A 53,496-nucleotide genomic window follows, 5' to 3' on the forward strand; every position below is an offset into this window, starting at 1 on the left:
GGCGTAAATACAAACGAGCGATAGCTCCCGCTGCAACTCTGGCTGCGGTTTCTCGAGCCGAAGCTCTTCCTCCGCCACGATAATCTCTGTGACCGTATTTGTAAAGATAGGTATAATCAGCATGACCGGGGCGAAATAAATCCTTAATCTCATCATAATCACTGGAGCGTTGATCGGAATTTTCAATCAAAAGTGCAATAGGAACACCGGTAGTTATTCCCTCAAAAACTCCAGAGAGAATCTGTACTTTATCATCCTCCCGGCGTTGGGTTGTGTATTTGGACTGACCGGGTTTGCGTTTATCCAAAAAAGGCTGAATATCTTCTTCCTTAAGCGGCATACCGGGTGGACACCCATCGACAATACATCCTATAGCAGGACCATGGCTCTCGCCAAAAGTAGTCACTTTGAATAAAGTGCCAAAAGTATTACCCGACATAAAGTACTCGCTTAGTTAAAAAATTCATCCAACTGTTTTTTGGTTAATAAAAATATCCCCTGACCGCCGGTGCTCATTTCAAGCCACATGAACGGAACATCAGGATATGTTTCACTTAACAACTCCTCACTGTTTCCTACTTCTACAATCAGTATCCCATGATCACTTAGATAAGCATGGGCATTTTTGAGAATTTTTTCAACAATAGCCAAACCATTATTACCCGTTTCCAGAGCCAGCACGGGTTCATGGCGGTATTCATCAGGCAAGGTTTGCATCTCTTCTTTACCCACATAAGGGGGATTACTCACAATGACATCATATTTTTTCGCAGGAACTTTAGAAAAACAATCAGACTCAATCAAAGTCAATTGATCGTCTACACCCAAACGCTCACTGTTGATAGCAGCCACTGCAAGCGCTTCAGAAGAAATATCTACAGCATCAACCAGCGCATCAGGAAAAGCATAGCAGCAAGCAATAGCAATACACCCACTGCCAGTGCATAAATCCAGAACGTGATGAACCTCATCGGCCTCTATCCATGGTGAAAATTGATTATGAATCAACTCGGCAATGGGTGAACGTGGAATCAGAACACGTTCATCAACATAAAAGGGCATATCACAAAAACGGGCTTCTTTTATGAGATAAGGCACTGGTACTCGTTGATTAATGCGCTTGTCCAGCTGTTGACAAAGGTGTTTTTTTTCAGCAGTCGTTAATCGTGCATTGAGTAAAGCAGGATCGATGTCGTAGGGCAAATACAAGCTCCTTAAAATCAAAGAACGCATGTCATCCCAAGCATTATCAGTACCGTGCCCATAATACAGGTTCGCCTCAATCGCACAAGACAAACTAAAACGTAAAAAATCCAGGATACTGACCAGCTCTTGTGTTTCTTTAATGATGTAACTGCTCATAAATATTTAAGTCCTTAATGTATATCCATCAGAGAATAAAAACAAATTGTACTCTATGTTAGAATATATGTCATAACCTAAGTTATACTTTGAGTCTATTTAACAATGCCCCACAATCGATATGGCAGATGATTTCATGTCCGATGAGGACAAAGCGCTTTTTCGTGAGCACATGCGAGCCGTGAAACCATTGGCGGAAAAAACCAAAAAGGTAAAAATTACCTCAACGCCACCCCCAATTCGGCGAATGAACAAGCAAACCAGAACACCTCAGCCAACGGCTTCTTATCATTTATCCGACTTCATCAGTGAAACGGTTCATTCCCATTCGGTATTATCCTATGCCCACCCCAGCATTACCCAGTCTCGTTTGCGCCACTTGAAAAATGGCGCCATTGCCTGGGAAGCTCGCTTGGATCTGCATGGCTTACAGACTGAAGAGGCAAGAAAAGCACTCTGTCAATTCATTCATAACCAAAAAGAACAAAACAAACGCTGTCTTTTGATTATCCACGGTAAAGGCGGGCATCTCGGAGCGCCGCCAGTCATTAAAAATTTAATCAACAGGTGGTTGCCACAATTTGACGAAGTGCTGGCTTTTCATAGCGCATTAGCCAAAGATGGGGGCAATGGAGCCGTTTACGTGTTGCTAAAAAAAAATAAACTGGAAGATTAGACCCCAAAAAGGCTTGATGACTTGCGTTAAGCAACTAATCTGAGGATAATTCGCCAATTAAAACAAATATCTTGGGTACTCTATGGAACATTTAGGACAATTTATTGCAAATCACTGGCAACTTTGGCTGGCGTTTATCACGGTACTGCTGTTAATTCTGATCAACGAATGGATCTCCCAAAAAAAGAAAGCAAAAGAACTGACACCCCAATCGGCTGTTGATGTCATTAATAATGACGATGCGATAGTATTGGATTTGCGTGATAAAGAATCATTTAAAAACGGCCATATCATCGATTCCATCAACTGTACTGCCGAAGATTTTGAACAGCCAAAGATGAATAAATACAAAAGCAAAAAAATAATTCTGGTTTGCGCTCGTGGCTTGCAATCCCCTTCTGTGGCCACAAAAATCAGCGCCCTGGGATACCAACCCATGGTATTAGGTGGCGGGATTGCTGCGTGGCAAAACGCTGCTCTGCCATTAGTTAAAGGCAAAGGGTAACTTTATGGCAGAAGTAATAGTCTACAGTACGGAGTTTTGTCCCTACTGCATCAAAGCCAAGGCCTTACTGAACCAGAAAAAAATCAGTTTCACCGAAATTCGTGTCGATATCCATCCCGAATTGCGTGACGAAATGGTAATTAAAAGCGGCCGGCGCACTGTGCCGCAAATTTTCATTAATGGCCAAGCAATTGGTGGCTGCGATGATTTGTATGCCCTGGAAGCCCAGGGAACCTTGAATCAACTTTTAAAAGGATAGAAATCTTATGACTGAACAACTCAATAATGCCCAACAAAACGAAGAAGCCCAATTCATGATTCAACGAATCTATGTTAAAGATTTATCCTACGAAACTCCCAATACCCCAGCCGTATTTCAACAACAATGGGAACCCGAACTGAATCTTGATATCAACACATCCAATACCAAACTGGAAGAAGGCGTTTATGAAGTGGTGTTAACAGTTACCGCTACTGTTGCCAATCAGAAAACAACTGCATTTCTTGTGGAAGTGAAACAAGCCGGTATTTTCACAATTCAAGGCGCACCAGAAAACCAGCTGGATCACCTGTTAAACAGCTTCTGTCCCAATATTTTGTATCCTTATGCACGCGAAGCCATCACCTCGCAAGTGATTCGTGGCAGCTTCCCTCAACTGGTTCTGGCACCCATTAATTTTGATGCGCTGTACATGCAACAACTTGCCGAGAAACAAAAAGAAGGCAGCGCTCAAGAAGCAATGTCGCACTAAACGATGAAAAAAAAGACCATTGCCATGCTGGGTGCCGGTTCCTGGGGTACTGCGGTTGCAATTCATTTAGCCAAATCAGGACATTCTGTAGTGCTGTGGGGGCATAACCCACAGCATGTTGCGCTGATGAAATCGCAACGCAGTAATGCCCATTATTTACCAGGCATAACATTTCCTGATTTGCTTGAGCCTGAGGCTGATTTACACCAATGCCTCAAGAAAGCTGATGATGTGATTATTGCAGTCCCGTCACATGCTTTCGCAGAGCTGCTCAAGCAGATTGATCCGGCTCCTAAAGGCTTGGCTTGGCTGACTAAAGGAGTTGATCCGTTAAGTCACCAGTTATTGAGTGAACTGGTTGCCAGCCGCTTTGGTTCTGATTATCCTGTTGCCGTGATTGCGGGCCCTTCTTTTGCCAAAGAAGTAGCTAATTTTTTACCCACAGTACTTACTGTAGCGTGTAACAATACGCCCTATCAGAAGCACATTCATGAACTGTTGCATCATGACAACATTCGCGTCTATCTCAGCGATGATCTCATTGGCGTGCAATTGTGTGGCGCAGTTAAAAATATTCTGGCTATTGCCTGTGGAATAAGTGACGGCCTGGGTTATGGCTCCAATGCTAAAGCGGCACTAATCACCCGGGGCTTGGCAGAAATGAGCCGTTTAGGACTTAGTTTGGGAGCAAAACAGGAAACCTTTATCGGTCTGGCCGGTGTGGGCGATTTGGTGTTAACCTGCACGGACGATCAATCCAGGAACAGACGTTTTGGTCTCTTATTGGGTAATCATGTCGCTATAGATAAAGCAGAACAGCAAATAGGACAGGTAGTTGAAGGCAAATATAATGCGGCTCAGATTTGCACCATAGCAAAAAATCATCATATAGAAATGCCTATTTGCGAACAAATAAACGCTCTGCTGCACAATAAAATAAACGCTCAACAAGCCGTTATAAACTTAATGAGCCGACCGCCAAAAGAGGAATAAACAAGCTCCTGTATCTCGTGATGGATTCGGCTTCCAGGTGTGGTGTAAATTCACTAAAATGCCTGTGTGCAAAAGAGAAGAACCAGTGGTCAACCCTCTTTTCTTCCCAGCAATTTCAGCGATACAAAGTTTATCTGGCATCAACCAGCTCTATATCTTCCGACTTTAACTGTTCACCTAAAAATATCTCACCAACTTTTTGAAATCGGTTGACCGAATCAGTTACCAGATAATGCACATGAGATGCCTTGGCAGGATGGTCATTCAGTAAATTTTGCTTGCTTAGTTCATAGTGCAAGGACTGTGCAGTCGCCTGCGCTGAATCAACTATAGAAACTTTTTTAGGTAATAAGCTGGAAAGAAGTGGTTTAAAAACAGGAAAATGAGTACATCCTAATAGTACCGTATCTTCATCCTTGGCTTGGTCCAGATAATGTTTTAGAGCCTCTTTCGCTACCGCATTATCCACCATCCCCTCCTCTGCCAAAGCAACCAGCACGCTGCATGCACGAGTATTGATAACGGCTTGCGGTAATTTTTTTATAATAAGCTGCTGGTATGCTTGTGATGCGATGGTCGTTTCCGTTGCCAACACAATAATACGTTGATTTCGAGTAGCCGCAACTGCTGCTGCGGCACCTGGGGCTACCACACCAATAACCGGGATGTCCGTAAGCATGGTTTGCAAATGCGGCAAGGCTGCTGTGGTTGCTGTATTGCAAGCAATCACCAAAGCCTTTATTTGCCGCTCTACCAATAATTTGGCCATCTGCATGGCGTATTGTTTTACCGTATCTGGGCTCTTGGTACCGTATGGTAAACGCGCTGTATCCCCCAAATAGATGAAGGTCTCTTGCGGTAGACTGGCTCGTAACGCTTTCAATACCGTCAACCCGCCCATTCCCGAATCAAATACTCCAATAGCCAATTGTCTCGAGTTCAATTTTATGCCCCTTTTTTATTCTGTACCGCAAATTATGATTTTTTTAGCCCCGATTCAGGATGTTCATCCTTACCTTCCATTGTTCTGTTAATTGCTGCTGTTTTTCTAAAAACAGCAAGTTCGTCTTTAAGTGATTTAGCGGCAGCAACTGCCTTTGTATCCACTTTGGAGATGCGTTTTTTATCAGCCTTCATCTCTTCTTTAAACTGGTGATACAAGGAATTTTTACTAAAACCGGTACTAAAGCCCAGAAATGAACTCTTTTCTTTAGCCGGATCAAATGAATTGTTACCAAAACGATCAAGCGATATTGTTTCAGGAGTAATATTCATTTGCGGATTTTTTTCACCAAGTATGATTAAAGCAGTCCATAAATAACGCATTTGCTCTTGGTCAGCACCGTAAAGTCTCAAGGGTTTTTCTTTGGTTGGTGGTGTACCAAAACTTGCCAAAGCTTCAGCAGCAAGAGCCAATGAAAAATCCATTTTGGCTTTTTGTAACTTTGCACCTTCTAGTGAATTTTCGCCAGAATTCGGGAACGTTTGTTTTGGAAATTCGATGATCTCAAACTTCACACCAGGAGTTTTAGTCAGTTTATCTTCTTTCAAGGTCATTCTACTGGATATGGATCTGTCTACAGTATACCGACCAACTGCCTCGAATTTTTTAGTCTGCATATCCGTATCGTAATCGGTTTTTACATAATCAACGGCAGCAATCTTTCCTTGGGGGATAAAATCGGTCAGTTCGTTTTTTTCTTGTTCTTCACTACTGGATTCGGAGTTTATCCCAGTTGGTGGTTGTGATGTATAAGGTAACTTAGCCAGTTCATCAGGCGACACTATTCTGCGCATGATTCCATGAGCATAAAATTTATAGCTTTTTTTGCTGTCCTGAGCGTCATTAATAGCCTGCACAATACCGTCTGTTCCAGACAGTTTTTGTTGCATTTTTTCATAAAATTGCAGATTAGAGTTGAGCGTTTCCAGTTCATCGGTTAATTGTTGATTCAGCTCTTGTGCTTTGGTTGTGATTTCATTTGATAAACCTGGGTCTTGAACTAAATTGGGGCGAGGTAAGCTCTTCAGTCTGTTTAAATCCCGTCTTAATTGCTCCACCATCAAATTACAATCTGTGGCAAGCAGCTGATACTGTGTTTTCATTTCTTGAGCATTAAAAGCCTTATCTTTAAAGGCAGGATTGTATAAATGATAAGGCTCTATAGATTCCATAAATTGATAACGATTTTGTGTTTGTGTTGCCAGATCGTTATTTTGGTGCACAAAATGAATAACGCCTTCCAAATCGACGAGTGCTTTGGAAACTGTCGTTGAATCGGTACTTCGCAAATTACGTTCCAGTGCCTCATTCTTCATCTGATAAAAAACGCTGGCTGGCAATAGCGTTTTTAACTGAGTAGGCAGATTTGACGTTTTATTAGGCTTAATCCGTTCAACAAACGCAGCGTACGTTTGGGCTTTTTTAAACTCAGAAAAGACCTTTACTGGATCCAAACGAGTCTCTTTCTCAAGAGTTAAAAAAATCTCTAAAAGGCGCTTTTCCTGTTCGCTCTGCGCATCTTGAGGCTTAATAAGAAAATACCTGCTGAGCAAATATTGGTTGAAATCATTCTGCGCAACTATGGCGTCCTTAATCAGAGAGGGTTGTTTAAATGCTGTTCCATCTTGCTCTAAACCAAAAGCTTCATAAAATTGCCCCTCATGAACAGATCCGCATTGCTCCTTAATTTTATCAACAATCCCTTTATACAGTGAGCAACTGTGAAAATCACTACCGTAATTCTTTAGTGCATTTTGATCCAGTTCCTGGTTAATTAAATCAACCTGCTCCAAGGTCAATACAATTTCAGGTGTAAAACCAACCAAAATACGAGCTACCGCTGCATTATGAATGTGCTGCTTGGCATGATTAGAGGCGGCTCTGAGTGAGATTAGAGCTAAATCCTGTAAACGGACATTTATAGCCTGATTCACAGAGTCACTTAACGGATAAGTTAAAAAAGGACAAGCTGACTCTGGATAATTGATGGCCTGAGCAGCGCGCTGCAAACCTTCCTCATCCTTTGCGTTTAATATATTGAGGAGATTATCCTTGTTTTGCACCTTGGCAATAAGACTGAGAAGCAAACTATCTCGTGCTTGATGACGTATTTCTTCTATGGCCTTACCGGGCAAAATATCAACAGATTTATTACGTGCTAATGCTTCATCGTTTAACCACCCATGAGACTGGTTTAAGCGCCCCAACTCAGGTTTTGCGGCAAGGTAAGCCCGACATTCATCTTCATTGTGAGTAAGAATGGCAATCAAAACATCATCAGCGGCCTCTTTTAATCCCATCAGTACTCGCTGCTGAGCAGCGCTTTGCCGAATGGATTTAACGTCTGGAGGGCCTTCAAGGGTCAATAATTCATCATTATTTTCGTAAATCGATTCACCGCCTTCATCGTGCAGATCAGAAAAGCGTTGCCAATAATCTTTGGATTCAATAATGACTTGTCTGAATGCGTTTAAATCATCAGGATTGGCTTTTAATAAAGCCTCTAATACTTGCTTACCTTTTGCACGATTGTCGTCATCTTGTGTCTGAGTATTTTTAATTGCCTGACTGATTGCCTGATTCTTTGCCATTCATCTGCCCCATAAACACTTATGTTTATATTTTAAGCCTATTTTGTTAATTTAACCTTAAATTTTTGATCATTTATGCCAACAGGCTTGAATCATCAGAAAGTTGCGCTAACTTTATAGATAGAAGTATAGCAAGTTTAAGGGCGCTTAAATGAGAATAATAATAATGCTAACGGGGTTAATTCTGGCTAACCTCACTCATGCTCAAGGATGCATTCAAGGGGGAAAGCCGTCTCAACCCCGATATGTTTGCTTTGATGGCAGAACCCTTGAAGCCAGTGACACGGGGTTGGTGTGGAATGTTAAAAGAGGGTGCTTCATCAGTTCTGTACCGTGTTGTTCCTATAATGCTACCCACTATGCATTTTACCCGAATCCAGCAAAAATTGGGGCAGCATACGCTCGATGCCGTCATGATTACCCCTTCCAGCTTGGGCAAATGCAAACCCATTAGACCAGTAAAAAGCGGAAATTTTTCTGGATTTCGTTTAAATCGAACTGGTTCAAGTAAAGCGAGAAACTCATCCAGGCACTTAGTGCGGCCAAATCCTGAAAAGGAGGCGGCAGATAGACTGGATTGGTGAGTATACCTCGTTCTTTTAATTCACCCAGTAAGGGCAAATCATCGAGAATCAATTTACCAGTAAACAACAAAGGAATAGAATCGATTCGCTTTTGACTGATAGCAAAACGGATGTAATTATAAATCAGGACAAAACCCTTGGCATAGGATAAATCTTTGGTAAATGGCCCACCGGTAGGCGTACTGCCTCTGAAAATTCGTACCGTCTGGTTATAACTGTCTTCTTCAGTCAATCCACATTCGATAAAATAGCGGTAAATATCGAGAAAATCAGCTCCTTTGGTCACCTTGTCTAACGCAATTACCCTATTGGTAATCTTTAACATGCGTCCCGGATAGGAAGAAAAGGTTACAATTTCAGTAATCACCGCCAATCCTTCCTGAATCACGCTGCTGGAAGGTGAACCCTTGGACAGAAAAAAACAATTAGGCTGCATGGCACCATTAAGCGTTGTTCCAACATGAACCCAACCCTCGTGCACTTCCAGATAGCGCAAATCACGATCACTAAACATGGCTTGCTGACTGAGTTTAATGCTGTCAGCACCAGCTGACGCATCCGCAACCATATCATCACTTACCATAACGGTGACTTTACTCGGATGTTTGGAGAAGAAATGCCCCAGGCGCGACTGTAATATCTCCTGAGCCTGCAGGGGTGTATGACGCTTCAAATCAGCCTCAGATTGCAATTGCACATTAAGATTGGTCAATACATCAAACAGTAATGTTCCCATTTGAGACATTCGTGGTCCGCCAGCATAAAAAACATCATCTGGACTCCCATACAGCTCCATAGCCAGCTCACTGAACGATGGGGTTCCCCGAGCCGCCAACATTTGAGTGGCTCGGCTGTACTCTTCACACTGACGTCTGATTAATCGGGTTATAGTCGAGTACTGACCCAATTGATTCTGTGCATCACGCAGAATCAAGCGAAATTCTTCCTGTTTCTCTCGAACATCAAAAGGTAAGGGCTTGTTGTCATAGTAGGCTTTATCGACTACGGGTAATTTTGCTCCCTTTGCTTTAAAAAACTCTTTTCTAACCGAATCATCCCATTTAATACTATCAAGAATCCTGATTTTGCGTTGCGCTTCCACGATGCGCCTGGACAACTCCTGTACAATCTGCAACTCGCCTGATTCTGATGGTGTCATAACTAACCCTTATGAATTGGTGATATCTTCCCCGGGCGGCACAATACTGACTCGTGCATCCTGGTTTTGTGGCGGTAAATTATAAAAATTACTGATGTTCGCTTGAGTCAATGGAGGGGGTACAACCACTTTTACTCCATTATGACTTTGTAAATACACCGTCTCACCATTACTGGCATAACGAGAGTTACACGCAGAAAGCACCAGAGTAGCAAGAACAATAAAACTCAATTTTTTCACAACATTCCCCAATTAAATCAACTCAAGATTTTTCAATGTTTGTTCCAATGCCTGATGATGTGTTTCGGATAATTCCGTAAGCGGCAATCGGATCTGTCCACTCATCAAGCCCATTTTACTCAAAGCCCATTTAACAGGAATTGGATTTGCTTCAACAAACAATAATTCATGTAAAGGCATTAACTGTTCGTGCAAACGCAAACATGCTGCCGAATCGCCATCCATTGCCAAATCACACAATTTCGCCATTAATTTGGCCGCCACATTTGCAGTTACTGATATGACACCTTTGGCTCCAGCCAGCATCCATTGTGCCGCAGTTAAATCATCCCCGCTGTATACGTCTATTCGACCTTCAGACAAACGAAGAGTCTGTTGTAAACGAGTCATTTGACCTGTTGCTTCTTTAATTCCAACGATGTTGGATATTTTAGAAAGCCTGGCAACTGTTTCTGGTAAGAGATCACACGCAGTTCGACTTGGTACATTATATAAAATGATGGGGATAGCCACCGCCTCGGCAATAGTTTTGTAGTGCAGATACAAGCCTTCCTGAGTAGGTTTAATATAGGCAGGCGTCATAATTAACGCTGCATGAGCGCCATATTCCATAGCCTGTTGCGTTAAAGCGACACACTCTTTAGTGGCATTCATCGCCGTTCCGGCAATTACGGGAACTCGCTCTTTAGCCTGTTCTATTACTGTTTTAATGACCAAAAGTTTTTCTTCATGAGACAAAGTACCCGCCTCACCAGTTGTACCAGCAGCCACAAGGCCATGTGTTCCCATTTCAATGTGAAACTCCACCAGATCACGCAATTGTCTGACATCTACTTCGTCATTCTGCATGGGAGTCACCAAGGCGACTATACTTCCTCTAAACATGCTGCCCTCTGTTTTTATTATAAGTTTCTCTTTATATTACTGGAAAACAAGGGGCAGAGTAAATTTATATTAACTGGATAAACTCCGTACCACCCAAAAAAGCACTGAACGAATGCCACCCCTTACCTTTGCCCGTTTTTTTGTCCAAAACAGAACTGGATAAATCAAGACTCTGAGTCTTTGCATCAACCCTAATACATTGAACAGCCAATCCTTAGGCATCGATATTTATGTTTTTTTCTGACTTAACTGATCATGCATTTTACATATTTTATTATTTATGTACTAATATTGCATATGAGGGACAATTAAACGAGGAAGTCAACTATGAAAAAAATTATTGCACCATTAATTCTTTTAGGCGCATCCAGTTTTATGCTCGTCAGTTGCACCAATGAACAGGTTGGTACAGCAGGCGGTGCAGCTTTGGGAGCAGGATTAGGATATGCAGTATCTGGTGGTACAGGCTTAGGAACAGCCATTGGCGCCGGTGCTGGCGCATTGGTCGGTAATGCTGTTGGCAGAGAACAGGACAGACGGCAATACTACTATTACGGCCGCCCCTATTATTACTAATTGGCGTTCGTCATTACACAAATGCTCATTTAGATTAAATTTTTGCCTAATTACCCTGATTTATTCATTATCAGATAAATCAGGGTTAAGTATTTCTGAAAAAATCGTATCAAATCATGCAGCAAGGTAAAAATCATTGCTATACTTTTGGAATAAAAATAATAAATATCAAGGATTTCAGGCATGAGACTGATGAAAAAGGTCGCTGTAGTTACTGGTTCCGCCAGCGGAATAGGCAAAGAAATTGCCATGCTTTACGCCAGAGAAGGCGCAAAAGTCGCAATTGCCGATCTCAATATTGAAGGGGCAATGCGCACCGCAGATGAAATTAACTCTCTTGGTGGTCAGGCCATGGCACTAGCCATGAATGTGATCGATGAAGATCAGGTCAATAATGGAATAGATGCTGTAGCTGAGCGTTTCGGAAGCATAGATATTCTGGTAAGCAACGCCGGGATTCAACACATAGAATCTGTAGATAACCTTGCCTTTGCAGAGTGGAAAAAACTGCTCGCCATTCATCTTGATGGGGCATTTTTAACAACTCGTGCTGCCTTAAAGCATATGTACGCTGCTAATCAGGGAGGGAGCATTATCTATATTGGGTCAGTTCATTCCAAAGAGGCCTCCGTACTCAAAGCGCCCTACGTCACAGCAAAACATGGTTTACTTGGCTTGTGCCGAGTTGTCGCTAAAGAAGGGGCAGCTCATAAGGTCAGGGCAAACGTCATTTGTCCTGGTTTTGTACGCACCCCGCTCGTAGAAAAACAAATTCCTGAACAAGCCAAAGAATTAGGAATCAGTGAACACGATGTCATAACAAAAATAATGCTAAAAAATACAGTCGATGGGGAATTTACTACCTCTGACGATGTTGCACAAACCGCATTATTTTTTGCCGCCTTTGAGTCAAATGCACTAACCGGCCAATCCTTGATCGTCAGTCATGGATGGTTCATGGAGTAAACGAGAAATAAATTATAGGCACCAGAAAAGAGCCTGTTGTTCTTGCCTGGTCGCAGCACTACAGCGTGAAGGGTTAAACTGATGTTCCTGACTGAGATTAAGTCCGTTTCCGGGCAAGAGATTATAAAAACAAGATGATGTTAGGTGTTCGAAAAAACGCAAATAACGAAACGTTTCAGGATGATAAAAGATGCTAATTATTGTAGGTTACATTGTTATATTGCTTTGTGTATTTGGCGGATTCGCCCTCTCCGGTGGTCATCTTGCCGCAATATTTCAACCACTTGAACTGTTGATCATTGGCGGTGCAGCAATTGGATCATTCATAGTTGGTAATAATACTACAGTAATTAAAGCTGTTCTTAAGGCGCTTCCTGCCGTATTTCGCGGCCAAAAATCTGCAAAAACCATGTCTGTAGACTTGCTTGGCCTGCTCTATAATCTGTTAAACAAGGCCAGACAACAGGGTTTGATGTCGCTTGAGAACGATATTGACGATCCCCATCAAAGTCCGATTTTTAGCAACTATCCCACAATACTCGCCAAACACCACATCATCGAATTTATTTGCGATTATCTCAGATTAATCATCACCTCCAATATGCAACCCTTTCAACTGGAGGCATTAATGGATATGGAAATTGATTCTCATCATGAAGAAGAAATGATCCCTGCCAATTCCATTACTAAGCTTGCCGACGGAATGCCCGCTTTTGGTATCGTAGCCGCAGTTTTGGGCGTGGTGCATACCATGGAATCCATTAGTTTACCTCCTTCAGAATTAGGGGTTTTAATTGCCCATGCCCTGGTAGGAACATTTTTGGGTATTTTATTAGGTTATGGATTTGTAGGCCCCATAGCCACTGCAATGGAACAACGTGCAAATCAGACGCAACTCATGCTCCAATGCATCAAAGTAACTATTCTGGCAAGCTTGCATAATAACCCACCAATCATATCCGTAGAATTTGGTCGAAAAGTGCTGTTTTCATCGCAAAGACCTTCGTTTAGTCAGTTAAACGATGAAATCAAAAATGCAAAACCGGGTGCAGCGGGTGCTGATTCAAAACAAACAACAGAAACTCCTTCTAGTTAGAGCCTGAACATGAGTGAAATAAACGATATTAGCGATTCAACTGACGATAGCGGTGATAAGAAAGATAAAAAGGATAAAAAATCCGCAAGCCAACCTATCATCAGAAAAATCAAAAAGCACAAACATCAACATCATGGAGGATCATGGAAAATTGCCTATGCAGACTTCGTAACAGCGATGATGGCTTTTTTCTTACTCATGTGGCTGGTTTCCTCTTTAAACAAAGCACAAAAAGCAGGCATATCAGAATACTTCAAACAACCAATGAAGGTAGCCCTGTTTGGAGGTGAAAGCTTAGGCAATAGAAAAATTAATGTTAAAGGTGGCGGCCCAAATATTGAGAGCGAACAGGGGCAAGTTTCTGCCAATGACAAACCATTAAACAAACAAAAAATTGCCCAAAACACCGAATTGATTGGAACAAAACAAGTAGAGCTGAAAAAACTTGAAGAACTCAAAACACAAATTACTCTGAGCATGGAGCAAGATCCCGCACTTGCCGGCTTAAAAAAACAACTGTTAATGGATGTAGTATCCGATGGTCTTAGGATTCAGCTTATAGACAATCAGAAAAAACCGATGTTTGATGTAGGTTCTGATAAAATTAACCCCGATATTCAACCCATACTGACTAAAATTGTAAAAGTACTCAATGCAGTGCCCAATAAAATAACCATTCAAGGCCACACCGATGCCAATCCCTACCATAATCCTGAAGAATTGGAATACACCAACTGGGAATTATCCGCTCAAAGAGCAAACGCAGCACGTAGAGCCCTGGTAAAAGCGGGTATGAGTGAAGATAAAGTCATGACTGTTTCAGGATTTTCCTCTACCATTCTCTTGAATAAAGCCAATCCCTTAAGCCCTGAAAACAGGCGTATTAGTATTATCGTCATGAAAAAAGGAGCTGAAGAGAAAATCAAAACAAATAAATAGCCCTTAGTTTCCAGTCAAACGCAGTTCAAACAACTCATTTATCCAGTGCATAGCAGACTGCATATCACTAAAACATTGCTTGCTTTGTTTTAAGGACTTGGATATGATTTAGGATAAATTGTTAAAATATTAAATCTATAGTGCTAATATTAAACAAAATTAAAGGACGGCTTTTAAAAAATTTGTGCAATGAAATGAGGATCTTTTCATGTCTTTAAATGAATCTGCAACGGTTGTTTCACCTCTGGCCACACACCAATCATCAGATTGGCGCAAGCAAGATACGGTTTGGATGTTAAGCCTTTATGGCACGGCAATTGGAGCCGGCACTCTTTTTCTTCCCATAGACGCAGGATTAAACGGAATAGTACCTCTGATTATCATGGCATTATTGGCTTTTCTCATGACCTACTATTCTCACCGGGCATTATGCCGATTTGTGTTATCCGGTTCGACCCCACACAATGACATTACTGAAGTTGTTGAAGAGCATTTTGGTCCCTTTGCCGGAAGGATGCTAACTGCCTTATATTTCTTTGCTATTTATCCCATTTTATTGATGTACAGTGTAGCAATTACCAATACAACAGAAAGCTTTATTGTGAATCAACTGGGGCTTAATGCACCGCCACGAGCCCTGCTTGCAATTATTCTGATTTTGGCATTGATGGGTATAGTGCGTTTGGGTCAGGAAATTATTGTTAAATCAATGTCTTTTATGGTCTATCCTTTTGCGACTGTTTTATTTCTTCTGTCACTGTACTTAATTCCTCAATGGAATAATGCCATATTACAGCAAAGTAACTCCCTGCAGGCCAATGGCGGTCATGGATTGTTGATGACGCTGTGGCTCATTATTCCGGTTATGGTTTTTTCTTTTAATCATTCCCCGATAATCTCGTCATTTGCAGTAAGCCAAAAACAACAATACGGCAAGCATGCAGATAAACGCAGTTCATTAATTATGAAATACAGCCACGTGATGATGGTATGTTCAGTGATGTTCTTCGTATTCAGCTGTGTCTTTAGCTTGTCACCCCAGGACTTAATGCAGGCCAAGCAACAGAATATTTCCATATTGTCTTACCTCGCAAATCACTTTAATACGCCCATTATTGCCTATATAGCTCCCCTGATTGCGTTTATTGCCATTTCAAAATCTTTTCTTGGCCACTATCTTGGCGCTAAAGAGGGAATGAGCGGTATTATCGTCAAATCGCTAAAATATTCTGGCAAAACCATCAGTAAAAACGCATTACAGAGAATTATTGAACTGTTTATGATTCTCACCTGTTGGCTTGTTGCAACGATCAATCCCAATATTTTAAAAATGATAGAAACATTAGGCGGACCAGTGATCGCTTTGCTGTTGTTTATCATGCCCATGTATGCAATCTCCCGAATTCCTGCAATGAAACAATACGGCAATCAAATGAGTAATGTCTTCATTACCGTTATGGGAATCATTTCCATATCAGCAATTATTTACGGGTTAATTTAAATCAGATTTAATTTCTAAGCGCAAGAATTAGCCAGCGCAATACATGATTAGACCCCAGGGTTAATCATGTATTGCGCTGGTTGATTCAAAAAAATTGCCTCCAAGCGGGTTGCAGCTTCCCATTTACGTCACCCTGAGTACCCTTGATGAGTAAGGGTCTTCTCAATCTAAGATGATTTAAATAAACCGGAACGTTAGAAAAAATAATGATTAAACACTGATTCGAAAGCTCTGAGGTATATGCAAAATTGAATGAGTAAATTCGCCTTGCAGTAAAGGCAGTTGTGTTTGCGTAAAAAACGAAAAATACTCCCTAATTTCAGGTTTCAATCGCTCATGTTCACGATCAATCAGGGCATTTATTTCCCCTTGGGTAGTAGTCCATCCCATCAATCCCCTAATTTTTCGGACTATCCACAATCTACTTCTTAACTGTCTAATATAGAACAAACCTGCGCATTCTAAAGGAGTTGAGTGTCCATTAATGTCGTGTTTTAGCTGCACCAGAATTTTTTTTAATTCAGGATTATCCCTATTAGATTTTAGATATCTGGAAACACAGGCAATAGCCAGATTTTTTTGACTTTTTAAACAGAAACGATGATCTTCACCAATATCGCAAAGGATGTCTTTAAACTGTTGGTATGAAGCGGCCTGAATCACTCTATCCAGATAAGAGGTGAGGTATTTATAATCTTCTACCTTTTCGCAACGATTAAAATGTTGAAATGCTTTTGATTTAATAGCGCCATGCTCCAACAAATGCCGCATGGTAAAACGAATATCCTGGCGAACGTCATCAGAGTCTGCTGCCACTTGCTGTACTTTGTCGAGAGCACAATCCAAAGGCGTTTTACCTTGATTATTTTTTTCGTTAATCAAATGCCCGAATTTTTGTAATGTTTCTTCATAACGATAATCACCAAGCTTAATTGCTATATGAAGCGGCGTGTCACCATCATCTATTCCATCAACGGAATGACACAAATCCTGGTGGGTTTTAAGGGTATTTTCGATATTTTCAATAAATCGGGGCGCTATTTTTTCATCTTTTGGGATGATGTCATCCAGTAATCGCTTCTTTTCATCAGCAGTTACGTTGAGGAGAAAGAGACGAAATTCCTTGATGGAAAAAAGTACCGCTCTTAATTGTGCTTGTCTGGCAACCGCTGCCTGAGTTATTTGGGCAATTTGCGCTTTATCTATTGCTTTATGTTCATCCAAACATTGGGTTAGAGACGTCTTGATTAATTCATCCGTCAGTAAAATATGTTTGTAAAAAGACAGCCACTTGGCTTTTTTAAATTCCGGCAGATGTCTTAATTGCGCAAACGATGCCACTTCCGGTTCATAACGATATTCTTTACTATTCCATGGATTTGGAAACAAACTGGGCTTTGTCGGCCAATAAGAATTAGCAGAATCTCTGATGTAAGGAAAATTCAGCAAATCTCTGGCAGTTATATTAAACGCATTATCGCTATTGCAGTAATGGGACAGTCTTGTTTCATAAAACGACATAATACTGTCAGCAAACATTAAATCGTGATCTATTTTAAAAAAAACCACCCGAGGCTTACCGCCATCTTCAACCAGATAAAAGCCAAAATTTCCTTTATGCAAATCATCTTCTTCGAGAGTAAATGAACTGGCAAATATGCTGGCCAATGATGCAAAATCAATGCTGAGCGTGCCTGATTGATGAGCGGTCACTAATGATTGAAAAAAAGTCGATGGTAATTTATCGAGAAAATAAAGGGGTATCTGAACTGCGGATTGTACTGATGTTTTTCTTAATTGGCTTAATGAACCTGATGGATCCAAAAAATAAAAGCGACGACCAAGTCCTGCATTGTTTTCTACAACATAACATAAATGCTCAATTCCCAAACCGACAATTCGTTCCGAATCATCCAATACCAATTTGGCTCGCGGAGTTGAATTCTTCAACATGAAGAGACTGGCTAATGCGCTAAAGGCAATTTCCAGTCTTGAAAATTGAGGATTGCCATGTTTATTTTTTTTGAAAATAAGCTTAAACGGTTTTTGTGCACCGTCAGGAGGTGTGTAGAGTGCGTCAGGATAGACTTCATGCCCGGTGAGCAAAGGCTTTGCAAGAGTAATGGCATTGATGTTGTATGATGAAACCATCAGGAGAGAGCTCAAATAAAAAGTTCATTATTTTAACATGCTGACTAAAAAAATCAAAATCCTGGCGGGACTTTAACCTGTCACTAAAATTTATCCGAATCATCAGGCTGAATGCTCAGTTTATCGTTTTTAGAATCAAAATGCTGTTCCTCATTAAGTCTGATTTCTAATCCTACATTATTTTTTGAGTCTGCATATTTAATGGCATTTTCTTTAGTAATTTTTCTTTCCTTATATAAACGAAGTAATGCCTGATCAAAAGTCTGCATTCCTTGTTCGGTACTTCGCGCCATAGCTTCTTTGATCTCCTCGACCTTACCTTTCTCAATCAGATCGGAAATGTAAGGCGTATTAACTAATATTTCAACAGCTGCTACACGATGATTATCGATACCCGGAACGAGCCTTAAAGAAATAACAGCACGTAAATTCAACGATAAATCAGTGAGAATTTGCTGTTTTGCATCTTCAGGGAAAAAATTAATAATTCTATCAAGCGTTTGATTGGCGTTATTTGCGTGCAAGGTCGAAATACACAAATGCCCTGTTTCGGCATAAGCAATCGCATGTTTCATGGAATTTCGCTCTCGTATCTCGCCTATTAAAATGACATCAGGAGCTTCTCTCATGGCATTTTTCAACGCATTATCATAACTTAGGGTATCAATTCCTATCTCACGTTGATCGACTATGGATTTTTTGTGTTCATGAATAAATTCTATTGGATCTTCAATGGTCAGAATATGGCCTCGGGTTGTTTCATTACGATGATCAATCATGGCAGCCAATGTAGTCGATTTCCCTGAGCCAGTAGATCCAACGACTAATACCAAACCACGAATTTCCTGCACAATAGTTTTTAATATCTGGGGTAAGCGTAGCTCGTCTATGGATGGAATTTTTCCTTTTATATAACGCACAACCATAGCCACTTCACCACGTTGTCTGTAAATATTAATTCTAAAACGGCCAACGCCGTTTATAGATAGAGCCATATTCAGCTCCATATTGGCCTCAAATTCCTTTTGCTGTTCATCATTAGTTATTGATAAAAGAATTTCCGACATTTGCTGCGATTTGATCGGCACTTGTCCCACAGGTGAGGTAATTCCTTGAATTTTGATGTTGGGAGGAGCCCCCACGCTAAAAAACAAATCCGAGGCCTCTTTATCCACCATCAATTTGAAAAAAGGAGAAATATCCATGAGTCATGCACTCTATTTTTTTATTTTTTATATAATTAAGTTTAGTCAAATCTGTTGAATATGCGAATCCAATCAGAATTGACACAATACAGACAAGACTTGGATATAGAGAAACTAATCTCTAATCTAGGCAAAGACAATAGGAAATAATGGATGATCCATTGGTGATCCAGCCGGCAATTCATCTACCAAGCCAGGAAAATCAGGAGAAGTAGTCCATGAGCGTGGCGAATGCGTCATATCATCCCCAAGAAAACGTACCGAAAAAACCCGTCTTCGTTGCTGTGCATTCACTCCTCTTGCCATGTGCAGCGTTAGCATATGAAAACAAACGACATCCCCTGGCTCTATATCCCAACCAATAATAGGAAAAAGCGCCCTGTTCTGCTCGATCGCCGGGAGCTCTCGCAAACTGCCTTCGGGAAACCATTTGGCTTGATTATCCATAAACGTTCTGGGCATTAACCATGGCCCCAGATGCGAACCAGCAACAAATTCCAAAGTCGATTCTCTGCTCACAGGATCTACAGGAATCCAGAAACTGCAATTGCTCATACCCGTTACGTTGTAATAGGGTTGATCCTGGTGCCAAGGAGTAATTTGGCGAGTTCCGGGTTCTTTCACCAATAAATGATCATGATAGAGCCGCACTTCCTTGCTTTGCATTAACTGAGCAGCCACCCTGCCAAGTTGGGTTTTAAAAATGATGTGCTGATAAAAAGGATTATGCTGCCAGGTACAAAAATCTTCGACAAAAAAGCCTGGATCATCAGGCCTGCTCGCTATTTTAGCTCGAGGACTCAAAGCAGATAAATTCAACTCTATCCCTTGACGCAAAATATCAATTTCAGTCGCATTGAACAATTGACGCAAACAAACCGCACCATCTCTTTGAAAAGAGTGAATCACATCATCCGGTTGCAAGAAATCTGATTCTTCATCACTGAACATCACATTTTCTCCAATACGTCCCTTAAGTATTTGACTGGCTCAATAATCATGGAAGAACCTTGTTGCTTGGGCGCATTCGCAAAAGGAACAATTGCTCTTTTGAATCCATGCTTAACTGCTTCTTTAATGCGCTCCTGACCACTTTGAACCGGTCGAATTTCCCCGGCCAAACCAACTTCACCAAAAATAATGGTTTCACTGTCAAAAACCCGATTTCGCAAACTGGAAACCACCGCAGCCAACAAAGCCAGATCGCTACCCGTTTCGGTCACTTTAACGCCACCCACCACATTAATAAAAACATCCTGATCAAAAGTTGCTATACCACCATGCCGGTGCAATACAGCAAGCAAAATAGCTAACCGGTTATGTTCAAGACCGGCAGTGACCCGCTTGGCCTGTTGCCCGTGCGCCTCATCAACCAAAGCCTGAACTTCAACGAGCATAGGACGTGATCCTTCCCAAGTTACCATAACTGCACTGCCTGGAGTAGGTTCCGGTTGCCGTGATAAAAAAATAGCTGAAGGATTAGCGACCTCCTTCAAGCCTCGATCAGTCATGGCAAAAACGCCCAGTTCATTAACCGCTCCAAACCGATTTTTAATCGCCCGTATTACCCTGAATCGGCTGTCGCTTTGACCTTCAAAATAAAGCACACTATCCACCATGTGCTCTAACACTCTGGGCCCGGCCAGAGTTCCTTCTTTAGTGACATGACCAACAAGAAATACTGCGGTTTGAGTCATTTTGGCAAAACGAACCAATTGTGCCGCCGATTCTCTGACCTGGCTTACTCCTCCAGGTGCTGAGCTGATGGTTTCTGTAAAAATAGTCTGAATGGAGTCCACCACAATAATGCGTGGTTTTTCTTTTTGCGCATGAGCAATTATGGATTCTACCTGAGTTTCTGCCAATAAACGCAATCCAGCCAAAGGTAAAGCCAAACGCTGTGCCCGCATGGCAACCTGTTGTAAGGACTCTTCACCGGTAACGTACAAAACCGTTTCCTGCATGGATAAATTAGCTAAAGTCTGCAACAGTAAAGTGGATTTACCAATCCCGGGATCCCCGCCAATAAGCACGACAGAACCATAAACCAAACCACCACCCAGCACTCTGTTTAATTCAGACAATCCGCAATCCATACGAACTTCTTTATCCATAACAACATCTTCAACGGCTGTAATCACGGAGCGTTGATTCGCCCATTGGCCACTGCGAGAATTACGTGGCTCAGCGACAATACCTTCTTCAGAAATGGAGTTCCACGAGCCGCATTGTGTGCATTGCCCTGCCCACTGTTTAAAGGTTGCTGCACACTGATTACAGACAAATTGAGTTTTAATCTTCGTGACCATGAACCTTGATTACTCCACGTGATGAAGACTCAGATGATAAATGAATTTTATTCATTACGCACCATGGCGTGAACACAATTGAAAGTTGAATCCTTAGCCTAACTAAGTATAATCAATGCATTTAAGGATATTGAGAGCCCTCAATGACTAAAGGCATTAATTTCGAACAATCAGTAAGCGAACTCGAGGAAATAGTAAAACAACTGGAAAAGGGAGAACTCTCTCTTGAGGACTCGCTCAAACAATTTGAAAAAGGAATTGGGTTGGCAAGACGTTGTCAAGATGTGCTAAATCAGGCAGAACAAAAAATAGAAACCCTTACCGCCTATCATTCCTCTGAACCCAAACCGGATGAACATACAAGTGATTGATACCTACATTCAGCGTCATGAACACTACCTGAAAAAAATACTGGACAATACGCCTATTCCCGCTGAAAAAATCAGCTCGGCTTTACACTACTCATTATTTCCTGGCGGCAAAAGAATCAGGCCTATCCTGGTGTATTTAGCTGGCGAACTGCTCGATATTAACATTCAAGTTCTGGATATTATCGCCGCAGCTATAGAACTCACCCATTGCTATTCGCTGATTCATGATGATCTTCCTGCCATGGATGATGATGATTTACGCCGGGGAAAACCCAGTTGTCATAAAGCCTTCGATGAGGCTACAGCAATTTTGGTCGGAGATGGAATGCAAGCCCTGGCCATAGATGTGTTATTAACCCAATTACCCGAATTTCTAAATCCCTCGCAAATAGTCTCGATAACCAGGCTATTGGTTAATGCCAGTGGCGTTAGTGGCATGGTCAGCGGACAAAGCCTTGATCTAACCCAATTGACCTCTACAGCTGTATCTGAAGCAGAGTTGCGCACCATACACCTTCTAAAAACAGGGCAATTGATCATGGCATGTTTTGAGATGGCATTAAATGCCCAAAACAAAACATGTAAACAGGCTGAGGCAGCGCTAAAAAACTACGCACAACATATAGGCCTGGTCTTTCAAATGCAAGACGATTACCTGGATCAGTATGCGCCAGTAAACCATCTTGGTAAAGGCCGCTCTTCGGATATTGCCAATCAAAAAACCACTTTTGCTACGCTCTATACCAAAGAGCAACTGGAGAAAAAAATATCAGAACATTACCAACTGGCTTTAGATTCACTCAATTTTTTTGGTGACAAAGCACGTGCGTTACGTGAATTGACCCAAAAATTACACAACAGAAGCAACTTATCCTGAATAGAAACTATTCAAAAATAAAATCTCTCAATAAAACATCTCATAAACCGATCTTTAATCATTAAAGCATAAAGACCGGTTTATTTGTTTAAGACTGTGATTTATGAATCCGAATTTGCGAAACAGGAAATAAACTCTCAGTGCCTTTATCCGTTCTTCGCTGCTCCCCCTTCCATGCGTGGCCATACACGACCTCATAGGTTAAAGGATACTTGCCGTTTTCAGCAATTAATTGGGCGTAATTCTGGGTAAATTGTTGCCAGGCTTTGCGCCCGGTCAGACCTTGATTTCGTTCAGGATTTACATTTCGCACGCCCTGAGATCTCAAGGCAGAAACGAGTTTAGGCAAGGTTTCATATTGAACGGTTAATAATTCCATATCCATAACAGGATCTAAAAAATGCTCTGCCATCAGGCTGTCACCAATATCATGCATGTCACTAAATTCATTAACATGGGCAAAACGATTTGCCCCAGCCCAGGCCTTTTTGAGTTCTTTAAAGGTATCAGGTCCCAAAGTAGTGAACATTAAACAACCATTTACGTTCATCACTCTATTGATTTCCCGAAACACGTGCGCCAATGGATGAGCCCAGTGGATAACCTGATTTGTAAACACCAGATCAAACATCCCATTCAAAAAGGGCATTGAATTCATATCGGCGGCAACCAAAGACCATTTGCGCCGCCAGCTCTGCTTTTTACGCGCCAGAGACAACATATCAGGCACTAAGTCCAATCCAACAATTTGAGCTTTAGGGTAAAGCCGTGATAATTCTTTGGAAAACGAGCCAGGACCGCATCCCAAGTCAAGAATTCTTTGGGGAGTTATTTTCAAATAATGAAGACGCTCAAATAACCGCTCCCCAATCTCTTGCTGCACCTTCGCAGCAGCTTCATATTCTTCAGCATGTTTACTAAATGCCTTGCTAATTTCATTTTTGACAGTCATCATAAGACCAAGGAAAAGTTAAAAACAGGAAATCCAACGCCCGTGCGCCAGAAATTGCTCAGTATATCACAAAGTTTGCGCCTGCCTTCAATATGCACTCTTTGCCATCAGTTGCATAAAGGCTCATTTGCGGTATGTACTTTTTGTATGAATTTACTCAAACCCTTGGGTTCTGCGTGCTCTCGTTGTGCAACCCCTCTTCCTGACGATGATTTTCTAACGTGTGGGGCATGCATTCTTAAACCACCACATTTCGATAAAGCCATTATAGGTTATGCTTTTGATGAACCACTGCGTGGCCTGATTCATCAGTTCAAATACCAAAAGGGACTTCATCTTCGCAATTTCTTATGCCATCTAATGCTGCAAACCGTACAGAAAAACAACACTATGCCGCAATGTCTTATTCCTGTTCCCATGCATCCCCAGAGAATCAAACAAAGGGGATTTAATCAAGCTGTTCTTCTGACCAAAAGATTGGCAAGGCTACTCAACGTGCCTTATGACCTGACCAGTTGCCAAAAAAAAATAAATACAGCCCCTCAAGCCAGCCTGGATAAAGAACAAAGACGAAAAAATTTAAGTAAGGCATTTCATGCTAAGCCCTTACCCTACGAACATGTAGCAATTATCGATGATTTACTTACCACTGGAAATACAGCCAATGAACTAGCTCGGGTTCTAAAAAAAGTCGGTATAAAACAGGTAGACGTATGGTGCTGCGCCAGAGCAGTTAACGAATCGTTATCTGCTTAGGTTAATCCCAATCAGGCAACATATTTACCATGTTTGTGCGACTCAAATTAATGTAAAAATCGCTGCACATCATTCATCAACAGCTGCACCAATGCCACAGCAAACAAAATGACCATCAAACGGTGCAATAAAAGTTCCATTGCTATGGAAACAGGCTTGCCACGTATTTTTTCAACGAGCGCATACACTATTGATCCCCCATCCAATCCCGGTATGGGGAATAAATTAACCAACGCAACAGCACAACTCAAATAGGCAATAAAGTAAAAAAAGACAACAACGCCCTGCATTAAAGATGCAACAGATGCCGCAAACAACCCCAAAGGCCCCAACAAAATGGCAAAGGGAATACTCCCGGTCAAGAGTTGTTTTAAAATCATCAGGAAAAAATAAAACAAATGCACCATAGCATGATTTGCCTGACTTAAGGCGTGCGCTAATGAGGAGGAGCGCATCACCGCAGATGAGGCGGATAAATCAGGGGTCATGCCAAGGCTTGCCAAAAGTGAACGCTCTGTACCGCTAAATTTTATCTGGCTCAGATTAATCGTCACGTTCTTTAGGCTCTGACCCTTTGGGTGTTGTAAGGCAATATTCACCTCACCTTTTCCCCATAAAATAACCAACTGCATTCCCACATCCTGCCATGACAAAGTGCTGTAGCCATCTATTGCGATAAACTGATCGCCAGGAGCAATGCCCGCCTTTGCGGCAATACTGTTGGGCTGAACCGATTGAACTACAGGCTGCCGATAATTCATGCCAATATAAAAAACCAAAACAAAGGCAAACCAGGCGGTTATCAGATTAGCTAAAGCGCCACTAAGCAATATAACCACACGCACCCAGATTGGTTTCTTATCAAAACAGGAGTTATGAATTTTTTCAGGCACAGAACTGATTCTTGAATTAAGCAATTGAACATAACCACCCAAAGGCCAAAGGGCCCAAATCCAATCACAACCGCTGGCACTCTTCCACTGAATAAGAGGCTTGCCAAAACCTATAGAAATTTTTTTTATTTTGACCCGAAAAATATGCGCTGCCCACGCATGTCCTGCTTCATGTATACCTACGACAAGTATCAATGTGAACAGTATGGCAATTATGGCCATCACCATAATGAATCCCTATTGCATTAAAACATCCGTTTACTTATTTGTATTATCAACTACTAATTGCAACATGGGAATTCCTTTTCGTCCCGTTAATTCATATCCTTTTCGATACACTTCAAATACTCGATAAGCTTTATTGGATTCACTATCAATTAATTCAACCTCATCACCATGACCATCCACCAAAGTAACGGTCAAGTGAATTTCACGAAATCCCTCGACTTGGTAACGCTCTTTGAATAATTGCAATACCCGCTGAAGACTCTGAACTGTTTCATCAGCATTGTGTTGCCCTTGAAGGATTATATCCATTTGACGCTCCTATTAATATGACACAAAGTGTACAAAAAGTGTCTATTATTGTTGGCGGCAAAAGATAAAAGTTCTTTAGAAATGTAAGGAATTTCCCCAGTATCTACAAATTTGGCTATTGATCGGTTACAATTCCCGAATTGAGTAGGAAACTAACCTGACTTACGAATAATCCTGAAGCACCCTGATTAGAACGTTCTTTTAATTCAGGACTCAGGGCCTTTTCGCCAGTCCTAACTAAGAATTCAGATTCCATGGTGTTTGTTGCTTGCGGACTCAATCATAAAACTGCTCCGATAAACGTGCGTGAAAAAGTCGCTTTGCCCCCTGCTATGCAGGATTCACTACTACACAAGCTGGTAAGTCTTCCTGAAATAAACGAAGCAGCAATTTTGTCGACCTGTAATCGCACCGAAATTTATTGCGACACAGATGACCCCAATATTATCGCAAGTTGGTTAGCATACGAACATCATATCCCTGAGGAGTTACTGACCCCCTTTTTTTATTTGCATGAAGGAAATCAAGGCATAAAACACACGCTGCGCGTTGCCAGCGGACTCGATTCCATGATGATAGGCGAACCACAGATTCTTGGGCAAATGAAAAAGGCATATCACCAGGCCTGCCGGTTAGGTACCGTAAAATCCCAATTAAGACCGGTATTCGAATACATTTTCAGTGCATCCAAAAGAATCAGAACACACAGCGGTATTGGTGCAAATCCGGTATCTATAGCCTATGCTGCAGTTCAGTTAATAGGTCAGTTATTCCCTCATTTTCATAATCTGAATGTATTTCTGATTGGCTCAGGAGAAACAGCGTCACTGGTCGCTAAATATTTACATCAGCACGGCGTGCACCAGTTTATGGTTGCCAGTCGTACCCTTGAACATGCCCAAAAGCTCGCCGAGTCCTTTGACGGAAAAACGCTGTCTATAGCGGATATTCCTCAATATCTGCCCCAAGCAGACGTGGTTATTTCCGCTACCGCCTGTCCTCTTCCTTTCATCAATAAAAGTCTGGTAGAACATGCCCTGCACCAACGTGATCATTCACCTATGTTTTTTCTGGATTTAGCCGTGCCCAGAGATATTGAATCCAATGTGAATGAATTGGATCAGGTTCAGCTGTATAATGTTGATGATTTGCAGCTCATGATAGAAAAGGGGATGGATGAACGACGCAATGCAGCCCTTCAGGCAGAACAATTAATCGAAAGCGAACTGGATAACTACATCAGATGGCATCGCTCTTTAAAAGCCAAAGACCTTATCTGTGATTATCGTCACAAGATGCAGCAGTTAGCGCAATCAGAATTAAAGCGTGCCCTGAGAAAGCTTTCCTCAGGAGAAAATCAAGCTTCTGTTTTAAATGAATTTAGCGAGCGCCTGGTCAATAAACTCGTTCACAATCCAACCACGGGCCTTAGAGAAATGGCCTGGGATGGTCGAGAGGATTTATTGGCTTTGGCACAATACCTTTTTAATACTACAACTTTATGTCAATCATCTTATGAAGAAATCTCTTGAGTTAAAATTACAACAGATGTTGGAACGCTTTCAGGAAGTTGGTCGCTTGCTGTCAGAAGCCTCCGTGATCGCAGATCAAAATCAATTTAAAGCGTTATCTAAAGAATACGCCCACCTCGAACCCGTTGCCACCTGCTATGAATCCTATATCGAAGCAAATGCTAATTTAAGCGCTCTGCATGAGATGCTTGAAAGTGAGGATAAAGAGTTAGCATCTATGGCGGAAGAAGAGCTGGAAGATGCAAAACAACAAGTAGACGAATTAGATGAACAATTACAATGGCATTTAATTCCTAAAGATCCGGACGATGAGCGGAATATCTATCTGGAAGTGCGTGCAGGAACTGGCGGAGATGAAGCCGCAATTTTTGCAGGAGATCTCTATCGCATGTACAGTCGCTACGCTGAAAACCAGGGTTGGCAACTTGAATTAATCAGTGCCAATCATGGGGAGCATGGGGGCTATAAAGAAATCATTGCCCGAATCAGCGGCAACGCCGTTTACTCTCAACTCAAATTTGAATCCGGTGCTCATAGGGTACAACGTGTTCCTGAAACTGAATCACAAGGACGAGTACATACCTCTGCCTGCACAGTAGCCATCATGCCAGAAGTTGAAGAAATTGACGAAATTCAGATTAATCCCGATGAGCTGCGTATAGATACCTACCGTGCTTCAGGCGCAGGAGGACAGCACGTTAACAAAACGGATTCAGCTATTCGTATCACGCACATCCCTACTGGTGTTGTTGTCGAATGCCAGGATGAACGCTCACAACACAAAAATAGGGCCAAGGCAATGTCTCTGCTTAAAACACGCCTGCTGGACGCAGAGCAAAGCAAACAAAAAAAAGAACAAGCGCAAACCCGTAAATCTTTGGTAGGATCTGGTGATCGTTCCGAGCGTATTCGTACTTATAATTTTCCGCAAGGACGCCTGACGGATCATCGCATCAACCTGACCATATACCAGTTAAACGAAGTAATGGAAGGTAACTTATCCCTGGTCATAGATTCGTTAAAACGTGAGTACCACGCTGAATTACTTGCGGAATTAGGACGCCATGATTGATATTCGCACGGCATTAAATGACGCCTTGCACCAACTTGATCCAAATCATGATCAATCACGTTTGGAGACAGAACTGCTCCTGGGATATGTATTAAATAAAAACAGGGCTTTTATTTTTGCACATCCCGAGTTCGTATTAAGCCCGGCTGAGCTGGAGGCTTACCAAAAATTAATTGCCCAACGCCGCATGGGTATACCCATTGCTTATTTGACAGGATATCGTGAATTTTGGTCTTTGAATTTAAAAGTCAGTAAGGATACGCTAATCCCAAGGCATGAAACGGAGTTGCTTGTAGAGCAAGCTTTAGAATTAATTCCAGATACACCGGATACGTGCATTCTTGATCTGGGTACGGGAAGCGGCGCCATTGCCCTGGCAATAGCCAGTGAAAAACCGCATTGGAAGATTATTGCCGTCGATTTTAGTGAAGGCGCTTTAAAAGTTGCTCAGGAAAATGCTCAAATACTGGGTGTTACTAATGTAGCCTTTTATCGCTCATTCTGGTTTGATACGCTACCCAAACAGCAGTACCATGCCATTTTGTCTAATCCGCCTTATATAGCCGAGGACGATCCTCATTTAAATCAAGGAGATATCCAATTTGAACCACTTAGTGCTTTAGCCAGTGGTCAAGACGGATTAGCTGATCTACAATATATTATTCAGCACAGTTATGAATGCCTTTATCCTGATGGCTTACTGTTATTAGAACACGGGTTTAATCAAAAATTAAAGCTTGAAGCGTTACTTAAAGAATCGGGATACAAGAATGTTAGAAGCTGGCAAGATATTCAAGGTCATGACAGAGTTAGTGGAGGATGGCGTCCTTAAACTAATAATCAGCCTGAATTATTTTGTTGATGATAAGGCTGTTATTTGGTATACCTAACCATTTTCTGTAAAACTCGCTACACCGAAGCAGCAGGAAAGGAATGCCAGAATGACAGAACATTTAATCGATAAAACCAACGAGAGACCATACAACGTGAAAAACGACGCAATAAGTAGCATGGGAATTGCACCTTATCAGGAAACTGATGGGGAAGAATATATGAATGAAAAGCAGTTAGCACATATCGAAAAAATATTGCTGGCTTGGCGTCAATCATTAATGGAAGAAGTTGATCGAACTGTGACACACATGAAAGATGAAGCAGCGAATTTTCCCGATCCTTCAGACCGGGCAAGTCAGGAAGAAGAATTCAGTATTGAATTACGTACTCGTGACAGAGAACGCAAACTCATCAAAAAAATTGAAGATGCTCTGGAACGATTAAGAAATGATGATTTTGGTTACTGTGAGGCCTGTGGAATAGAGATTGGCCTAAAACGATTGGAAGCAAGGCCAACTGCTACGCTATGCATAGACTGCAAAACGTTATCTGAAATCAAGGAAAGACAAAATCAAGGCGCATAGCAGTCAGAGGCTCTTTTGTCATCACGAATTATTTTCATCAGGGTAAACGCATCTAAACGTATTATCTAAGACCAAGATGCCTACGTTCTGCGCTTTATGCGCAGAATCCAGATCTTTACCTGCACGAAGATCGCATGGATCCTGCGCATAAAGCGCAGGATGTAGGCAAAAGGGTGGACGTTTATGTTCATAATTAAGATGCGTTTGCCCTGTTATTTTCATAACGTGCAAAGAGTTCCCGTCCTCTTCATCACATGCAGAAGACGGGAATTAAAATCCCTAAATCATCTATCCTGAACATTAATTTGCTGAACAGGTTAAATTGTTGGCTTCATTATTTGCTCAATAATGCCTAAATGCTTTAAAACCGAACCCTTATTGTTTTCAAGAACCGTCCTTGCATTTTTAACCATACGGCCTTGAAATGCTTTATCATGGTGTAACGTGATTATGGCATCAATTAATTCACCCGCCTGCGTGACGATCTGAATCGCTTCAGCATCCAAAAGATCACGGCAAATTGTTTTAAAATTATCGACATGATGCCCACTCAAAACGGGTACATTCATCGCTATGGGCTCTAAAACATTATGCCCACCAACGGGAACCAGACTGCCGCCTACAAAAGCGTAGTCGCTGATTTGAAATAACCCCAAAAGTTCCCCCAAAGTATCCACAATAACGATGTCGTTACTCTTTGAAATGGAAACGAGATTACTGCGCAAACCGGTATTAAAACCCGCTTGAACACTGAGTTGATATACTGTTTGAAAACGCTCAGGATGACGGGGAGCGATTAATAAGATCACGTTGGGTATCGCTTTTTGAAGCCTGGGTAACTCTGCTAAAAGGCAGGATTCTTCGCCATCATGAGTGCTGGCGGCTATGACCACTGTTCGGTAGTTACCCCAATGACTTTTTAGCTCGGCAACATGACTCGTATCCACAGTATGGGTTTGTAAATCAAATTTCATGTTACCCAAAACCTGCACATGACTGGCTCTGGCGCCTAGGGCAATAAATCGTCTGGCATCATCATCACTTTGAGTCAAGATGGCTGAGAATTGATTTAAAAGCGGTTTAAAAAACCATTTAAACTTGATATACCCTCGCATAGAGCGCTCAGACAGTCTGGCATTGGCGAGTACCAAAGGTACCTTGTGTGCATGAGTCTGATGAATAAGATTGGGCCACAATTCAGTCTCCATAATCACTACAATGCGGGGCTTTACCTTACCCAAAAAACGCATCAGTACCCTAGGTAAGTCATAAGGGATGTAGCTGTGCATAACCTTGTCACCAAAACGCAGCCTAACTCGTTCTGATCCTGTTGGTGTCATTGTAGTCACTAAAACAGACCAATTTTTTTCCAGCATCACATCAATCAATGGCGTTGCTGCAATAACTTCACCCAATGAAACCGCATGCAACCAAACGTCTATGGCTTTATTTACAGGAATTCCTATGCTAAAACGCTCAGATATACGCATTCTGTATTCCGGTAACTTTCGCCCCTTCCACCACAACCTGAGAAGAATAAAGGGAGTCAGCAAATACATTATAAAAGAATAAATCTGTCGCATAGAGACACACCAAAACGCTAAAGAGGCACAGTATATACCCAAAAGTATTCGTGATGCGATACATTATCCGGTCGTTACCCCACAGGAGTTTCTGTTGACATGCAGCCCTCTTTTTCCTCAGGATGAATTTTCAACCCCAAAAACCCCCTGCACTAACTGCCATAAAATTGCATACTTTTTTTTATAGTTTGATTGAAACGTAACTCTCCACCTCATCCCGAGCGCAGCGAGGGATCTCCCTGCAGTGGCAGATACTAAAATAGGGGAGTTACATTTAAACCATCAATGCGTTGAAGGACAATTGGCTTTTTTATTGATTCTGATGGATAATTAGGCTTCCTGAGCATATATTAAATATATAATTACCTAAACCATGGATGTCCTCTTAGGATGAATAACCACAATGAGTTTTAGAGATTTCTTTACATTATCCACCTGGTGGGGAAAGCTTCTCGGAGCATTCTTTGGATTTTTGACCGCAGGACCATTGGGTGCCTTGTTCGGAATTCTTGTAGGTAATTTTTTTGATAAAGGGCTTGCTGCTCATTTTGCCAATCCGCACTGGTATTATATTTCCGAGAAAAAAAAAGCGGTACAGAAAGCTTTTTTTGAGACCACTTTTTCCGTAATGGGGCATATAGCAAAAGCTGATGGGCGGGTCACAGAACAAGAAATCAACATGGCCAAATTGCTTATGAAGGAAATGCGCCTGAGTTCAGAACAAGTAACCCTTGCCAAGCGATTATTCAATGAAGGAAAGAACAAACAATTCAAACTCGATAGTGCCCTGTTTGAATTAAAACGAATTTGTCGCGATAATCGTGAGTTACTGAAGTTATTTGTAGACATTCAATACAGAGCCGCTCAGGTTGATGGCCTGACCACTGCAAAAATCAAAGTACTGGATGTTGTTTTTGCATGTTTAGGCTTTGCACCACTGCACAGGCAGTATCGATTTTATGATGATTTTAATTACACGTCCTATGCTCAGCAACAAGCACAAGCGGAATATTACAGAAATCAACAACAGCAAAAACAACAGGAAAACACACAAAGCCATCAGTACTCTTCATCAAACAAACAGTACTACTCCAAACAACAATCGCCACAAAATAATCTTGCACATGCCTATGCCTTGCTTGAAGTTCACCCAGGTTCAAGTAAACAAGAGGTAAAACGTGCTTACCGACAATTGCTCAGTCGCAATCATCCCGATAAATTAATCGCCCAGGGTTTACCCGAAGAGATGATCAAACTGGCTAACGACAAAACACATAAAATTATGAAGGCCTATGAGCTGATTTGTCAAAATCAAGGATGGTAACCAGGGTAAACGCATCTAAATTATGAACATAAATCTCCACACTTTTGCCTACGTCCTGCGCTTTATGCGCAGGATCCATGCGATCTTAGTGCAGGTAAAGATCTGGATTCTGCGCATAAAGCGCAGAAAGTAGACATCCTGGTCTTAGATAATACGTTTAGATGCGTTTACCCTGGGATGGTAACCGCTTAACGTGTAAAAACAGCTTAAGAGCGTCGCCCTAAAAAGTTGGCAATTGAAACAAGCTTACTTTGCAATAAAGATACCGAATGGATGTAAGAATCTAAAACCGCACGAGGCTGCGTTTTTGTTTCAGGTACTTTAGTCATCCAACCATGCACAAAAGAAATCAATAAATCCTCACTGTAATCATAATCATGGTCGGCTCCTGGCATTTGCATGGCAAGATAAGACTTTTCTTTAAATTGTTTTTTTCTTTTATCCATAGCCGCTAATACTGTATCGTAATCAAACTGACCAACCACATCAAAAATGGGGAAACGAAACTCGGAACCCTTGTCCTTGATATCAATATCACCATAAGCTGAAATCATCACCAATGCGTTAATCATCTTTGATTGCGGTTTACTGAAATATTCAAGCGATTGGTTTAATTGATCTCCATAGTGAATCAGGATAATTCGTTTATTTTTCTCTTTCCTTAAAGAACCAATGACCTCAGGCAATTGGTTTATCCAAGGAATACCCTGTGCCGGATTACAGTTTAATAATACGACAGACCATCCATTTGTTGCCAGTTTATTAGCGCACTGCGCCAACATATCCGACCAATGGGGCTGCTCTCCTCCACGGACTATCAGCACGGCTCCATAACGTTGAGTTTGTGCAGGCCAAAAGGGTAATTGCAGTTTCTTTTGATCGACAGTGATCTCCAGTTGATCAGCACTTAAACTGGTAGAAATAAAGAAAAGAAAAAATAAGATCCGGACAATTGGTTTCATATATCCCTATAGAGTCAAGCAAATAAAAACCGGGATAATCCATCCCGGTTAATACGGTTTTAAACCGGTTTATCTGAAAACTCAACGCCCGCTGCATCAAGGGCGGCACGAGCTTTTTCTGCCATCAACTGATGAGCAAATGATGTAGGATGCACTAAATCAAAAAAGAGGAAACCATCACACTGTTCGCCCGTTTTGCGAGGGCTAACCCTGGAAACCATTTTAAGAACCGAGCGACGAGAAGATTCATCAGCTATAGAATTGGCACATGTACCTGTGATATTGGTAATTCCATAATCCTCAGCGTGTTCCAATACATCGTTAAAGGCCGAATTCAAATCAAAATAATACCAATTTACCTCAGGATAAGTTTGCTTCATTTGGGCAAAAGTTTTAAGTAACGCTTCATTATGCTGGTTTGCGTAATAGCTTAAAGGTTCAATAGAGCCGAATTCTAAAGCTGCTGGAGTCCTGCCCAAATCAGGCAAATTCAGAACAAGAATATGTTTCGCTCCCTTGTTTACCAGCTGCTCCAAACCATGAGTAATGCCTGTATTAACATCGTTTAATGTTTGATCAACTTCAGCAGGCATGCCCAGATAATTATTTGCACCTATCCAAATCACAAAAAGACTGTCTTCACTTGCCTTATCATTATTCGCCAGCAAATAGGTTTTAATTTCTCTTCTTAGAGTAAACAAGACATCATCTTCATCATCCTCTTCAGATACCCCGGCTCCGCCTATAGCGTAATCGTAAAGATGCGCTGCCGGATTCTCGGGAAAATATGAAGCAACCAAACGCTCTATCCAAACGGGGCCATTAGAAAAACGCCCTTCGAAATAGGGAGGAGATTGAGGTAACTGGTGTTTCATGTATTCGTATAAATTGCCATTATCAGACAGGCTATCCCCAAATACTACAATGTTGTTTAGCGGTGTAGCGGCAACAATTCCAGAAAATAAAAAAGCACCCACGGTAGCTATTAGTTTCATGAATACCCTTGGTTGATTGATTTTTTTTAAAAAAAACATTGATTATTATACGATGAAACATGACTATTAATCAATTTTAGCTGAACTGCACGGTACATAACGCTGTTTAATTATAGGTTTAAATTGTTCATTAAACACATTTTTTTTCCCTTTTTTTTTGAGATAAAATATGACCCAATTTGAAAAAAATTACATCTTATCTTGCCTGAATTCTCTGGATGAGATATTAAATGATGCCAATCAGCTGGACACAGCAATCACTAATTTTTCAGGCCATAACAATACGGATTTACGTTATTGTTCAAACCTGACAATTACTGATGCTCCATTATGGTCAGACCAAGAAAAAAAAGCATTCTCAGCGGCATTTTTTGAAGCAACCGCACGCGCCAACTATACTTTTTTAACAACCCCTGAGTTAGCCCAAACGGTAAGTCAAGCCCAATCCATTTGGTGGACACACTACAAGCCGTTGCTGTCCGCAAATACCGATACTGAAAACAGAATCCAATCCGTTATTGCCAATATAAAACAAATAAAAAGTGATTTAATAAATGAAATTCCATCTGATGCACCACCCGATGTCACCATGAAAAATAAATACCCTTTTTTCACGGCGTTAGCTGCTGTGGGTGTAGCTGCATTGATTGGAACGGTTGTCGCAATGAAACCTTAGCGCTACACAACATGCTTCATTGAGCGTTTGTCTGGGCAAACGCATCTAAATTATGAACATAAATCTCCACCCTTTTGCCTACGTCCTGCGCTTTATGTGCAGGATCCATGCGATCTTAGTGCAGACAAAGATCTGGATTCTGCACATAAAGCGCAGAACGTAGGCGTCTTGGTCTTAGATAATACGTTTAGATGCGTTTACCCTGTTAAACAGCCAGCCAATCAGAACATCTGAATCTTCAAGAGAGTTATTTAAAACGATACCCACCTCTATACTCTTCAAGCACATCCCGAGTTTCATCTTTAATGTGCTGTCTTAGTGTATCAATGACCTTTTGAGTGTATTTATGGGGCACTTCATCGTCTTTGAATCGTTTATGTTCTTTGAGAGTTTTTCTGCCATTATCCTTAAAAAACACGCTCGAATTAAATTTCACTTTTTAGTCCTCAAATTTTAATTAATATTATTTATCAGCGTGTTAATAGTAAATTCTCAGGACATTTAAGGCAAGAAAAACTACAGAGCATCTGAATATTGAACCATGATAAAATTCTTCACGTCATTCTGAGCACAGCCGAAGTGAGACATGGCATTCATATACAGTTCAATAGACAGGTATGTTAATGAGTTTGAGGGACGTATTATTGCAGGCGTTACATGAGAAAAACAAAAAAGATAAGCTATTATGTGCATGAATAAGTCAATAATTCATGCACATAATTTTTTTAAGCGGGAGTACCTTAGGGCTTAATTGCCATGCAATCAGGCACTACTGATTAAAGTAAGGTTTAATTGTCGTCCACAAACCCATGCTTTGGTCAAATCTCTAACCACTTCCTTGGACATTCCCTTGGGCAGGCGCACGGTAGAATGATCTTCATGAATTTTAAGACCGGTAATATATCGACTCTGTAAACCCGCTTCATTAGCAATAGCACCGACAATATTACCCGGTTTTACACCATGAACTTTACCCACATCTATTCGGAACAAGTCTTGAGCCGGTGATTCGTCATTGTATTTTTTTCGGTCATCCCCGAAACTCTTCCGGTCACTGCCGAAACCTTTTTTATCACCGCCAAAAGATTTACGATCGCCACCAAATCCTTTTCTGTCATCACCAAAACGAGAACCACGATCAGATCGCCCTTCGCCATTACGACTCACACGGCCTTCTTTAGCTGGGCGGGAGGAGGCAGGTAAAGCCAATTCTTTTTTCCAGGGTAAATCTTTGTGTAATAACAACGCAAGGGTTGCAGCAACATCTACCGGGGATACATCATGTTCTTTAATGTATTCTTCAACAATACGCTTGTAAGATGGCAGATTTGCATGCTCTAAACGCTCTGTAATATTTGCCATAAAACGCTGTTGTCTGGCTACTTGTATCATGTGATCGTTGGGCACGTTCACTTTTTCTATTCGTTGACGGGTATGCCTTTCGATACTGCTAATCAAACGTGATTCTTTGGGCGTTACAAACAAAATTGTCACCCCGGAGCGGCCGGCTCTTCCGGTTCTACCGATTCGATGGACGTAGGTTTCATTATCATGAGGCAAGTCATAATTGATAACGTGGGTAACTCGCTCCACATCCAGGCCTCGTGCCGCTACGTCGGTCGCAACCAAAATATCTATAGCGCCTTGTTTAAACTGGGAAATAATGCGTTCACGCAGGGCCTGAGTAATGTCCCCATGAATCGCCATGGCCCGAAGACCTTGTTGTTGCAACAGCTCAGCTACTTCTTCAGTACTGCTTTTAGTACGGGTAAAGACTATCACGCCCTGATAATCTTCAACTTCCAGAACACGAATCAATGCATCCGGTTTTTGGTGACCTGAAGCAAACAAAAATCGTTGCTCAATGCTTTTCACCGTAGCGGTTTCCATTTTAATTTCTACGGAAGCCGGATCAGTCAGATAGTTATTGGCAATCTGCCGAATACGATAAGGCATGGTCGCTGAGAATAAAGCAATCTGTTTTTTCTCGGGTAATTTAGCTAAAATCGTTTCAACATCTTCAATGAATCCCATACGCAACATTTCATCTGCTTCATCCAGAATAAAGGTACGTAAATTTTCCAAAGGTAAAGTACCTTTGTCTATATGATCCAGAATACGGCCAGGTGTTCCAACGACAACCTGAGCACCGCCTCGTAATTGTTTTAATTGACGACCATACTCCTGACCGCCACACAATACGGCAATAGTAGTACCTCGTTGATGTTTGCTTAATACCTCAAACTGTTCGGCAACCTGGATGGCAAGCTCACGAGTAGGCGCAATAATTAGCGCTTGTGTTCCTTGAATGGAAGGAGAAATATTTTGCAGGATTGGCAATGCAAAAGCAGCAGTTTTTCCTGTACCTGTTTGAGCTAAAGCAATAGCATCTCGGCCTTGCAATAACAACGGTATCGTTTGTGCCTGTATGGGGGAAGGCGTTGTAAAGTTCATATCTACCAGAGCTTTATTCAAAGCATCTGAGAAATTAAAAGCAGAGAAATGAGTAATTTCTTGAGTCATAGTGTTCCTGATATAGTCAAAGCTTCAACCTGAAAAGGTTAAGTTATATAAAAATTGCTCAGTATAATAACAAAATAAACAGGGAGATGCACTATATTTATTACTTTTCTCAAATAAATCAGACAATTTATGTTCATCAATACCGATTTTTTTCCATCAAATATGAATTAAAATGATGCGAAAAATAGCGTTATTCAACTAAGCCAAGGGCTGATTGCAAGAGTATTCTTCAAAAATTTAAAGAGTAGTAGTACATACCCAACCCTCTTCCAATCAACTGCACCAATTATAATACTCTTATCGTTTCATTCAATAGCTAGTTTTTTTCTACATGCTTTAAACAGGTTGACTCAGATAGTGAAGTCCGATGCGGGAATGAGGGATTGATAAAAACTGATTTTGCACCAAGACCTCTTCTTTGCAAGCACCTAAGAAGAGGCTATTTTTTAGCGGCCAATAAGAATCAAATCAAAGCAGCCAACCGACAGGCCTGATCAATAGCATGACGGGCATCAAGCTCCAGAGCTTTGTAGGCACCGCCAATTAGATGAACTGATTTTCCCTGTTGCTTTAAGGGTTCATAAAGGTCTTTTAACTCCGTTTGACCAGCACAAATGACTACTGTATCAACCTTCAGTGTTTGTGGTTGTTCATCAATTTTAATGTGCAATCCTTGATCATCAATGCCCTCATAAGTAACCCCGGAAATCATCTTCACCTTTTTATGCTTTAAACTGAGTCTATGAATCCAGCCTGTAGTTTTGCCTAGACGTTGTCCCATTTTTTCTTTTTTACGTTGCAACAGGTAAACCTCTCTAGGGCTTGGCGTATTCTGCGCTGGTTGCAATCCCCCCCTGTGCTCTCCTTTAATGTCAATACCCCATTCCTGATAAAATTGGTCTGTAGTGGATTGATGTTCGTGCGTCAAAAACTCTGCAACATCAAATCCTATTCCTCCAGCGCCTATAATGGCGACTTGTTCACCCACTGTTTTTTTTCTATTAATTACATCTATATAACTGACCACTTTTTCATGAGTAATCCCTTTAATCTCAGGAGTTCGGGGCTTGATGCCCGTAGCAAGAACTACTTCATCAAAGTGCTCCAGCGTCTCTACGCCGGCTTCTGTATTTAAACGCAAGTCGACCTTAAATTTTTGTAACTGATAGTGAAAATAGTTCAACGTGTGCTGAAAATCTTCCTTACCTGGTATTTGTTTTGCCAAATTAAACTGCCCCCCCAAACGATCACTGCGCTCAAACACAGTAACCTTGTGTCCCCGTTCAGCCGCAACAGCCGCAAAGGCAAGACCCGCAGGGCCTGAACCCACCACGGCAATGGACTTAGGCTGATGTACCGCTTGATAGACTAATTCCGTTTCGTTACACGCACGAGGATTGACTAAACAGGAAGCTGATTTATTCACAAAAACCTGATCCAGACAGGCTTGATTGCAGGCGATGCAGACATTGATTCCGGCCGACTCGCCACGCTGCGCTTTTTCAACAAATTGCGAATCAGCAAGCAAAGGTCTGGCCATGGAAATCATATCCGCAACCCCGTCTTCTAACAACTGATTGGCAAGTTCGGGAGTATTAATACGGTTAGAGGTGACAACAGGTATACTCACCTCAGGTTTAAGATGCCTGGTTACCGGGGTAAATGCCGCAGGAGGTACCATAGTTCCAATAGTCGGAATGCGGGCTTCATGCCAACCAATGCCCGTATTAATAATGCTTGCACCAGCCTGTTCTATTGCCTTGGCTAAAATCACCACCTCTTCCCAGCTGCTGCCATTAGCAATCAAATCAAGCATGGACAAACGATAAATAATGATAAATCGCTCACCAACCGCTTCACGCACTGCCCGCACTATTTCAACAGGGAAACGAATACGGTTTTCATAACTGCCTCCCCACTCATCTTTGCGATGATTGGTATGAGAGACAATAAACTGGTTGATGAGATAGCCTTCACTGCCCATTATTTCAACACCATCATAACCCGCCCCTTGGGCAAGGCGAGCGCAACGGGCAAAATGCTGAATCGTTTTTTTTATGCGCCTTTGGCTCATAGTCCAAGGAGTAAAAGGACTTATTGGCGATTTGATCCGACTGGGTGCAACGGTAAAAGGATGATAACCATAACGACCCGCATGCAAAATCTGCATCGCTATCTTACCACCTGCTTCATGTACAGTACGAGTTACTAATTCATGCCTGTGTTGCTCCTTGCTGTTTGTCATTTTTGCCGCAAAAGGAGCCAAACGACCCGATCGGTTTGGGGCAATACCACCAGTAACAATTAAACCAACGCCACCAAGGGCACGTTCACGATAGAATTCTGCCAACCGTTGTAAACTGTCTTTATCTTCTTCAAGACCAGTATGCATAGACCCCATCAGCACACGATTTTTAATTTGGGTAAACCCTAAATCCAAGGGCTGGAACAACGATTTAAAAGGAGTGTTATCTGTTCTCAATTCCATGAGCGCTCTCTGGTTAAAGACATCAAAATATCAAGTATAAACCCTGCTTGCTATACAGCAACTTCTTTTTTAACCAAAGTCCTTGTAATAGCCTGTTTAATTGTTTAATTGACCTCCAAAAGTTATATACCGAAAAAAAATCAATTCACCCTATGCTCATATACTTACTGGCATTAAACTGCGTCTTGATTAATACTTAGAAAACCAATTTTAGACAGGGAACAAAAATGAACACAAAATTTCTTCTTATTTTCGCTTCTTTATTGAGCCTGAATATAGCGCAAGCTGCACAAATGACCGCCTCAATAAGTACAATAGGAGCCAGTTCAAATCCCATAGGAACGGTAGTATTTACAGAAACACCCTATGGCGTGTTAATTAAACCAGAACTGAGCGGTTTAACTCCTGGACTGCATGGCTTTCATTTGCATCAACACTCAAGTTGCGCTGCTGATGGCATGGACGCAGGCGGTCATTATGATCCTGCCAATACCAACAGCCATCAAGGCCCCTATGGCAATGGTCACCTTGGTGATCTTCCGGTGCTTTATGTTTCGGCAGACGGAGTAGCCAATACCCCTACGCTTGCTCCCCGTTTAAAACTTGGTGATTTAAAAGGATTGTCCGTTATGGTTCATGCCAATGGCGACAATTACTCAGATACTCCGCCCATGGGTGGCGGCGGTGCACGCATAGCCTGTGGTGTCATCAAGTAATAGCCCCTGATTCAGCGATGGGGTTTGTACCCCAAGCTGAATTAAGCAAAATACTCCAAAACGAATAAATTCAGAGTTTATGTTTCATTAATATCAGACAGTACGCCAGCTAAATACGATTAATTAGATAATTTTGATTCCATTGTGTAAAAAATTTGGATTTTATGCGGTTCATAAACTAATCTTTAATCAGGGCCTGTTATGGAATATTAGGTATGGAAGACCCATCCTCCGCATTGCTGGATTCGTTACAATCAGTGTTTCATTTGGAAGCTATGAGAAACGGCAGGTATTGCTATCCCGCTGTTCAGCAATTAAAAGAAGCGACAGAACGCTACAATCCTAAACTGAAAAACAGTTTCATTCGTTTATTGAGTGCAATCAAAGAAGCCCTTCCTCATTTTGAAAAATGGCGAATCGATTTTGATTCCATCAGAACATCCATGGACGCAATGGCGAAACGCCATGATCTGCCTCCCATAGACTGGAACAAGGTCGTGTCGCATCCTAAAGTGTCTTCAAAATTTCAATTCAGCGCTTTAAACCATTCCAGAAAGGATGACAATCTGCTCTTGTGGCTTAAAGCAAAAACAGGAAAATCGCACACCGAGCTGGATCATCATGAACTCACTCAAGCGATGCTCGACAACAGCAACAGGCATGGATTCAGTCAAAAATTAAACGCTCACTTAAAAAGGCAACCCGATTTTCTGTTTAACTTAACGATGCTCTCCGAAAAAAATTTCATCAGGATAGTTCAATCGCGTTTAATACTTTATCTTACTGACGAACAGCTTGCCAAAGCTATAATTCATCATTCGACCCATATGGTCAACAAAAACAACGATCCATTTAAGCAAGTGGAACTATTCATTAATAAACTCAACGATCTGCTATCAAACGGTCGATCAATATCAACTTTATTACGTAATGGCTCAGCGAAGCCCATATTAGATGACTCGGCATTATTCCAAATATATCAAAGTGAAGAATATGCCAATAGAGATGATAAGAACCCGAAGTTACACTCAAGCGCAACACCAGAATTCCTGAAACCAGGATTGTGAAATTAAAAAAAAGATGCAGCTTGGCATTTTGAGCAAAAAAAATGCCTGGACTAAAGTCCAGGCACAATCAATCCTAAATACTTAGTCTAATAATCCAAGACTTTTGACAATATCACGCTCTTGCCTCAACTCATTCAAGGTGATGTTGAATCGTTCCTGGCCGTACTCGTTAAAATGTAACTTATCAAGAACAATCAGTTCACCTTTCTCACGTCGGCATGGAACAGAAAATATCAATCCCTCATCCACACCGTACTCTCCCTGGGAACAACGAGCCATAGAGAACGATTCACCTACTGGCGTATCAGTTACCAGATGATTTACACCAACAACCACACCATTGGCAGCTGATGCCGCAGAAGAAGAGCCACGCGCTTTAATTACTGCCGCACCCCGTTGCTGTACCGCAGATACAAAAGTATCTTTCAACCAGGACTCATCCTGAATGACCTGGGCAGCCGAAATCCCATTAATTTTTGCATTATAAAAATCAGGATATTGAGTAGCAGAATGGTTGCCCCAGATGGTCATTTCAGTGACTTTAGTGATGTCTACACCGGCTTTTTTTGCCAATTGAGTTCGTGCTCTTAATTCATCAAGAGTAGTCATGGCAAAAAACCGATCATTTGGAATGTCTTTAGCATGGTGCATGGCTATCAAACAGTTGGTATTGCAGGGATTTCCTACAACAAAAACCCGCACATCATCACTGGCACAATCGTTAATCGCTTTACCCTGCTTGGTAAAAATACCACCATTAATCTGCAATAAATCAGAGCGCTCCATTCCTTGCTTACGAGGCACAGAACCCACCAATAAGGCCCAGTTCACGCCATCCATCGCTGTATTCATATCAGCAGTACACACAATTCGCTTTAATAAAGGAAATGCACAATCATCCAGCTCCATAGCCACACCTTCCAGAGAAGGAAGAGCCGCTTCAAGTTCCAGCAAATTCAATTCCACTTCAGTATCTGCACCAAACATTTGGCCTGAAGCAATACGAAACAATAATGCGTAGCCTATTTGGCCTGCGGCACCTGTTACTGCAACTCGTACTCGTTTATTTGACATATTATTTCCTCTTATTTAACCATTCTTTAGCTAAAAATAACGCAGCGATACTGCGCGCCTCGGTAAAATCCGGTTTTTCTAATAGCTCCATAGCAGCACTCAAAGGCCACTCAACAACTTCTGGCGGTTCCGGCTCGTCACCGTCTAGTGGTGCATAATATAATCCCTGAGCAAGAACCACCTCAATCCGGGATCCGAAATAACCAGGAGCCAGACTCATGGTGCGCAACCAATGCAGTTCTCTGGCAGCAAATCCAACTTCTTCTCGTAATTCCCTGTTCGCTGCTTCAACAGCGGTTTCACCACGATCAATAAGCCCTTTAGGAAAGGCCAGCTCAATAGTGTCAGTTCCTGCCGCATACTCCCGCACCAATAATAACGAGTTCCCGGGCGTTATCGCAACGATCAGAACCGCTCCATGTCCGTGATTTTTAATGCGTTCATAAATTCTTTTTGCACCATTAGAAAATTCTAAATGCATCTCTTCAACGGTAAACAATCGTGATTTGGCAATCACTGATTTCTGTTTGCAAAATGGCTTTTCTCTCATACCTCACTATCACTCATTTGGTGACAAAACAGTTATCATGATACTATCGCATTATCAAACAAGCCAGTTTAAAAATATTAATGCGTCCATTATCTTTGTACATTCACATGCCATGGTGCATTCGCAAATGCCCTTACTGCGATTTTAACTCTCACAAAAGTCCGGATAATTTACCCGAACAAGAGTATATAAGCACATTAATCAAAGACTTAAAATCCGATTTGTCTCTTTTTCCAGTCAGAGACATTACATCCATTTTCATCGGTGGCGGCACACCAAGTCTCTTTTCTGCAGAAGCTTATGACACCTTGTTTACCCAATTAAAACAACTGCTGCATTTCACCCCAGATATTGAAATCACTATGGAAGCAAATCCTGGCAGTGTCGAACAAGGGCGTTTTACAGAATACCGACAAACCGGAATCAATCGCCTGTCTCTGGGTATTCAGAGCTTCAACCCTACCCACTTAAACGTTTTAGGCCGTATTCACGATGAACATCAAGCCCATGCAGCCATTAATGCAGCACGAAATGCCGGTTTTGATAATCTCAATCTCGATATCATGCATGGCTTACCAAAACAAACTATTGAACAAGGACTGGCTGATTTAACCACCGCCTTAACCCACCAACCAGAACATCTCTCCTGGTATCAATTAACCATAGAACCAAATACCGTATTTTACAAAGAAAAACCGCCACTTCCATCAGAAGATGATGCGTTCATACTCGAGGAACGAGGGCTAAATATGTTGCGAGATGCAGGTTTTGAGCGCTATGAAATTTCGGCTTTTGCTCAACCAGGCAAACAGGCACGCCATAATCTTAATTACTGGCTGTTTGGTGATTATCTGGGCATTGGTGCAGGAGCGCACGGAAAAATCACCACGATAAATGCGATAAAAAGAACCCGAAAGCATCGTCAACCTAAAGATTATTTAAACCAGGATAAACCCTGCCTGGCTCATATTGAAGAAGTAACAGGCGACGATTTGTTATTTGAGTTCATGCTCAACACGACTCGCCTTGAACAACCTATCCCTCTGGAACTATTTAGTCAAACAACGGGATTGAATATAAATACATTACTTCCTAAATTAAAAATAGCCCAGGAGAAAAAACTCATCATTCTAACCGATGATCACTGGCAGGTATCGCCATTAGGAAGACGTTTTACTAATAACCTGCAAGCTCTTTTTCTCCCTTAAGCCCTTCATAAGGCTGCACTCCAGAAAAAGGCGTGTCAAGGCGCAAATTTACGTGCTTATAACCAACAAGTCATGCAGATCACAAGAAACAAGCCACTATTGCTAGAACAGCAAGATTATCTCATAATAAAAAATAATTTTGCCAAGGGGGCTCCAGGTGATTCAATCTCTATTCTTGATAATTCTTGCGTACATAATGGGTTCATTTTGCTCTGCAATAATCGTTTGTCGAATATTTGGCTTGCCCGATCCCACAACCGAAGGCTCAAAAAATCCAGGAGCGACTAACGTTCTGCGCCTGGCCGGAAAAAAATATGCGGCTTTAGTCATGGTTGGCGATGTGCTCAAGGGAACAATTCCCGTAATGATAGCCAAGGCACTGGGCGCAACCCCTGCAACCATCGCATTTACCGTCCTGGCCGCAGTCGTTGGTCATATGTTTCCCATATTTTTTAAATTTAAGGGTGGAAAAGGCGTAGCCACAGCCATTGGAGCCTTGCTGGGCTTTCATTTTATTATAGGGGTTCTTGTTGCGGGCACCTGGTTACTGGTCGCCAATTTTTCCCGATACTCATCTCTGGCTTCAATTGTTTCCATATCCCTATCACCTTTTTACGCATTACTTTTGTTAGGAAGACTGGATATATTCCCACCCCTGTTTTTCGTAACCCTTTTGGTGCTCTACAAGCACAAGAACAATATTAACCGCTTAATCGATGGCGTAGAACCTAAAATTAAATTCAAACAAGGTGTAATCAAGGACATTATGGACTCCCCCTCGTTAATTGATGGCAAGGAAGAAATTTCATCTCAAAAACCAGCTTCTCCGGCATCAAAAACAACAAAAAAAACAGCCAAAGAAAAAGCACCTGAATCAGAAGCACCTATAAAAAAGAGTCCAAAAACGACAAAAACAACAACAAAGAAAACAAGCAAAACAGAAGAGCCTGAAAAAAAGACAAAACCAACGAAAACCAAATCGCCAAAACCCAAAAATAAAGACACTGGCACGGTTTAAGCGAAGGTTACACCCAACTCCTGAACGGTCGAATGAATCGATACAAGTAGCCTGTATTAGACAAAGTCGTAATACAGGTAGTCAGATTGCCTGTCTAATCAATGCAATGGGAAAAAATAAGTGGCACCGGATGAATAATCTCCAAGACATCCTACCATGAAAAAGCGTTCCCACGTTGGACAATGATGTGTATATCAAATTGAAATAAAACAAGGAGATTTCCTGGACGGTATAGACCCTGTATTACGACTTTGTCTAATACAGGTGGTCAGATTACCTGTCTAATCAATGCAATGGGAAAAAATAAGTGGCACCGGATGAATAATCTCCAAGACATCCTACCACAAAAAAACGTTCCCACGTTGGACGATGATGTGTATATCAAATTGAAATAAAACAGGGGGATTTCCTGGACGGTATAGACCCTGTATTACGACTTTGTCTAATGCAGGCTACATTTATTATTCCCCTGAACAGTCCAATGAATCGATACAAGTAGCCTGTATTAGACAAAGTCGTAATACAGGTGGTCAGATTGCCTGTCTAATCTATGCAATGGGAAAAAATAAGTGGCACCGGATGAATAATCTCCAAGACATCCTACCATGAAAAAGCGTTCCCAAGTTGGACGATGATGTGTATATCAAATTGAAATAAAACAGGGAAATTTTCTGGACGGTATAGACCCTGTATTACGACTTTGTCTAATACAGGCTACATTTATTATGCCCCTGAACAGTCGGATTTGAGTGCAGGTTGCAAGAACGGTGTTTTAAAAAAAGCGGAGTGTACATCAGGTACATGAGCATTTTTTTAAAGCGTTGTTCTCACAATATATGTCGAATACCGCCTATGCCCCTGAACGGTCGGATTTGAGTGCAGGTTGCAAGAACGGGGGGTTTAAAAAAATGCTCATGTACCTGATGTACACTCCGCTTTTTTTAAACCCCCCGTTCTTGCAAGATGCGCCAAATACGGCCGTTCAGGCGAGGGGCCAGCGGGGTTTGACGACCACTCCCCACCCCAAATCCCTCTCCCCCAACACCATACGCAAACATCCCGCATACGCAACCATTGCTCCATTGTCAGTACAATATTCCATAGCTGGAAAATAGACTTCGCCATTGATACTCGCCATCCATTCGTTTAGAGCCGAACGCAGCGCTTTATTCGCTCCTACCCCACCAGCAACAACCAAACGCTTGCAGTGCGACTGTTGTATTGCTCTTTTGGCTTTAATAATCAAGGTTTCAACAACAGCATTTTGAAATGATTTTGCGATTTCTGAACGATCGCTATCTTGTTTGGCACTATTGTTCCAGGTATTTAGAGCAAAAGTTTTTAATCCACTGAAACTAAAATCCAAACCGGGTCGGTCGGTCATGGGACGAGGAAATTTATAAGGCGTTGAATCGCATTGATCGGCAAGACCCGCTAAAACTGGCCCACCTGGATAGGGAATCCCCATGAGCTTGGCGGTTTTATCAAAAGCCTCACCTACTGCGTCATCCAGAGTATCACCTAACAATTGGTACTCACCCATATTTTTTACTTCTATGAGTTGACAATGACCACCGGATACTAAAAGAGCAATAAAAGGGAATTGTAGCGTTGGTGTCTCCATTTTTGCTGCGAGCAAGTGTGCTTCCAGATGATGAATTGCCAAAGCAGGGATTTCGAGAGCATACGCAAGGCTTTTGGCAAAACAAGAACCAACCAGTAATGCACCTATTAAACCAGGTCCTGCTGTATAAGCAACGCCATCGAGATCATTCTTATTTAACTGAGCCCGCTTCAGTACTTCATCGATCAGAGGAACTAAATAGTTTACGTGATCTCTTGAAGCCAGTTCGGGAACAACCCCACCATGTTTTTTGTGAGTTTCAATTTGAGAATGCAGCGCATGCGCTAATAAACCTGAGTTTGAATCATAAATGGCGACCCCTGTTTCATCACAGGAAGACTCTATACCTAATACACGCATACACGACCTTAATACAAGCAATCAATAACCATTTGGCATTATATCATAAGGAGATTTACGATTTAAAAAAATCGACTGCTTTGCAGGGCAAACGCATCTAAATTATGAACATAAATCTCCACCCTTTTGCCTACGTCCTGCGCTTTATGCGCAGGATCCATGCGATCTTAGTGCAGGCAAAGATCTGGATTCTGCGCATAAAGCGCAGAACGTAGACGTCTTGGTCTTAGATAATACGTTTAGATGCGTTTACCCTGACTGCTTTGGTCTTTTTAGGTAATAATTTAGCCCAATTTTTTTGGTACAAACGTTTTGGAATTCAGGGATTATATTCTCCTTGCCCTCTCTGGCAAATATAAAACTAACCCATAGAATAAATTTAGGTTATAATAAAAAAGTAACAAATTAATAAGAAAGATTTAGATTGGACTTGACGAGTGCATCAACTAGCACTAGAATTGCCCACCTATTGAGATCAAATAACCAGAGGATTAGTTAATGCCTACCGTTCGTGTAAAAGAAGGCGAAAACCCAGAATATGCACTGCGCCGCTTTAAGCGCTCTTGTGAAAAAGCCGGTATTTTAACCGAATTACGCCGTCGTGAATTTTATGAAAAACCAACCGCTGAGCGTAAACGTAAACAAGCTGCTGCAGTTAAACGTCATCTGAAAAAAATTTCTCGCGATACTTCTTCACGACGTAGCATGAAACACCGTCGTAAATAATCTTTACGAACCCATTCACTCGATTCATTCTCGTGAATGTTCAGATACATTGCCAAGGTCACATTTACATGTGGCCTTTTGGTTTTTAAGGAATTAATCATGTCCATAAAAGAACGCCTCAATAACGATATTAAAGACGCCATGCGCGCCAAAGATAAAAACTTGCTGACTACCCTTCGGTTAATCACTGCTGCGGTGAAACAAATTGAAGTAGATGAACGCATTGAAGTGACTGAAGAGCGTATGTTGGCTATTCTGGATAAAATGACCAAGCAACGTAAAGAATCCATAGCTCAGTATGAAAAAGCGAATAGGGATGATCTGGTTGCTCAGGAACAATTTGAACTGGAAATTATTTCCAAATATTTGCCAGAGCCTTTGTCTGCAACAGAAATTGAGCAAATGGTCAATGACGCCATAGCAGCAACCGGTGCAGAAAAAATGGCTGATATGGGTAAAGTGATGGGACAACTCAAAGCAAAACTGCAAGGTCGAGCTGATATGACTCAAGTGAGTGCCTTAATCAAGGCCAGATTGAGCTAAAGGGGATATTATGTCTGGCTTAATTCCACAGCCATTCATTGATGATATCCTGCATCGAACCGATCTGGTTGAGTTAATTGATAGCTATGTTCCTCTAAAAAAAAGAGGAACAAGCCATATTGCCTGCTGCCCCTTCCATAACGAAAAAACACCCTCTTTTAATGTCGTAGCCAAAAAACAGTTCTATCACTGCTTTGGGTGCGGTGCATCAGGTAATGCCATCAGTTTTGTAATGAACTATCTGAATCAAGGATTTATTGATGCCATAGAAACACTGGCAACTCGACTTGGTTTAACGGTACCCAAAGAGGGTAAAGTAGAACAAAACAACGCATCACAGGATTTGTACAAACTCCTTTCTGCAGTCAGCCAATATTATCAAAAAAAGTTAAAACACGATGGGCAGACAGCTATTGACTATCTTCGCAAGAGAGGGCTTAGCGGAACTATAGCCAAACTCTACCAATTAGGATTCGCTCCTGATGGCTGGCATCAGCTGGAACAGGCATTTCCTCGCAATCAACGAGAACTGATTGCAACTGGAATGTTAATCAAAAATGATGATGGAAAAATCTATGATCGTTACAGAAACAGAGTCATGTTTCCAATCCATGATCGTCACGGCCGAATTATAGGATTCGGTGGTCGAGTACTCAATCCCGATCAAAAACCCAAATATCTTAATTCACCTGAAACCGTAATTTTTCAAAAAAGCCGTGAGCTTTATGGCTTACACCAGATATTGAGCCACAATAAAACCACCGAGTACATTATTCTGGTTGAAGGATATATGGATGTCATCGCTCTGGCGCAACACGGAATAATGAATGCTGTAGCGACACTTGGCACCGCAACCAGTACCTACCACATCCAACTACTGGCAAAACACACCAAACACCTTATTTTTTGTTTTGATGGCGATACAGCAGGACGACAAGCCGCATGGCGAGGCCTGGAAAGCAGCCTGCCCCATCTGAATTCAGGGCTTGATGCTGGTTTCATTTTTTTACCCGAAGGGCACGATCCTGATAGCCTGGTACGTGAAGAAGGCAAAGAACAATTTTTAGCTCGCCTGCAACAAGCTACACCACTGCATCGCTTCTTCTTTGATACCTTGGCCAAAGACATTAACCTGCAAAATCCAGCCGGAAAAACGCAACTGATTAATGCCGCCAAGCCTTATTTACAAAAAATGGAAGAAGGCACATTCAAACAATTACTTATTGATGATTTATCCCGACTGACTCACCTGGATAATCACAGACTCAATCAACTTATTACCCAAAAAACAGAAATTACGCCCACCGAAAATACAACGGCTATATCCAGATCACCACTAAGAATTGCTATTGCCCTGCTTTTACAAAATCCTGAAATATATAATAAAATTGCACCGCAAATCGCCCCAGAATTATTACATAAAAAAGAACATCACATTTTACTTAATATTCTGCATCAATTAGAATCTAATCCACAGGCAACTACCGCAACATTAATCGAATTCTGGCGAACCACGCCCTATTTTGATGCGATTAACCGATTAGCCTCTTGGGATCACCAGGTTCCAGAACAAGAATTGATAAAAGAGTTTGTTGATACTTTAATTTTTTTACAAAAACAAAATAAAGAGCTTATAATAAGACAGTTAATAGATAAATCTCGGAAAGAGGGTTTAACCGAAACAGAGCGCAACAACTTGCAGCAGATGTTAAAAGAGAGACATCTTCAGACAGATTTAGAAAAATAAAAAATCTGAAAAGCTGGTATGTTGCAAATTGCCGGTTTATAATCAAACCCTTTTTGTAGACCTAATTGTTCCTAAAAGAAGTGCCTATGACCACAAATGACCAAGAACATCAAAGCTCACAAATTGCTAAACTTATCAGCCTTGGTAAAGAACAAGGTTACTTGCTCGAAAGTCAAATAAACGACTCGCTGACCAACATAATAGCGGATACAGAACATTTTGATGTGATCATAAGCATGCTTGAAGGCATGAACATCAAAGTATTTGAACAGCCACCAGGCGACGATCAACTTGCCCTTCTTCTCAATACCGAGGATGTGCCTGATATTGAAGAAGCAGCTATGGTTCTGGCTTCGGTTGATAAAGAAACAGGGCGAACCACGGATCCTGTCCGCATGTACATGCGAGAAATGGGCACAGTAGAGCTACTGACCCGTGAAGGCGAAATACTTATAGCCAAACGCATAGAAGAGGGAATTTATCAAGTTCTTAAATCCCTTGCCCATTACCCTGAAACGGTGCAATTGGTTCTTGATGATTACGATCGCTTCATAGCCGAAGAAATACGCCTTAATGAAATAATTAGCGGTTTTGCTGATACTGATGAAGAAATAGCTCCGGCCGCCAATATTGGTTCCATGTTAGACGAAGATCAACAAGAAGACGTCATTCTCAGAGTCGATGATGAAGATGAAGAAGGTGAAGGCGGATTAGCAGAAGTCGATGACGGCCCCAATCCCGAACAAGCCAAAATTTATTTTGATGAGTTACGTGAGCATTTCAATAATGCCATGACTGCACTAAAAGAACACGGCAGAACCCATAAAAAGACAGTAGAATTACTGGAAATCATGTCCGATTCCTTCCTGAAGCTCAAACTGACTTCACGGCAAGTGGACAAGCTAACACGTCATTTTCGTCAACTAAGAAATCACATCAGAGAATTTGAACGTAGCATTATGCGTCTGTGCATTGAAAAAGCACGTATTCCACGAAAGCTGTTTATCGACACCTTCCCTGGCCAGGAAACTGACCTGAAATGGCTGGAAACCTTGTGTGCAAAACAAGCCAAAAAACTGGATTTGCCCCGTATAGAAGAATACAAAGAAGAAATTTTACGCTTACAAAGCCGCCTTGCATCTTTCGAGGTTGAATACGGTCTGATCATCAGCGAAGTTAAAGACATCAACCGAAAAATGTCTATAGGCGAAGCCAAAGCAAGACGTGCGAAAAAAGAAATGGTTGAAGCAAATTTGCGTCTGGTTATTTCCATTGCAAAAAAATATACCAACAGAGGATTACAATTTCTCGATTTGATTCAGGAAGGAAACATAGGCCTGATGAAAGCGGTAGACAAATTTGAATACCGTCGGGGCTACAAATTCTCGACCTATGCCACCTGGTGGATAAGACAGGCAATTACCCGCTCTATCGCAGATCAGGCACGGACCATACGCATACCGGTACATATGATTGAGACCATCAACAAGCTCAATCGTATTTCTCGCCAAATCCTGCAAGAAACAGGACGAGAAGCCACACCTGAAGAGCTGGCAGAAAAAATGGAACTGAGCGAAGACAAAATCCGCAAAGTACTCAAAATCGCCAAAGAACCCATTTCTATGGAAACACCTGTTGGTGACGACGATGACTCACACTTGGGTGACTTTATCGAAGACAACAACATCGAGTCTCCAATTGACATGGCTACTGCCGAAGGCTTAAGAGAAGCAACTCTGGAAATTCTGGAAACATTAACACCAAGAGAAGCAAAAGTTCTGCGTATGCGTTTCGGAATCGAAATGAACACCGACCATACCCTGGAAGAGGTAGGAAAACAATTTGACGTAACCCGTGAACGCATACGTCAAATAGAAGCAAAAGCATTACGCAAACTACGCCACCCTTCCCGTTCAGAAAAACTAAGAAGTTTCCTCGAAGGCGACGAAGGATAAATTATTTGCCGTTTTCCAAAACGGCAAATAATTCAAATAACAATTAATAACAAAAAACAGTAGAACAAAACACAAAATCAGTTTAGAATACACTCCTCTCCGGGCCCATAGCTCAGTTGGTTAGAGCAGCGGACTCATAATCCGTTGGTCCTAGGTTCAAGTCCTAGTGGGCCCACCAATAAAATCAAGTAGTTACGGTAGTTTTTAGAAAATTTGAAAAAGTCATGTAGACGCAATGTAAACACATTTAGGGATAGTTTATGTGTTTTAATAAATCCAAGTTACCCTCTGATTATAAAATTTTAAAAACAATCTATAAAATGTACTTTGATGCCTTTATTAGTTTTAATACGTCTAATCAAACCCGTGAATCTGTGTATTCCGGAGCGAAATGATCACCAATTCCGGCCGCATTTGATCGCAGATTCCGGAAACACTTGATCAGAGATTCCGGCA

The 53,496-nt window shown here is 41.6% G+C and carries 52 protein-coding genes and 1 tRNA gene (1 of these 53 cut by a window edge); 29 read left to right on the top strand and 24 right to left on the bottom strand.

From position 1 onward, the window contains the following. On the bottom strand, nt 1–439 hold the 5' end (the start) of the coding sequence (gene aroC, locus Lwor_RS04885) for a chorismate synthase (protein ID WP_058492786.1). Its footprint begins 620 nt before the window's first position; the window shows 439 of its 1,059 coding nt (coding positions 1–439); the start codon lies at nt 437–439; the stop codon falls past the left edge of the window. Between the two features lie 11 nt (nt 440–450). Continuing rightward, entirely contained in the window at nt 451–1,362 is a 912-nt protein-coding gene (prmB, locus tag Lwor_RS04890) for a 50S ribosomal protein L3 N(5)-glutamine methyltransferase (RefSeq protein ID WP_058492787.1), read from the bottom strand. 121 nt (nt 1,363–1,483) lie between these two features. Here prmB and Lwor_RS04895 point away from each other — a divergent pair, with 121 nt between their 5' ends. The 5 genes from Lwor_RS04895 to Lwor_RS04915 all read left to right on the top strand — a co-directional run bounded on the left by Lwor_RS04895 (nt 1,484) and on the right by Lwor_RS04915 (nt 4,288). Then, a complete protein-coding gene (locus tag Lwor_RS04895) occupies nt 1,484–2,038 on the top strand; it encodes a Smr/MutS family protein (RefSeq protein WP_058492788.1) in 555 nt (184 codons plus the stop codon). Nucleotides 2,039–2,120: 82 nt separating this feature from the next. Further along, complete coding sequence (locus Lwor_RS04900; protein ID WP_058492789.1) at nt 2,121–2,543, top strand: rhodanese-like domain-containing protein; 423 nt, start codon at nt 2,121–2,123, stop codon at nt 2,541–2,543. A gap of 4 nt (nt 2,544–2,547) precedes the next feature. Further along, complete coding sequence (grxC, locus tag Lwor_RS04905; protein WP_058492790.1) at nt 2,548–2,802, top strand: glutaredoxin 3; 255 nt, start codon at nt 2,548–2,550, stop codon at nt 2,800–2,802. 7 nt (nt 2,803–2,809) lie between these two features. Further along, the gene (secB, locus tag Lwor_RS04910) at nt 2,810–3,295 is read left to right on the top strand and encodes a protein-export chaperone SecB (RefSeq protein ID WP_058492791.1); all 486 of its coding nucleotides are present in this window, start codon (nt 2,810–2,812) and stop codon (nt 3,293–3,295) included. 3 nt (nt 3,296–3,298) lie between these two features. Further along, complete coding sequence (locus Lwor_RS04915) at nt 3,299–4,288, top strand: NAD(P)H-dependent glycerol-3-phosphate dehydrogenase (RefSeq protein WP_058492792.1); 990 nt, start codon at nt 3,299–3,301, stop codon at nt 4,286–4,288. A gap of 130 nt (nt 4,289–4,418) precedes the next feature. Here the strand turns inward: Lwor_RS04915 and murI are convergent, their stop codons facing one another. Both murI and Lwor_RS04925 read right to left on the bottom strand, forming a co-directional pair. Next, nucleotides 4,419–5,231, bottom strand: coding sequence for a glutamate racemase (gene murI, locus Lwor_RS04920; RefSeq protein ID WP_058492793.1), 813 nt, complete (start codon nt 5,229–5,231; stop codon nt 4,419–4,421). A 32-nt stretch (nt 5,232–5,263) separates the two neighbouring features. Further along, nucleotides 5,264–7,882, bottom strand: a complete 2,619-nt coding sequence (locus Lwor_RS04925; protein ID WP_058492794.1) for a hypothetical protein — start codon at nt 7,880–7,882, stop codon at nt 5,264–5,266. Nucleotides 7,883–8,033: 151 nt separating this feature from the next. Between Lwor_RS04925 and Lwor_RS04930 the strand changes: the two genes are divergently transcribed. Beyond that, nucleotides 8,034–8,336 carry a hypothetical protein gene (locus Lwor_RS04930; RefSeq protein ID WP_058492795.1) on the top strand — a complete coding sequence of 101 codons (303 nt, stop codon included), beginning with the start codon at nt 8,034–8,036 and terminating at the stop codon, nt 8,334–8,336. On the opposite strand, the gene Lwor_RS04935 is transcribed toward Lwor_RS04930, so the two are convergent. Genes Lwor_RS04935 through dapA form a run of 3 tightly spaced genes read right to left on the bottom strand, consistent with a single transcriptional unit; the run spans nt 8,333 to nt 10,750 of the window. Further along, nucleotides 8,333–9,625, bottom strand: coding sequence for a flavohemoglobin expression-modulating QEGLA motif protein (locus tag Lwor_RS04935; protein ID WP_058492796.1), 1,293 nt, complete (start codon nt 9,623–9,625; stop codon nt 8,333–8,335). The genes Lwor_RS04930 and Lwor_RS04935 overlap by 4 nt on opposite strands. 9 nt (nt 9,626–9,634) lie before the next feature. Continuing rightward, entirely contained in the window at nt 9,635–9,865 is a 231-nt protein-coding gene (locus tag Lwor_RS04940) for a hypothetical protein (protein ID WP_058492797.1), read from the bottom strand. Nucleotides 9,866–9,877: 12 nt separating this feature from the next. Next, nucleotides 9,878–10,750, bottom strand: a complete 873-nt coding sequence (gene dapA, locus Lwor_RS04945; protein WP_058492798.1) for a 4-hydroxy-tetrahydrodipicolinate synthase — start codon at nt 10,748–10,750, stop codon at nt 9,878–9,880. Between the two features lie 327 nt (nt 10,751–11,077). Here dapA and Lwor_RS04950 point away from each other — a divergent pair, with 327 nt between their 5' ends. From Lwor_RS04950 to Lwor_RS04970, 5 genes are all read left to right on the top strand, one after another. Further along, complete coding sequence (locus Lwor_RS04950) at nt 11,078–11,326, top strand: glycine zipper domain-containing protein (protein WP_058492799.1); 249 nt, start codon at nt 11,078–11,080, stop codon at nt 11,324–11,326. A 183-nt stretch (nt 11,327–11,509) separates the two neighbouring features. Beyond that, a complete protein-coding gene (locus Lwor_RS04955; RefSeq protein WP_058492800.1) occupies nt 11,510–12,292 on the top strand; it encodes a 3-hydroxybutyrate dehydrogenase in 783 nt (260 codons plus the stop codon). Nucleotides 12,293–12,482: 190 nt separating this feature from the next. Further along, a complete protein-coding gene (motA, locus tag Lwor_RS04960) occupies nt 12,483–13,388 on the top strand; it encodes a flagellar motor stator protein MotA (protein ID WP_058492801.1) in 906 nt (301 codons plus the stop codon). A gap of 9 nt (nt 13,389–13,397) precedes the next feature. Then, nucleotides 13,398–14,327 carry a flagellar motor protein MotB gene (gene motB / locus Lwor_RS04965; RefSeq protein WP_065235839.1) on the top strand — a complete coding sequence of 310 codons (930 nt, stop codon included), beginning with the start codon at nt 13,398–13,400 and terminating at the stop codon, nt 14,325–14,327. A 208-nt stretch (nt 14,328–14,535) separates the two neighbouring features. Next, complete coding sequence (locus Lwor_RS04970) at nt 14,536–15,828, top strand: serine/threonine transporter (protein WP_058492802.1); 1,293 nt, start codon at nt 14,536–14,538, stop codon at nt 15,826–15,828. A gap of 210 nt (nt 15,829–16,038) precedes the next feature. Here Lwor_RS04970 and ankK read toward each other — a convergent pair whose 3' ends face one another. The 4 genes from ankK to radA all read right to left on the bottom strand — a co-directional run bounded on the left by ankK (nt 16,039) and on the right by radA (nt 21,493). Continuing rightward, nucleotides 16,039–17,979, bottom strand: coding sequence for a Dot/Icm T4SS effector AnkK/LegA5 (ankK, locus tag Lwor_RS04975; protein ID WP_058492803.1), 1,941 nt, complete (start codon nt 17,977–17,979; stop codon nt 16,039–16,041). 83 nt (nt 17,980–18,062) lie between these two features. After that, complete coding sequence (locus tag Lwor_RS04980) at nt 18,063–19,184, bottom strand: PilT/PilU family type 4a pilus ATPase (RefSeq protein WP_058492804.1); 1,122 nt, start codon at nt 19,182–19,184, stop codon at nt 18,063–18,065. Nucleotides 19,185–19,310: 126 nt separating this feature from the next. Continuing rightward, entirely contained in the window at nt 19,311–20,135 is an 825-nt protein-coding gene (locus tag Lwor_RS04985) for a phytanoyl-CoA dioxygenase family protein (RefSeq protein ID WP_058492805.1), read from the bottom strand. Continuing rightward, nucleotides 20,135–21,493, bottom strand: a complete 1,359-nt coding sequence (radA, locus tag Lwor_RS04990; protein ID WP_058492806.1) for a DNA repair protein RadA — start codon at nt 21,491–21,493, stop codon at nt 20,135–20,137. The genes Lwor_RS04985 and radA overlap by 1 nt, the downstream gene beginning before the upstream one ends. A 143-nt stretch (nt 21,494–21,636) precedes the next feature. On the opposite strand from radA, the gene Lwor_RS04995 reads away from it, so the two are divergent. After that, a complete protein-coding gene (locus tag Lwor_RS04995; protein WP_058492807.1) occupies nt 21,637–21,864 on the top strand; it encodes an exodeoxyribonuclease VII small subunit in 228 nt (75 codons plus the stop codon). Then, nucleotides 21,845–22,741, top strand: a complete 897-nt coding sequence (locus Lwor_RS05000; RefSeq protein ID WP_115091020.1) for a polyprenyl synthetase family protein — start codon at nt 21,845–21,847, stop codon at nt 22,739–22,741. The genes Lwor_RS04995 and Lwor_RS05000 overlap by 20 nt, the downstream gene beginning before the upstream one ends. Nucleotides 22,742–22,829: 88 nt before the next feature. Here the strand turns inward: Lwor_RS05000 and bioC are convergent, their stop codons facing one another. Continuing rightward, complete coding sequence (gene bioC / locus Lwor_RS05005; protein ID WP_058492809.1) at nt 22,830–23,693, bottom strand: malonyl-ACP O-methyltransferase BioC; 864 nt, start codon at nt 23,691–23,693, stop codon at nt 22,830–22,832. A 42-nt stretch (nt 23,694–23,735) separates the two neighbouring features. On the opposite strand from bioC, the gene Lwor_RS05010 reads away from it, so the two are divergent. Further along, the gene (locus Lwor_RS05010; RefSeq protein ID WP_338011235.1) at nt 23,736–24,449 is read left to right on the top strand and encodes a ComF family protein; all 714 of its coding nucleotides are present in this window, start codon (nt 23,736–23,738) and stop codon (nt 24,447–24,449) included. Between the two features lie 47 nt (nt 24,450–24,496). Here the strand turns inward: Lwor_RS05010 and Lwor_RS05015 are convergent, their stop codons facing one another. The 3 genes from Lwor_RS05015 to Lwor_RS13705 form a co-directional block, all read right to left on the bottom strand. Continuing rightward, nucleotides 24,497–25,570, bottom strand: a complete 1,074-nt coding sequence (locus Lwor_RS05015) for a M50 family metallopeptidase (protein WP_058492810.1) — start codon at nt 25,568–25,570, stop codon at nt 24,497–24,499. A gap of 30 nt (nt 25,571–25,600) precedes the next feature. After that, entirely contained in the window at nt 25,601–25,879 is a 279-nt protein-coding gene (locus tag Lwor_RS05020) for a hypothetical protein (protein ID WP_058492811.1), read from the bottom strand. Nucleotides 25,880–25,994: 115 nt separating this feature from the next. Further along, a complete protein-coding gene (locus tag Lwor_RS13705; RefSeq protein WP_157063129.1) occupies nt 25,995–26,135 on the bottom strand; it encodes a hypothetical protein in 141 nt (46 codons plus the stop codon). Between Lwor_RS13705 and hemA the strand changes: the two genes are divergently transcribed. From hemA to dksA, 4 genes are all read left to right on the top strand, one after another. Then, complete coding sequence (gene hemA, locus Lwor_RS05025; protein WP_058492812.1) at nt 26,134–27,411, top strand: glutamyl-tRNA reductase; 1,278 nt, start codon at nt 26,134–26,136, stop codon at nt 27,409–27,411. The genes Lwor_RS13705 and hemA overlap by 2 nt on opposite strands. After that, a complete protein-coding gene (prfA, locus tag Lwor_RS05030; RefSeq protein ID WP_058492813.1) occupies nt 27,395–28,483 on the top strand; it encodes a peptide chain release factor 1 in 1,089 nt (362 codons plus the stop codon). The genes hemA and prfA overlap by 17 nt, the downstream gene beginning before the upstream one ends. Then, entirely contained in the window at nt 28,476–29,315 is an 840-nt protein-coding gene (gene prmC / locus Lwor_RS05035) for a peptide chain release factor N(5)-glutamine methyltransferase (RefSeq protein WP_058492814.1), read from the top strand. The genes prfA and prmC overlap by 8 nt, the downstream gene beginning before the upstream one ends. Nucleotides 29,316–29,424: 109 nt before the next feature. After that, a complete protein-coding gene (dksA, locus tag Lwor_RS05040) occupies nt 29,425–29,901 on the top strand; it encodes an RNA polymerase-binding protein DksA (protein ID WP_058492815.1) in 477 nt (158 codons plus the stop codon). A gap of 317 nt (nt 29,902–30,218) precedes the next feature. Here the strand turns inward: dksA and waaA are convergent, their stop codons facing one another. Beyond that, nucleotides 30,219–31,484 carry a lipid IV(A) 3-deoxy-D-manno-octulosonic acid transferase gene (gene waaA, locus Lwor_RS05050; RefSeq protein ID WP_058492817.1) on the bottom strand — a complete coding sequence of 422 codons (1,266 nt, stop codon included), beginning with the start codon at nt 31,482–31,484 and terminating at the stop codon, nt 30,219–30,221. Nucleotides 31,485–31,887: 403 nt separating this feature from the next. Between waaA and djlA the strand changes: the two genes are divergently transcribed. Continuing rightward, the gene (gene djlA, locus Lwor_RS05055; RefSeq protein ID WP_058492818.1) at nt 31,888–32,808 is read left to right on the top strand and encodes a co-chaperone DjlA; all 921 of its coding nucleotides are present in this window, start codon (nt 31,888–31,890) and stop codon (nt 32,806–32,808) included. Between the two features lie 206 nt (nt 32,809–33,014). Here the strand turns inward: djlA and Lwor_RS05060 are convergent, their stop codons facing one another. After that, entirely contained in the window at nt 33,015–33,770 is a 756-nt protein-coding gene (locus Lwor_RS05060) for an alpha/beta hydrolase (protein WP_058492819.1), read from the bottom strand. A gap of 59 nt (nt 33,771–33,829) precedes the next feature. Continuing rightward, a complete protein-coding gene (gene plaA / locus Lwor_RS05065; protein WP_058492820.1) occupies nt 33,830–34,765 on the bottom strand; it encodes a GDSL family lysophospholipase PlaA in 936 nt (311 codons plus the stop codon). Nucleotides 34,766–34,934: 169 nt separating this feature from the next. Here plaA and Lwor_RS05070 point away from each other — a divergent pair, with 169 nt between their 5' ends. After that, complete coding sequence (locus Lwor_RS05070) at nt 34,935–35,441, top strand: hypothetical protein (protein ID WP_058492821.1); 507 nt, start codon at nt 34,935–34,937, stop codon at nt 35,439–35,441. Between the two features lie 247 nt (nt 35,442–35,688). On the opposite strand, the gene Lwor_RS05075 is transcribed toward Lwor_RS05070, so the two are convergent. The 3 genes from Lwor_RS05075 to Lwor_RS05085 all read right to left on the bottom strand — a co-directional run bounded on the left by Lwor_RS05075 (nt 35,689) and on the right by Lwor_RS05085 (nt 40,452). Beyond that, nucleotides 35,689–35,877 (bottom strand): hypothetical protein, encoded by a 189-nt coding sequence (locus Lwor_RS05075; RefSeq protein WP_058492822.1) that lies wholly within the window; start codon nt 35,875–35,877, stop codon nt 35,689–35,691. A gap of 326 nt (nt 35,878–36,203) precedes the next feature. Next, on the bottom strand, nt 36,204–37,964 hold the full coding sequence (locus Lwor_RS05080) for a DEAD/DEAH box helicase (RefSeq protein ID WP_058492823.1): 1,761 nt from the start codon (nt 37,962–37,964) through the stop codon (nt 36,204–36,206). 463 nt (nt 37,965–38,427) lie between these two features. Continuing rightward, the gene (locus Lwor_RS05085) at nt 38,428–40,452 is read right to left on the bottom strand and encodes an NADPH-dependent 2,4-dienoyl-CoA reductase (RefSeq protein ID WP_058492824.1); all 2,025 of its coding nucleotides are present in this window, start codon (nt 40,450–40,452) and stop codon (nt 38,428–38,430) included. Nucleotides 40,453–40,679: 227 nt separating this feature from the next. Between Lwor_RS05085 and Lwor_RS05090 the strand changes: the two genes are divergently transcribed. Next, nucleotides 40,680–41,168: a superoxide dismutase family protein gene (locus Lwor_RS05090; protein WP_058492825.1), complete on the top strand. Its 489-nt coding sequence runs from the start codon at nt 40,680–40,682 to the stop codon at nt 41,166–41,168. A 215-nt stretch (nt 41,169–41,383) separates the two neighbouring features. Next, nucleotides 41,384–42,235 (top strand): hypothetical protein, encoded by an 852-nt coding sequence (locus tag Lwor_RS05095; protein ID WP_058492826.1) that lies wholly within the window; start codon nt 41,384–41,386, stop codon nt 42,233–42,235. A gap of 81 nt (nt 42,236–42,316) precedes the next feature. Here Lwor_RS05095 and Lwor_RS05100 read toward each other — a convergent pair whose 3' ends face one another. Both Lwor_RS05100 and nudE read right to left on the bottom strand, forming a co-directional pair. Continuing rightward, nucleotides 42,317–43,309, bottom strand: a complete 993-nt coding sequence (locus tag Lwor_RS05100; protein WP_058492827.1) for a malate dehydrogenase — start codon at nt 43,307–43,309, stop codon at nt 42,317–42,319. A gap of 1 nt (nt 43,310) precedes the next feature. Next, nucleotides 43,311–43,859, bottom strand: a complete 549-nt coding sequence (gene nudE, locus Lwor_RS05105; RefSeq protein ID WP_058492828.1) for an ADP compounds hydrolase NudE — start codon at nt 43,857–43,859, stop codon at nt 43,311–43,313. A gap of 80 nt (nt 43,860–43,939) precedes the next feature. Between nudE and hemW the strand changes: the two genes are divergently transcribed. Continuing rightward, nucleotides 43,940–45,067, top strand: coding sequence for a radical SAM family heme chaperone HemW (gene hemW / locus Lwor_RS05110; protein ID WP_058492829.1), 1,128 nt, complete (start codon nt 43,940–43,942; stop codon nt 45,065–45,067). Nucleotides 45,068–45,263: 196 nt separating this feature from the next. Beyond that, nucleotides 45,264–46,085 carry a glycerol-3-phosphate 1-O-acyltransferase PlsY gene (plsY, locus tag Lwor_RS05115; protein WP_415582889.1) on the top strand — a complete coding sequence of 274 codons (822 nt, stop codon included), beginning with the start codon at nt 45,264–45,266 and terminating at the stop codon, nt 46,083–46,085. Nucleotides 46,086–47,067: 982 nt separating this feature from the next. Here the strand turns inward: plsY and tsaD are convergent. Continuing rightward, a complete protein-coding gene (gene tsaD / locus Lwor_RS05120; RefSeq protein WP_058492831.1) occupies nt 47,068–48,069 on the bottom strand; it encodes a tRNA (adenosine(37)-N6)-threonylcarbamoyltransferase complex transferase subunit TsaD in 1,002 nt (333 codons plus the stop codon). A 498-nt stretch (nt 48,070–48,567) separates the two neighbouring features. On the opposite strand from tsaD, the gene rpsU reads away from it, so the two are divergent. The 5 genes from rpsU (at nt 48,568) to Lwor_RS05145 (ending at nt 53,218) form a co-directional block, all read left to right on the top strand. Further along, on the top strand, nt 48,568–48,795 hold the full coding sequence (rpsU, locus tag Lwor_RS05125; protein ID WP_018576467.1) for a 30S ribosomal protein S21: 228 nt from the start codon (nt 48,568–48,570) through the stop codon (nt 48,793–48,795). A gap of 99 nt (nt 48,796–48,894) precedes the next feature. After that, the gene (locus Lwor_RS05130; RefSeq protein WP_058492832.1) at nt 48,895–49,338 is read left to right on the top strand and encodes a GatB/YqeY domain-containing protein; all 444 of its coding nucleotides are present in this window, start codon (nt 48,895–48,897) and stop codon (nt 49,336–49,338) included. A 10-nt stretch (nt 49,339–49,348) separates the two neighbouring features. After that, complete coding sequence (dnaG, locus tag Lwor_RS05135) at nt 49,349–51,085, top strand: DNA primase (protein WP_058492833.1); 1,737 nt, start codon at nt 49,349–49,351, stop codon at nt 51,083–51,085. A gap of 86 nt (nt 51,086–51,171) precedes the next feature. After that, on the top strand, nt 51,172–53,040 hold the full coding sequence (gene rpoD, locus Lwor_RS05140) for an RNA polymerase sigma factor RpoD (RefSeq protein ID WP_058492834.1): 1,869 nt from the start codon (nt 51,172–51,174) through the stop codon (nt 53,038–53,040). A gap of 101 nt (nt 53,041–53,141) precedes the next feature. Beyond that, a tRNA-Ile gene (locus Lwor_RS05145) sits at nt 53,142–53,218 on the top strand. Nucleotides 53,219–53,496 lie beyond the last annotated feature (278 nt).

The sequence above is a fragment of the Legionella worsleiensis genome (assembly GCF_001467535.1).
In the GTDB taxonomy this organism is placed as follows: domain Bacteria; phylum Pseudomonadota; class Gammaproteobacteria; order Legionellales; family Legionellaceae; genus Legionella; species Legionella worsleiensis.

Bases quoted from the DNA above. Each gene is read 5' to 3' on its own strand.
- tsaD (WP_058492831.1), bottom strand. From the start codon at position 48,069: ATGCGTGTATTAGGTATAGAGTCTTCCTGTGATGAAACAGGGGTCGCC.
- Lwor_RS05020 (WP_058492811.1), bottom strand. From the start codon at position 25,879: ATGGATATAATCCTTCAAGGGCAACACAATGCTGATGAAACAGTTCAG.
- radA (WP_058492806.1), bottom strand. From the start codon at position 21,493: ATGGTCACGAAGATTAAAACTCAATTTGTCTGTAATCAGTGTGCAGCA.
- djlA (WP_058492818.1), top strand. From the start codon at position 31,888: ATGAGTTTTAGAGATTTCTTTACATTATCCACCTGGTGGGGAAAGCTT.
- Lwor_RS05095 (WP_058492826.1), top strand. From the start codon at position 41,384: ATGGAAGACCCATCCTCCGCATTGCTGGATTCGTTACAATCAGTGTTT.
- Lwor_RS05130 (WP_058492832.1), top strand. From the start codon at position 48,895: ATGTCCATAAAAGAACGCCTCAATAACGATATTAAAGACGCCATGCGC.
- prfA (WP_058492813.1), top strand. From the start codon at position 27,395: ATGAAGAAATCTCTTGAGTTAAAATTACAACAGATGTTGGAACGCTTT.
- Lwor_RS04895 (WP_058492788.1), top strand. From the start codon at position 1,484: ATGGCAGATGATTTCATGTCCGATGAGGACAAAGCGCTTTTTCGTGAG.
- Lwor_RS04955 (WP_058492800.1), top strand. From the start codon at position 11,510: ATGAGACTGATGAAAAAGGTCGCTGTAGTTACTGGTTCCGCCAGCGGA.
- Lwor_RS04985 (WP_058492805.1), bottom strand. From the start codon at position 20,135: ATGTTCAGTGATGAAGAATCAGATTTCTTGCAACCGGATGATGTGATT.
- Lwor_RS04950 (WP_058492799.1), top strand. From the start codon at position 11,078: ATGAAAAAAATTATTGCACCATTAATTCTTTTAGGCGCATCCAGTTTT.
- Lwor_RS04915 (WP_058492792.1), top strand. From the start codon at position 3,299: ATGAAAAAAAAGACCATTGCCATGCTGGGTGCCGGTTCCTGGGGTACT.
- Lwor_RS04995 (WP_058492807.1), top strand. From the start codon at position 21,637: ATGACTAAAGGCATTAATTTCGAACAATCAGTAAGCGAACTCGAGGAA.
- rpoD (WP_058492834.1), top strand. From the start codon at position 51,172: ATGACCACAAATGACCAAGAACATCAAAGCTCACAAATTGCTAAACTT.
- hemW (WP_058492829.1), top strand. From the start codon at position 43,940: ATGCGTCCATTATCTTTGTACATTCACATGCCATGGTGCATTCGCAAA.
- motA (WP_058492801.1), top strand. From the start codon at position 12,483: ATGCTAATTATTGTAGGTTACATTGTTATATTGCTTTGTGTATTTGGC.
- Lwor_RS05080 (WP_058492823.1), bottom strand. From the start codon at position 37,964: ATGACTCAAGAAATTACTCATTTCTCTGCTTTTAATTTCTCAGATGCT.
- bioC (WP_058492809.1), bottom strand. From the start codon at position 23,693: ATGACTGTCAAAAATGAAATTAGCAAGGCATTTAGTAAACATGCTGAA.
- grxC (WP_058492790.1), top strand. From the start codon at position 2,548: ATGGCAGAAGTAATAGTCTACAGTACGGAGTTTTGTCCCTACTGCATC.
- Lwor_RS05000 (WP_115091020.1), top strand. From the start codon at position 21,845: ATGAACATACAAGTGATTGATACCTACATTCAGCGTCATGAACACTAC.
- waaA (WP_058492817.1), bottom strand. From the start codon at position 31,484: ATGCGACAGATTTATTCTTTTATAATGTATTTGCTGACTCCCTTTATT.
- prmC (WP_058492814.1), top strand. From the start codon at position 28,476: ATGATTGATATTCGCACGGCATTAAATGACGCCTTGCACCAACTTGAT.
- Lwor_RS13705 (WP_157063129.1), bottom strand. From the start codon at position 26,135: ATGGAATCTGAATTCTTAGTTAGGACTGGCGAAAAGGCCCTGAGTCCT.
- plsY (WP_415582889.1), top strand. From the start codon at position 45,264: ATGGGTTCATTTTGCTCTGCAATAATCGTTTGTCGAATATTTGGCTTG.
- plaA (WP_058492820.1), bottom strand. From the start codon at position 34,765: ATGAAACTAATAGCTACCGTGGGTGCTTTTTTATTTTCTGGAATTGTT.
- ankK (WP_058492803.1), bottom strand. From the start codon at position 17,979: ATGGTTTCATCATACAACATCAATGCCATTACTCTTGCAAAGCCTTTG.
- Lwor_RS05070 (WP_058492821.1), top strand. From the start codon at position 34,935: ATGACCCAATTTGAAAAAAATTACATCTTATCTTGCCTGAATTCTCTG.
- hemA (WP_058492812.1), top strand. From the start codon at position 26,134: ATGGTGTTTGTTGCTTGCGGACTCAATCATAAAACTGCTCCGATAAAC.
- nudE (WP_058492828.1), bottom strand. From the start codon at position 43,859: ATGAGAGAAAAGCCATTTTGCAAACAGAAATCAGTGATTGCCAAATCA.
- Lwor_RS05085 (WP_058492824.1), bottom strand. From the start codon at position 40,452: ATGGAATTGAGAACAGATAACACTCCTTTTAAATCGTTGTTCCAGCCC.
- Lwor_RS05100 (WP_058492827.1), bottom strand. From the start codon at position 43,309: ATGTCAAATAAACGAGTACGAGTTGCAGTAACAGGTGCCGCAGGCCAA.
- Lwor_RS05060 (WP_058492819.1), bottom strand. From the start codon at position 33,770: ATGAAACCAATTGTCCGGATCTTATTTTTTCTTTTCTTTATTTCTACC.
- Lwor_RS04980 (WP_058492804.1), bottom strand. From the start codon at position 19,184: ATGGATATTTCTCCTTTTTTCAAATTGATGGTGGATAAAGAGGCCTCG.
- Lwor_RS04970 (WP_058492802.1), top strand. From the start codon at position 14,536: ATGTCTTTAAATGAATCTGCAACGGTTGTTTCACCTCTGGCCACACAC.
- secB (WP_058492791.1), top strand. From the start codon at position 2,810: ATGACTGAACAACTCAATAATGCCCAACAAAACGAAGAAGCCCAATTC.
- dapA (WP_058492798.1), bottom strand. From the start codon at position 10,750: ATGTTTAGAGGAAGTATAGTCGCCTTGGTGACTCCCATGCAGAATGAC.
- dnaG (WP_058492833.1), top strand. From the start codon at position 49,349: ATGTCTGGCTTAATTCCACAGCCATTCATTGATGATATCCTGCATCGA.
- Lwor_RS05090 (WP_058492825.1), top strand. From the start codon at position 40,680: ATGAACACAAAATTTCTTCTTATTTTCGCTTCTTTATTGAGCCTGAAT.
- Lwor_RS04930 (WP_058492795.1), top strand. From the start codon at position 8,034: ATGAGAATAATAATAATGCTAACGGGGTTAATTCTGGCTAACCTCACT.
- rpsU (WP_018576467.1), top strand. From the start codon at position 48,568: ATGCCTACCGTTCGTGTAAAAGAAGGCGAAAACCCAGAATATGCACTG.
- Lwor_RS04935 (WP_058492796.1), bottom strand. From the start codon at position 9,625: ATGACACCATCAGAATCAGGCGAGTTGCAGATTGTACAGGAGTTGTCC.
- motB (WP_065235839.1), top strand. From the start codon at position 13,398: ATGAGTGAAATAAACGATATTAGCGATTCAACTGACGATAGCGGTGAT.
- Lwor_RS05015 (WP_058492810.1), bottom strand. From the start codon at position 25,570: ATGGTGATGGCCATAATTGCCATACTGTTCACATTGATACTTGTCGTA.
- prmB (WP_058492787.1), bottom strand. From the start codon at position 1,362: ATGAGCAGTTACATCATTAAAGAAACACAAGAGCTGGTCAGTATCCTG.
- dksA (WP_058492815.1), top strand. From the start codon at position 29,425: ATGACAGAACATTTAATCGATAAAACCAACGAGAGACCATACAACGTG.
- Lwor_RS04900 (WP_058492789.1), top strand. From the start codon at position 2,121: ATGGAACATTTAGGACAATTTATTGCAAATCACTGGCAACTTTGGCTG.
- Lwor_RS04925 (WP_058492794.1), bottom strand. From the start codon at position 7,882: ATGGCAAAGAATCAGGCAATCAGTCAGGCAATTAAAAATACTCAGACA.